Below are 57,671 nucleotides of genomic sequence, written 5' to 3' on the forward strand. Positions count from 1 at the left end.
CTAAAACCGGGCATATCAATAGTTTATCACCATAGCAAAATTCATCCTGACGGAAACTGTTGCTGATATTTTCTTGCTCAAGCATTACTAAAGGCCTTAAAATAGGAAAGCCATAACGATGATGCTCCCAGAAAACCGAATATAGATAAGGCATTAAACGATATCTTAATTCGATAAACTTACGGTTGATATCTTCGAAAAACTCGCCGAAGCTCCAAGGTTCCCGTTCAGCGGTATCGCCGGCAGAGTGTGCACGCATAAAAGGAGAAAATGTACCTAGCTGGATCCAACGGGTAAACAACTCTCCATCTGGCTCACCACTAAATCCGCCGATATCTGTTCCACAGAAAGGCACACCAGAAACCGATAAACGCTGGCACTGTATATTTCCGATCTTTAAATGCTCCCAGGTTGCAATATTATCGCCAGTCCAAACACTTGCATAACGCTGCATGCCCGCATAACCCGCACGTGTAATGGTAAACGGACGTTTATTGCGCATCAGTTTTTTTAAGCCTTCGTAGGTAGAACGCACCATCTGCATGCCATAAACATTGTGTGCCTTACGGTGTGAGCCGCGGTACCCATCATAATTATGGCGGACATCGTTAGGAAAAGTTCCTGAACCGAACACAGCTGGTTCGTTCATATCGTTCCAGAAACCTGCAACGCCCATATCTACCAGCTCTTTATATAAATTACCCCACCAGCTCCGTACCTTTGGATTGGTAAAATCGGGAAACTGACAGCGCCCTGGCCAAACATGCCCTTCCATATAATAATCGTCGCTGCGGCGACAGAAAAATCTTTTCTCTTTACCTTCTTTAAACACCCAGTAATCATCATCTACCTTAATTCCGGGATCGATCATTACAACGGTTTTAAAACCATCATCAGATAGCTCTTTGATCATTCTCCGCGGATCTGGGAAGTATTTTTTATTCCAGGTAAAACAGCGGTAGCCATCCATGTAATCGATATCCAGATAAATGGCATCGCAAGGGATTTTACGTTCCCTGAACTGTTTGGCTATTTCTTTAACTTTTGTTTCAGGGTAATAACTCCAGCGGCACTGCTGATAACCCAAAGTCCATTTTGGTGGCATCGGGTGTGTTCCCGTTAAAGTTGCATAACGTTTAACCACATCCATAATATGCGGGCCATGGATATAATAATATTGCAGTTCTCCGCCATCGGCCCAAAAACTGGTTTTATTTACATCCTCCGACCCGAAATCGAAATACGATTTAAAGGTATTATCGAAAAAGATACCATAGGCAGCCTGGTTGTGCAAACCGATATAAAAAGGTATAGTACGGTAAAGTGGGTCCTGGTTCCAACCGAAGGAGTAAGCATCGGTATTCCAGTTTTCGAAACGGCGCCCCCGCAGGTTAAAATTACCAGATTTATCACCCAAACCAAAGAAATTTTCTTCAGGGTGGCATTTTTTGGTTGCGTAGATATAATAACCACCAAAATCTACATTTTCTTCCCAGTGCATAGAATTGGCTTCATCAACCATTACTACATTGGTAATATTATCAGAAAAAGAAATATGGAAGTTTGCTTTTTCTATTTTACAGGTTACCGCATGGGTAGAGATCGTAAAATGATCGTCGTGTTCCTGCATTTTAAAAACAGACACTTTTTGATCTACTTCGGGTACGGCATAAGAAAAATCGTCTAAGAAAACGCCATGAGGAGCCAGGCGAACGCGGATAATATCGTCGCTTACCACCCGAACTTCTACTCTTGCATCGCCATCAGAAAAATAAAAACGGTTGCCCTCTTTTTTTACTTTTTTAACTGCGCCAAGGTACTGTTTAACAATTGGCTTTACCGATATATCAACTGGATTGTTTAAATGCTGTATTTCTTGCTCCTTTTCGATCAGATCACTTGTCTCGTTAGGTTTGTCGTTTTGCGCTTCCATCCTTATTTATTCAAAATTTTAAATTCATGGTTCTTAAACCGGGATGTGCTTAAGAAAGTACTATAATACAAATATTTTACAAAAGGGGTGTAGCTTTTTTATGAAAAGATTGTTTTAATAGTGTGATTTTTACACTAAGCTATGTTATTTCACAATTTTGCCTGAAGATTTAGTATCATCCTTTATTTAATAAATAAGCTGTACTGTAAATTATCCATAAACATAAAACTATAAACATTTTTGTTTATTTTTGAATATGGAAAAATTGATCGATAAGTTTAAAGGCATCCACCCCGGTCTTATACTGGAACGTGAGCTTAAAAAAAGGAGGCTTAAAAAGGGCCCATTGGCGCTTTCTTTAAACGAATATCCTCAGACCTTAAATGATATCACAAAAGGCAAAAGAGGAGTCACAGCTTCACTTTCCATTAAGCTAGATCAAATTTTAGGTTTAGAAGAAGGCACCATGCTGATACTCCAGGCTTACTATGAGATACAGAAAGAAAAAAATAAACGGAATGCAGCCGATAAACCCAATTTATCAATTCTCAGAAAGATTCTTTTTTGGGATACCGATTTTGATAAAATAAACTGGAAAAGCCAATATAAATCTGTTATTCAAAGGGTATTGGAGCGGGGAAATAGTGATGAAAAAAATGAACTAATTAGATATTACGGGCAAGATTTAGTGAATAAAGTAGCCATTAATAGTATTGACCAAACCGGTCGAGATATCTAAAAATCAAATTATGTATTGGAATACCGTTAACGAACTTTTAAAAAGCTGCTTGCTTGAACTTATGCAAGCAAAGGAGCTATGTGAATTTCGACTGGTTGGTGGAACAGCGCTTAGTCTTTATCTCGGTCACCGTTTATCGATAGACATTGATCTTTTTACAGATGCAAAATATGGATCAATAGACTTTGATCTAATTGAGAAGTTACTCCGGGATAAGTTTGCCTTTGTTCAAGGTGATTTTGGTCAGTTTGCTGGTTTAGGAAAGTCCTATCTTATTGGCACACATAAAGAAAATATTGTTAAACTAGATCTCTTTTACAGCATGGACCCATTTTTTGAAGATTTTACAGATCATGATGGTGTGCGCATGGCAACCATACCTGAAATCATTGCAATGAAGATGGATATTGTACAAAGAGGTGGCAGAAAGAAAGATTTTTGGGACTTACACGAATTGCTAGATAATTATAGTGTAAGTGATATGATTGAACTTCATAAAAAACGTTTCGAATGGACTCATGATGAAGAAATGATCAGAAAAAACTTCACCAACTTTCTTACTGCAGATAATGACTTTGATCCAATATGTTTAAAAGGGAAAATATGGGAGTTCGTTAAAGAAGATTTAACAGAGGCGATTGATAGCAGCAACAAGGATAAACCAGTCACATAGTGGTAAAAAAGCCCTCTATACTTTTAGCATAGAAGGCCCTTAAAACTCAATTAACTGGTTATGGATTAAAACTAATGGCTACGTAATAGATAGCGCCTGCTGATGGATTTCCGTAAGAAGTGAAATAATATTTGTTCAGTACGTTCGAACCACCCAGTTTAACAATTGATTGTACTGAAGGGATTCTTAAACTCACCTGTGCATCCAAAGAGCTGTATGCAGGTACCTGTCCTGAGGCAAAAGAAGAATTCCAGTAGAATTGGTCTTGCCAACGATACGCCAAATTAAAACCAAAGTTTTTAATAATTTCTTTATTACCAAAACCCAGGTTGTAACGGATTTTCGGGGTATTGAAATCGTTAATGTAATTAACTGGCAAATCTCCGATTTCATTATAGGAAACGTTACCGCTGATGGTATATTTACCCACTAAATAATCTAAACCTAAAGCTGCACCATAAGAAGTTACTTTACCTTCTGCATTGACCGGAACACCAAATTTCACAAAACTTCCGTTAACATTCTGATAAACATCTACTGCAGTGATAAAATCTTTATAAATGTTGTAATAACCATAAGCATCAAGCAATAAATTTGGAAGAAGTAAGCCTTTATACCCTAATTCATAAGATTGAACACTCTCTGGACGTACACCTCTTGAATCAAAAGTATATTGTTGCAACAATGCCGGGTTAGGTGTTCCTGTTGCAGCTGCTGATGCTAAAAATGCACGGTAACTTACATCTGTGAACGGCTTATTACTATCAAGATGGTATTTAGAAAACATAATTTCAGGCAAGCCACCAATCAATCTTTGAGAACCTCCACCTACCGAAAGGTCGATGTATTGATTTTGTGTGGTTGGGTTACGGTAACCTGTTTGGTAAGAAACCCTGATGTTATTGTTTTTAGCAACGGTGAACACCCCAGTTACCCTTGGTGTAAACCGGCCTTCAAAATTCTGACTTTTATCATAACGGCCTGCAAAAGTAAATTTAACCTTATCGTTAAAAAGTTTTTTACCGATCTGCGCAAATGCCCCGTATTCTTTAATATCGATAGAATTTGTCAAGTCGTTAAAAATTGTTCCAGCAGAATTTAAATCATATAAACGGTATGATGCACCAACCTGAAACTCGACCACTTTATCGAAAAGATTGGTAAAGTTATACATGCCTTCGTAGTGATATAGATTTGACTTATCATCGAATTTCGCACCGTAAACACTTTTTGAAGGATCGAGCGCGTTAATACTTGTTGCACTGATTGTGGTATTCATCACTTTATCTTTTGCAGCTTCAAACTGCGGGCTGCCCGGCTCAAAACGACCTTGATTGGCAATTCCTCTTGCAAATGCATGTGCCGCAGCATCATTTTGTCCTGCTGCTCTTGCACCAACATAGTTACCTATATACTGTGGAAACCAGCTTGTTGATGGTTTAGATATCTCATTAACATAACTACCCAAAATAGAGGAAATATAAGAGTCACCAGAACGCTCTTGAGTGGTATAGGCTTTCACAAAAAAATCTTCGCCTTTTACCTCTAATTTATATTGGCCAATGTTAAAGTTGCGCAAAGAATAACGGTCAGAACCAGTATAAACTGAAGTTCCGGTACCCCAATTCGCCTGACCAACTACCTGTACCGTACTGCTGATGTTATAATATAATGCTCCTGAAGCTTTTAACGATTTGGTATCATAATCAACTAAATTTTCTTCGTTATAACCCGTTCTTGAAACATTCTGATCAGGGATTAAACCTGCTTTCAAACCCACGTAAAAAGGAAAATAATTTTGTACCGGACCACGCAATGCTGATGGTAATCCTGCCAAAAACCCTGCCTGTTGTGCTGCATTTGGAATGGCGCCACCAAAAGTCCCGTCCATTAATGCTTTAATATTTGGTATTAAACCACCAGAGCCCGTATTAATTCCGGCAATGGTTGCATTTTGTACACTTAAAGCCACATTACGCATATTCTGGCTCACTTCATCACCATAGCTATTTATCCCGTCATAATTCGTATCACTGTTTCTATCACCAGATTTTGCAGTTCTTGCTACCCTATCGAAGTTTGAATAGTTATTTCCAATCCAATCTTTGGCCTGCAAAAATGAAAATGCAGCTTTTACGCCAAACTTATTGTTCCATGATTTTGCCATGCGCACATCCAACTGATTGAAAGGCTGCACACTGCTGTTATCATCGTTAACATGGTTTACCCCTGTTTTATATTGAAAGCTTGCGCCAGGATATTTAAAAGGATCTTTTGAGGTCATCAATAAGGTACCATTAATACCGCCTGCTCCATAAAGGGCAGATGAAGCACCTGGCAGGAGTTCAACATTATCTACATCGAGCTCAGTTATACCCACAATATTACCTACCGAAAAATTTAATCCAGGTGCCTGGTTATCCATTCCATCTATATATTGATTAAAACGGGTATTACCATTTGAATTGAAACCACGTGTATTAATCGACTTGAAAGTTAAACTCTGCATACTGCTTTCTACACCCTTCAAGTTATTCAAAGCATCGTAAAATGATGGTGCGGCAATTTCCCTGATAGAAGCAGCACTCATCCGCTCGATAGAAACCGGTGATTCCAATATGCGTTCGGGAGTACGCGAAGCCGAAACAACCACATCCCCTCCTAAAATCACTGCCGTTTCGAGTTCCAGGTTAATTCCCGTAGCATTTCCAGTAATTTGCTGTTCAACTGTGCCATAGCCTACGTAAGACGCCACCAGCGTAAAGGGAACCTTAGCCGTTGTTGTAAATGTAAAACTACCGTTGCTTGTGGAGGCTGTACCACCAGAATGGCCTTTGATGGTTAAACTCACACCTGCTAGGCCTTCTTTCGATTGCTTATCTTTTACGGTACCGCTCACCGTAATACTTTGTGCCTGTGCCGCGATGTTGCCTGCGTACACAAATAATAACACGTAGAAGATCTGTGTAAAAATTCTGCTCATAAACGATTGTTAATTTGGTTGTTTGTATTATTAGTTATATAAACTTAAACTCTTTTTTTGAATTAAACAAATTATGTTAGCATAATAATTTCAATTCGAATTATAATTTTGATTGATATACAGTTTGTTGTATTTTGCATTAAACATAAACCGTCATTTTGCCCTATCTTAGCGAAAGACTTGTTAGCTAACCATTATGAATAAAATTAAAGCCGTATTCTGCATCATTATTCCGATAGCATTAGCTTTTTTATTTAATACCAAATTAGGCAGTACACCTCCACTGTTAAAGTTCTTAGATCCTTTTATGGGATTCTGGCAAAATGCAGAGAACAATCATTTTATGTTTAACCATAAAGCGAAAATCAAAGGGGCAATAGATAAAATCGAAATCGTTTTTGACGACCGCATGATTCCACATATTTTCGCACAGAATGATCATGATCTGTATCTGGCACAAGGTTATGTAACCGCCATGCACCGCCTTTGGCAAATGGATTTCCAGACCCGTTTTGCTGCGGGGAGAATTAGTGAAGTAGTTGGCGATAAAGCGATAGAGGTAGACCGCTATCAACGCCGGATGGGCATGGTTTACGGTGCAGAAAACTCGTTAAAAGGTATGATGGCCGATCCTAAAGCAAAAGAAATGATCTTAGCTTATACCGAAGGGATCAATGCCTATATCAAAACGCTTTCTAAAGCCAATTATCCCTTAGAATACAAGATACTCGATTTTAAGCCTGAAAACTGGACGCCTGTAAAATGTGCGCTGCTCCTAAAACAGATGTCGGCGGTATTAGCCATGGGTTCTGACGAATTTTACATGACCAACATCTTGAAAAAATTTGGCCCAGAGGTAACCAAAAATCTCTTCCCGGATTACCCGTTCCGCGAAGACCCGATCATCCCTGTTGGCACAAAATGGGATTTCTCTCCCTTGCCAACACCTAAAACACCAGAAAGCTTTACCCAGGCGCAAACCGGAGAGGTAAAAACGACAGAAAAAGTAGAAGGCATTGGCAGTAATAACTGGGCTTTATCTGGCGCTAAAACTGCATCAGGGTACCCGATTTTGGCAAACGATCCACATTTGGATTTAACACTTCCTTCAATCTGGTATCAGATCCAACTACATGCACCTGGCGTAAATACTTATGGCGTTTCATTACCTGGTGCTCCGGGCGTAATTATAGGTTTTAACCAGAAAATAGCCTGGGGTGTGACTAATGTTGCCGCTGATGTACTGGATTTTTATCAGATTAAGTTTAAAGATCCTACCCACAACGAATATTGGTACAACAATAAATGGAAAGCCACAACAAAGAGATTGGAAACGATTAAAATCCGTGGTGGAAAACATGAAATAGATACCGTTTACTATACGCATCACGGGCCGGTGGTATATTTCCAGAAACCAAAATACGGCAGGGCCGATAATGTACCTGTTGGCGATGCTTTGAGATGGATTGCACATGATGAATCGAACGAGCTCATGACTTTTTATTACCTGAACCGCGGAAAAAATTATAACGACTACCGTAAGGCTTTAACTTACTATACTGCACCTGCACAGAACTTTGTTTTCGCCAGTATGGATAACGATATTGCCATCACGCCAAATGGTAAATTTCCTTTGAAATGGAAGGATCAGGGCAAGTTTATTCTCGATGGTACCGACCCGGCCTACGATTGGCATGGCTGGATCCCAAATGCACAGAATCCAACAGTTAAGAATCCGCCGCGTGGTTTTGTAAGCTCGGCCAACCAGTCTTCTACCGATACGACTTATCCATACTATATTAACTGGGAATTTGCACCTTACGAGCGTGGCAAAAGGATCAACGACCGCTTATCGGCCATGAACAAGGCCACACTGGATAGCATCCGTTTGATGCAGACCGATAATTATAGCATTATGGCACAAAACCTGGTTCCTGCTTTATTGCCCTTATTGAATAATGAGCAGTTAAACGCAACACAAAAAGAAGCATTGGCTTACCTGAACAAATGGAACAAACGTTATGATGCCCATGAAATTGCAGCAAGCGTATTTGAGATATGGACCAAACGCTTATCACATAATATCTGGGCGGACGAATTCGAGGTTAAAGGAATCCCGATGCGTTACCCTTCGAGAGACCGCACGGTGGAAATGATCCTGAAAGAACCCAACGCAACCTGGTATGATAATATCAATACCAGCAAAAAAGAAACATTATCTGACCTGGTTAACGAAGCTTTTAAATATAGCTGCGATAGTTTGGAAAGACGCTTTGGGCCGATAAACAAAGATTGGGACTGGGCAAATGTAAAACAGACCAATGTACCACACCTGGCCAAAATACCGGGATTCGGTTCGAAAGTTTTACAGATTGGTGGCGCGAAAACTACAATTAATGCTTTGAGCGAAGCCAACGGACCATCATGGCGGATGGTGATCGAATTGGGTAAAACGCCAAAAGGGCATGGCGTTTATCCAGGCGGCCAATCAGGTAATCCCGGAAGCAAATTTTATGATAACATGACCGATACCTGGGCAAATGGTAAATTATACAATCTGTTTTATATGCAGAGTCCTGATGATAAATCGGGCACGGTTATTTCTCGTTTAAAAATTTCTAAATAGGCTAAAATGGTTTTCATTGTTATATTAATAATCTGTTTCCTTTTACAAATGATTGCCCCCTGGTGGATCATTATTGTAATTTCTTTTGCCACCTGCGGCATTATCGGCAAAACAGGCAAAATAGCCTTTTGGCAATCTTTCCTCGCTATTTTCTTACTTTGGATCGGATATGCTTTATTTAAAAGCTTGCCTAATGACAACGTCCTTGCCGGTCGTGTGGCCGTAATGACGGGCATAAAACTCTGGTGGGCACTGCTATTGGTTACTGGGATTTTAAGTGGAATGGTTGCGGGGATCAGCGGTTACTGTGGTTATCAGTTCCGCATGGCAATGCTGGCGAAAAAAACTGACGAGAAAATAGCATAATGCTTCGTACTTTTGCCCTGTGAATTTAACAGCTAACGATATATTTTCTGTAAAAGGTAGCGATGCGTTTAACGCCCTTGCCTTAAGCATTTTTAAGTTACAGGCTCAAAGCTGCAATGTTTACCGCGAATATATCTTTCACTTAGGTGTTGATGCTGATGAGGTGGGCCAAATTGCACAGATACCTTTTTTACCCATCAGTTTTTTTAAAAGCCATTCCATCCTCAGCAGTACCGATCCTGTCGAAATTACTTTCAGCAGCTCCGGCACTACAGGCATGGTACAGAGCAGCCATCATGTAACCAACGTTAAATTGTATGAGCAGAGCTATCTACAGGCTTTTGCCCAATTTTACGGAGACATTACTGAATATTGCTTTTTGGCCCTGCTCCCATCCTATCAACAGCGAGCTGGTTCATCGCTGATCTACATGGTGAACGATCTGATCGAAAAAAGCAGGCATCCACAAAGTGGTTACTTTTTATACAACCATGATGAATTGCTGAAAACCCTCCTGGATCTTAAATCAAAAAAACAGAAAACCGTTTTAATTGGTGTTACTTATGCATTGCTCGATTTTATAGAACAGTTTGAAATCGATTTCCCCGAGTTGATTGTAATGGAAACAGGAGGAATGAAAGGGAAACGTAAAGAAATGGTACGCGAAGAGCTACATGAACAGTTAACGGAAGGATTTGGCGTAAAAGCTATCCATAGCGAATATGGAATGACCGAGCTACTCTCTCAGGCTTATTCTTTGGGTGAAGGTATCTTTAACTGCCCAAGCTGGATGCAGGTTTTAATCCGTGACACCAACGATCCTTTAAGTTTGATAGCAAATGGCAGGACTGGTGGCATCAATGTAATCGATCTGGCCAATCTCAATTCTTGCTCATTTATTGCTACGCAGGATTTGGGGAGAATAAATCCTGATCAAAGTTTTGAAGTATTGGGCCGGTTTGACAATGCCGATATCAGGGGTTGTAATCTTTTAGTACAGTAAACGCTAATTTACCTTATCCGAACAGCTCGCGCATAAACCGGTAGCAATCAGATTAAGGTGCTCTACTTTAAATCCGGCAGGAACTTTTAATGCCGGAATTTTAACGGTATCCAAACAGTAAATTTTATGGCAGTTATCGCAGTTAAAATGCACATGTTCATCATGGTGCTCGTGTGCGCTGCAGCCATCAGAACAGATGGCATAATTGGCTGTACCCTGTTGATCTAAAACCTTATGTATAATCCCTTTTTCTTCAAAAGCCTGCAAAACACGGTATAAAGTAACACGGTCTGCATCCTTTCCCATCACCTGCTCCAGATAGGGCTGAGATGTTGCAGAATCTCTTCCGCTCAAAATCTCCAGCACCTGTAAACGTGGGGCAGTTCTTTTTAGTCCGTTTTTAACCAAAAGTTTTTCGAAACGCGCTGTTTTGTTTTCCATAGCAATACAAAAATAAGCAATTAATTAATCAGTTTGGCATTTTTGATACTTATTGGTGGTGCATAGCTCGCATCCTTTTGTTCCAATTTTAAAATCCCCCGTACATGGATGGGTTTTTCGCCATAAGGCACCGCACTTTCCATCTCAACCATAATCATTACCGGAATACCATTTTGTCCACAGAAATAACATTGGTTAATGGGCAGGGTAGCCAAAAGAAATTTCTGTTGTTTCTGTCCGCTTTTTATAGGGATCAGGTAACCTGTTAAATCAAACTCCCTATTCTCAAAACGCCTGATCGATTCTGTAAACAGGGGCAAAAGCTCGTTCTTTTCGGTAAGTTCAAATTTCACTGAGCCGATTACATCCCAATTTAAAGACCGCAACTGATCTTTTGGGTTGTGCTTTTGCGTTTGTGCACTAGCTGAACAAACCGAAAACAGAAAGAAAATAAAGTACAAATGTCTCATCGTTTTATAGCATCTAAAAGAAAAAAAGTAGATCGGCTATCACCAGAATCGTTGATTATAAATTTGCCTTTCAGGGTAATGGGCTCTTCGGTCCAGGTAATCGGTTTTAAAGTCTTCACTTCTATCATCGAAGGGATATCGCCCGTGCCACAATACGGGCAGGAGGCAACGGGCACAATAGAAAACATAAACTCGCTGAAGCTATTGCCAACTTTAGTAGGAATAATATACCCAGGGATTTCGATTATCTTATTATCGATTGCCTTTAATGCAGGTGGAAAAACAGCCTGCCAAACCAATGGTTTTACCTGCTTATCGTATTTTAATCCAATCAGGTTCCAGGTGGGGGTGCGCATATCGGTATGTACACTTACCTGCCCAACAGCCGCAAAAGAGGTCAATATCAATAAAACCGTTATACATTTTTTCATCATAACTGTTTTGCATTTAAAAGAAAAAACTCGCTCCTATCATCACCCGAATCGTTAATAATGAATATCCCTTTCAGTTTGATCGGTTTTTCGGTAATGGGAATAGCCGTCATCATTTTCACCTGCACCATTGATGGAATATCTCCAGAGCCACAGTACGGACAGGAGGCAATGGGTACAATAGAGAACATAAACTCGCTAAATTTCGCCCCTACCTTTGTGGGAATGATGTAACCGGGCAGCTCGATAACCTTATTGTGTAATGCCTTTAATGCCGGTGGAAAAACGCTCCCCCATTTCTTTGGAGCAATTTCGGCATCATACCTTAAACCGATCAGGTTCCAGGTAGGCGTGCGCATGTCGGTATGTACCTTAACCTGCGCCGCTACTACGTGGATAACTAAACATGAAACAACCAATAAAACCAACTTCTTCATCGTATCAACCTCAACCGGGTTATCTGTTTTTGGTTAAAGTTTCGGCAATATCAACCTTGTAAATCTGCATAGCAGGGATAAGCGAGGCTAAAGCGCCGATAAACAGTCCGATCCAGATTAAATATATCTCCTGCGGAATTGCAGTAAGCCCGGTTAATTTTGCCTGAGCAGATTCCTGATTGGCCCCAATTACCTCAAGGGCAACATGCCCGATCAACAAACCCAAACAAGAGCCGATAAACGTAACCAAAACCCCTTCGAACATGACCAGGAAAAAGAGTTTTGATTTTGATGCTCCCAGACAGCGCATAATAGCCAGGTCGTATTTCCGCTCTTTCATGGCGTTATAAAGGCTGATAAAAATACTCAGGGCAGCTATGCCCATAATAAATATAGCGAACCATTGTAACGTGTCAATACCAACGCCGATCAGCGAAAACAACCTCGCACTTTCCATCGCCGGAGAGGCCGCCTGCATGTTTGTACTCTGGTTAACCATCCGCGGGAAAAGAATAACCGACATTGGCGATTTATACTGGATCAGCAAGGCTGTAATCTGTTTATCGTTAATCTCTTTGGCTTCTTCTGCAGAAACGTGGCTATGGCCTTCAACATGCTTCTCTTCATGCATTTTATACACACTGCCAATATTAGTGAGGATCAGATTATCGGTTATATTTCCCTGTGGTTTTAAGATCCCTTTTACCTGGTAAGCATGTTGTTTATGAACATCTCCATTCCCGGTTAAACCATGTGCGCCGAAAAATAAATCGCCAATCCTGAGCCCCGATGTTAATGCAACAGTGCTACCAAGGGTTACTTCTAAATCTTGATGCCAAAAACTGCCCTTTTGGATAGATAAACCGTAAAGATTGGAGAAAGTGCTATCGGTGCCAACAATCCGGTAGCCGTTATAATTATCGCCCAATGCCAATGGAACCGCTCTTTTAACCATTGGGTTCTGCATTAATTTATAAGCATCTTTAGCCGGGATATTTCCTGTTGGGTAATCGATATGGTAAACACTGCTTAATATCAACTGTAAGGGACTTCCTTTTGCCCCCACAACCAGATCGATATCCTTAGCATTTTTTTCCAGTTTGCTGCTAATCTGCGTAGAAGCCAAAAAAAGAATAGAGAGGATGCCCACACCAAAGGCAACTAAAATAATATTCAAAATTGTTGTTAGCTTATTCCTGATGAGGTTTTTGCTACTGATTTTAAAGATATTCATTAGAGTAGATAGGTTTTAGTAATGTGGTCACGAACCCTTCGATCATGCGTGGCAATGATCAGTGCAGCTCCATTATCTTTAGCCTGGGTAGTCAGCAGCTGGATTACCTGATTGGCATTTTCATCATCTAAGCTAGATGTAGGCTCATCCGCAATCAGCAGATCGGGTTTGTTTACCAATGCACGCGCCACTGAAACCCTTTGCAACTGCCCCTGACTTAATTGGTCAGGATAATTTTTAGCCAGTTCGGCAATACCCAGATCGTGCAAAAGTGAAAGGTTCCGTTCATGATCTATAGGTAACCCAGCCATTACCGCAGCAAGCGCTAAGTTCTCGAGCACATCAAGTGAACGAATAAGATGCGGCCTTTGAAAAATGATACCGATATGTCTTCCCCTAAACCGATCCCGCCCTCTTGCGGGCAAGGTATACAAATCGGTTCCGTTTATTAAAACTTCACCCTGGCTTGGCTCCAAAAGACCAGAAATAATATTGAGCAGTGTACTCTTTCCACTGCCGGAGGCACCCAGTAAAAGCCATTGCTCCATATCTGCGATTTCCCAACAAGGAAACCTTAAACTTCTCCCCTTCTCATAAACATGTGCCAGTGAACTGATCTTAATCATGATGTAACACCTTTTGCACTTTTTTAATTACCAGATTTTTGATGGCATAACGCCTGTAGAGTTCTATTCCATCATTTGTACCGTGCTTACAGGCAGGGTTTAACATGGTGATGAACAACAATGCCGGGATAAACAGGATTTTATAATTCTTTGACATATTAATTAATAAGGATAAATTTTTAGTGCTGATAATCTATGGGGCAAGATTTAAGCATTCTTAAATTGATGTAGTGAGCAATGGCAATGGTAAATCCACCAAGTGGGATCAAAATCGGCTCCAGCACCTCAATTCCTGAAAAATGCCCGAATGCAATGCAGGCAAAGCCTAAAATAAGTACCAGGATTGGCATAATACGGCGATGTTGTTTCCGGTAGGCAGCACTTAAGCTCCATACCCCGATAATCAATGAAACTGCAATCATCGTAATTTCAACGGCTTCATTGGCCAGGAACCCCATTCCCCACATCGGCAAAACAGTGATCAGGAATGGTAATGCTGCGCAATGTATGGCACAAAGTGTTGAGGCGGTAATGCCGATCCGGTCGAGGTTGATTTTATAGCTCCGTAGTTTCATTAAAATAAATTTAGTCTGCAAATATAAAGGCAATATGGTTGCATTTAAAATAACCAGAAGCATATTTGCAACATAATTGCATTAACATGATAAAGATATTACCAGTAACCGTATTGAGCGGCTTCTTAGGCAGTGGTAAAACGACACTTCTTATGCATTGCTCTGGCGTAGACTATCTGAAAAACAGAACAGAAATTGATGCAGATTGGGATAATAATTTTGGAGACCGTAAAAATAAACTTGTTTTTATTGGACAGGAAATGAAACAACGATGCGCTAAAAAAATCGCTCGAATACTGTCTGTCAACTGATACATAAACAAGAAATTATAAACAAAAAAACTTTAAGAACCCTTTTGAGCATATTTTACCTTAAAATGAAATAATAGTCGATGAAATGAACAAAATGGTAGTTTTTCGATGATATTCTTAGGTTTTATTTTGTGTAAATTTGATTTACCCAACCAAACTTACGCTTATTATGGAACCCACAGAAGAATTAACTTTAGTTAAAACCCGCTTATCTTGCCCGAAGTGTAAAAATTTCGAAACCTATAGGGTACCAAGGGGTTTTCTCTTTAAAACGCTTATACCATGGATTTCAGTTAAGAGGTACAAATGTTATAAGTGCTTTAATAAGTTTTACGTATTTAATTAGCATCTATAAGTTAACATCTCATTTAAGCCACTGAAGTGGCTTTTTTCGTTTCAGGATGAAATGTTTTGCTAAAAGCAGTTCGCATTATTTAAGCGCGGTTAGCTCAAATTTTTAAACACATAATTTTAAAGGAATCAGGAGACTAACCACAGCAACATTGGTTTACCGCTTTAACCGCAAAAAGGATGAAAAGGACAGGTTACCAGATCAGGAGTAGTTACAAAAGAAGTTAAAAGAAAGGCACCTTATGGGGTGTCATGTTGAGCCTGTCGAAACACTATATGGCGTTTTGAGATTCAATTTTAAATCCAAGCCCAATGAATATTCATTGGGCCCGAAAATATTATCCGGCGATTAAAAGAAAGTAGTTTTTCTTTCCTTTTTGTACCACTATAAATTTGTCATTAATCAGATCCGCGGTATTGAAAACCTGCATAGGATCTGCGACTTTTTCTTTATTTACAGAAACACCTCCACCTTGTATCAGTTTTTTGGTTTCACCTTTAGAAGAGAAAACGGTAGCCTTTTCTGCAAGCAAAGTAGCTGCATCAATACCCTCTGTTAGCTCAGATTTCGAAATGTTAAACTGTGGAATACCCTCGAACATTTCTAACACCTGATTTTCAGATAAACTTTTTAAAAATTCCAATGATCCGTTACCAAATAAAAATTCAGATGTTTTAATAGCAGTTTCCAAGGCTTCCTCCGAGTGGGTTTTTATCGTGATATCTTCAGCTAAAGCTTTTTGAAGGATACGCAGATGTGGAGCGGCGTCATGTTCCTTTTCTAAGGCTTCTATTTCTTCTTTATTCTTAAGGGTAAAAATACGGATCCATTTTTTCACATCATCATCTGATGCATTTAACCAAAATTGGTAGAATTTATATGGAGAAGTTTTCTCTGGATCCAGCCAAACTGCACCACTTTCGGTTTTACCGAATTTGGTTCCATCTGCTTTTTTAATCAACTGTGTAGTAATGGCATAAGCTGTACCTGCATCTTTCCTTCTGATCAGCTCCGTACCGGTTACAATATTGCCCCATTGATCAGATCCACCCATTTGTACCAAACAGTTTTCATTTTTCCATAAATGATAAAAATCGTAACCCTGAATCAACTGGTAACAGAACTCGGTAAAAGACAGACCAGAATCGCCTTCCAAACGTCTTTTAACACTATCTTTTGCCATCATGTAATTCACGGTAATGTGTTTACCTACATCCCTGATAAAGGTAAAAAGATTCATATCCTTAAACCAATCGGCATTGTTAACCATTACTGCGCCATTTCCACCTTCTTCAAATTTTAAGAATTTAGCCAATTGCTTTTTCATCCCTTTCAGGTTATGCTCAATCATTTCAGGTGTTTGAAGATTACGTTCATCAGATTTCCCTGAAGGATCGCCTACCATACCCGTAGCACCACCAACCAAGGCAAACGGTTTGTGACCGGCATTTTGGAAATGAATCAGTGTCATGATCTGCGTTAAGTGCCCAACGTGCAACGAATCTGCAGTAGGGTCGAAACCGATATAACCAGAAGTCATACCCTCGTTTAACTTTTCCTCAGTATTCGGCATAATATCATGCAGCATGCCACGCCATCTTAACTCTTCAACAAAATTCGTCATTGTACAAACACTTTAATAATGTGCGTGCAAAGATAAAATTTTAGCTTAGTTTAAAGCAAATTAGTTGGTTTTGTAAACGAGTTATCGAAATTGCGCTTTGCAGCCATGCATCCTTACCAATATTTTACCATTGGCTCTTTACAACCATATCAGAAAACATTACCTTGCAAGATGAACTTTTTATCCCATTATTATTTCGACCGGACAAATAATGATGCCAATGTGGTAATGGGAACGGTGTTGCCAGATCTGATTAAAAATGCGGCAAAAGAGGCAAATTTATATCCACAGAAGAATGAATTCCTGTTTAAAGGAAATCCTGATGAAGAAAACCTGCTTTTTGGCTGGAAAAGACATTTAGCGGTCGACCTGCTTTTTCATTCCTCCAATTTTTTTCTCGAGAAAACCACCGAGCTTAAGCAGCTCATTAAGCCCATTGTAGAAAATACTGCAGTCCGCCCCTCATTTCTTGCTCATATTGGCTTAGAACTTTTATTGGATCATTTATTGGTAGTGCATAACCTGGTTCAGGTAAATTATTTTTATGATAAACTCGAAGTGGTAAAAAAAGAATCATTAAGGGATTTTCTGGAGCACTGTAACCTGAAAGATCCAGAGGTATTTTTCGATTTTCTAGAAAAGTTCATCAGCAGTAAATACCTGTTGAGTTACCAAAAACTCGAAAATATCAGTTATGCCCTTAACAGGATCTGTATGCGTTTGTGGCCAGAAACGTTAAATGAAAAACAGTTGCAGCAGCTGACTCTTGAGCTGGGCCTTTTCAAGGCGGTTTTGGAAAAAGATTACCTGGATATTTTTAAGGAGATTGAAGGGAAGTTAATATAAAACGTTTCTTGGATATTAATCAGTTGAGCATTAACAGAAGTTAGACCAGATATGATGAATACTTAATCTTATCGTTCCCAATATTTTATAGCAGAAAGGCTCTATTTTTATACTTCATAAAATTTAAGTTTAGCTTATATTATAAGTATACCGGACAATAGTTTGATCCCAATGCCAAATATAATTCCACAGACATCATGACAGAATAGTCTTGATTCTTAAAAGGGAATTTCCATAAATCATATCTACATGAAAGATAATTTTCAAATAATAGTCTTTATTAAAAAGATATTTTTAGCATAAATAAATCTCAAATAAAGACGATTTTGTATATTTGAGAGATTTTAATTCAAAACCAAGAAAGAACCCTGTCTAAGAATCTTAGATCTCGTAATACTGGCATATCGTTAGATCTTGAAAAAATACAGGCAATTATCGGCCCGCGGCGTGTAGGCAAAACCTCAGCAATGCAACTGACCATTGAGGAGTTAAAAAAAGTTCGCCATATATCACCTCAACAGATTATCTATTTCAATTTTGAAGATTAACGTATACAATTCGAACCCCATCAGCGCGATTTAATTCTACAAGCATGGCAGGAACTCAATGCAGAAACCAAATTGGAAAATGCGTGGTTCTTTTTTGATGAAGTGCAAGCGGCACCAGGTTGGGAGCGATTCGTAAACCGTATTAACGAAACCTTATCAAAAAAAATCTTTTTTACAGGCAGCAACAGTTCTGTACTTCATACAGAGCTGAAATCTGTATTGCGAGGTCGTAGCATAGCAATCGAGTTACTTCCTCTTTCCTTCAAAGAATACTGCGAATTCAGTAATTTTATACCATCAGAGTATGGATTAGCCAAAAGCAAAACAATAGCGTTATTTCATAAGTACTTAGTTAATGGAGGATATCCAGAAACGATTAATCTCCCTTCGCAACAAATAAGTTTGGCTTATTTACAGGAATATTATAATGCAATGTTACTAAGAGACATTATTGAATATAATCACTTGAGTAATTACGCCTATCTAAGAAGCCTTTATCGCCAGGCTGCATCGACAATAGGCAAAACGATAAGCATTCGCCGGTTATATAACCAGCTTAAATCACAGCAGTACAATGTAGGGGTAAATAGTGTTTATGACGCGATGAATATGGCTGAACAAGCTTATCTGTTTAAAAGAATTAGCAGGTTTGATTATTCAGAGAGTAAGCGAGAGAAATCAGACAAAAAAATTTATTGGCTGGATAACGGTTTGCTAAATGCAAATACAGCACATTATACGGGCAATAATGGTTTATTATTAGAAAACCTAGTATATAAAGAGCTTTATCTTAAATTCGGAAATATATATACTAATAATATCTATTACTATGCAGAGGCATCCGGCGAATGTGATTTCATAATCTATCCAGAAGGCGGAACCGCTTTACCCGTACAGGTAAGTTGGACGCTCACTGATCCTGATACAAGGAACAGGGAAATAAAAGGACTGCTTAAAGCTACCACCTACTGTAAAGTTAGCGAAGCTTTGATTATTACGCTCGATGAAGAAGAAGAGTTGACTATAGATGATGTGCATATTCAAATAATTCCAGCTTGGAAATGGATGTTACGGCCATAAATGAAACTTAACATGCCCCATGACTAAAGGCACAGCAAAAGCGTAAAAAAAATCTTCGGACATAGTCTCGATTGATAAAGATCCTTGGCAATTAACATAACTTCTAATTTGCCGACGATTTTAAGAATGAAAAGTAAATGTATTATATTCTAAATGGGACAAGAAATATCGAAACACAAGACGAAAGAGAATGTGTGATTGCAAATCCTGAATAGTATCCTACTCCAACGGGCTGCCTTCACCCTGTGCCCTTAAAATCTAACAATTCATCTTGTTCGATAAATTAAACATACCATGAGTCAAGCTAATTCTCCCAGATTTATTTCTTATCATCATTAAAACCAATTCCTCCTTTTTCTATATTTGTCTTATGTCGCAAACTGCAATAAAAGAAGAGATGGATGCCCTGGTGGCCGAATTAAACCAGCACAACTATAACTATTATGTGCTGGCTATGCCTACCATTGGCGATTATGAGTTTGATAAAAAATTAAAACACCTCATTGAGCTCGAAAAAGCAAATCCTGATTTCGCCGATCCAAATTCGCCAACGCAGCGTGTTGGTGGCGATATCACCAAAAACTTTGTTACCGTAAGCCACAAATACCCCATGTTATCCTTGGGGAATACCTACAACGAGCAGGATCTCCGCGATTTTGACGAACGCATCCGTAAAGCGATTGGCGATAATTTCCAATACGTTTGCGAGTTAAAATTCGATGGACTATCCATTAGCCTTACTTACGAAAACGGCAAACTTTTACGTGCGGTTACCCGTGGTGATGGCACCAAAGGTGATGATGTAACCAATAATGTAAAAACCATTCATACCATCCCGCACCAGATCAAATCGACTATAGCACCTGAGCATTTCGAAATCCGTGGTGAGATTTTTATGCACAAAGCAGCCTTTTTACGCTTAAATGCTGCCCGTGAAGAACTTGGTGAGATCCCTTACGCAAACCCTAGAAACTTTGCTTCGGGCACTATCAAAATGCAGGACAGCAAAGAAGTCGCCAAACGGCCATTAGATGGTTTTATTTATTTCTTGTACACCGATAAAAATGAATTTAAAACCCATTGGGAAAGTTTAAATGCTGTAAAAGATTGGGGTTTCCATGTTTGCGAGCATAACCGACTGGTTTCTGACATCGATGCAGTGCTGGAATTTATCCGCCATTGGGAAAACGAACGTTTTAAACTAAGTTATGATATTGATGGCATTGTAATCAAGGTAAACAGCTATGCACAACAGCAAGAATTGGGTTTCACCTCCAAATCTCCACGTTGGGCCATTTCATATAAATACAAAGCAGCAGAGGTCGAAACTGTATTAGAAAAAGTAACCTATCAGGTAGGCAGAACAGGTGCGGTTACGCCTGTTGCCAATTTAAAACCTGTTTTATTGGCAGGTACCACGGTAAAACGCGCTACATTGCACAATGCGAACGAAATAGATCGTTTAGATTTACATGAAGGCGATACCGTTTATGTAGAAAAAGGTGGTGAGATTATTCCAAAAATTATCAAGGTAAATTTAGATAAACGATTGCCTGGCGCTACAAAGGTTCAATATTTACACAACTGCCCCGAATGTGGAACAGAATTAATCAGAAGAGAAGGAGAAGCAGTTCATTATTGCCTTAACGATGAAGGTTGCCCACCACAGATTGTTGGAAAAATTCAGCATTTCATTTCACGCAAGGCCATGAACATTGATGGGCTCGGTGATGAAACTATTGAAACCTTTTATAAGCATGGCCTTGTAAGGCACATCAGCGATTTATACACCCTGTACCAAAAATCAGATCAACTGAAAACCTTAGAACGTTTCGGAGAACGATCGATCGAGAATATGCTTGCAGGAATTGAAAAGTCGAAGGAAATGCCTTTTGAGAAAGTACTTTTTGGCTTGGGTATCCGATATGTTGGCGAAACAGTTGCAAAGAAAACTGCCGCTGGCGTAAAGAATATCGACAATCTTTCTAAAGCTACTGTAGAGGAATTAATTGCCATTGATGAGATCGGTCAGCGGATTGCAGAGAGTATTGTTGAGTATTTTGGAAAATCTGAGCATTTACAGCAGGTAGAATTATTAAAATTGGCCGGATTACAGTTTGAAATTGAAGAAAAAGTAATTACGCTTGATAGTGATAGACTTATTGGAAAAACATTCGTAATTTCGGGCGTTTTTGAAAACTTTAGCCGCGATGAGCTAAAAGACATGATTGAAGCAAATGGCGGAAAGATGCTGAGCGGCATTTCGGGCAAATTGAATTACCTGGTAGCAGGTGACAATATGGGCCCATCAAAACTGGAAAAAGCGAATAAACTAAACGTTCCGATCATCAGCGATGCCGAGCTATTGGAAATGATAAAATAAAATGAGAGAGTGATTGAATTAGTGAATGATAGAATGTACAAGGCATTCATTCAATCTCTCATTCAAAATTCAATAATTATAAATTAAAATGAACAAATTTCAGGGTACTGGTGTAGCATTAGTTACACCTTTCAACACAGATGGATCAGTTGATTATAACGGCTTAAAAAACCTGATTAATCATTTGGTAGACGGAGGGATAGATTACCTCGTTTCTTTAGGTACAACCGGCGAAACCGCTACAATGACCAAGGACGAGAAGAAGAAGGTGTGGGCCTATACTGCTGAAATTAATAACAATAGATTACCGCTAGTTGCCGGCATAGGTGGCAATAACACTTTGGCCGTTGCTGAAGATATTAAATCTTTCGATACTAACGGATATAGCGCCATTTTATCGGTTAGTCCGTATTACAATAAACCTACTCAGGAAGGGATTTATCAGCACTATAAATACTTAGCTGAAATTTCTCCCTTGGATTTGATTTTATACAACGTACCTGGCCGTACCGGAAGCAACATGAGTCCAGAAACCACCTGCAGACTGGCGTATGATTTTAAAAACATCATTGCGACCAAAGAAGCCTCAGGAAGTTTTGATCAGTTTAACCAGATTATGAGAGATAAACCTGCAGATTTTCTTTTAATCTCTGGTGATGACCCAGTTACTTTGCCAATGATCGCTTTAGGTGCTTCAGGAATTATTTCAGTAATCGGGAATGCTTTACCTAAGCAATTTTCTGATATGGTGAAACTTTGTTTAGCTGGCGATTATAAAACGGCTTTGCCTGCTCATTTAAGCTTAATAGAATTTACCCGTTTAGCTTTTGCGGAGGGCAATCCGGCAGGAATAAAAGCGGCTTTAAAACATCTGGGTGTTTGTGGCGATACGGTAAGGTTGCCATTGGTTAAAGCTTCTGAATCGCTAGAAAAATCAATTATAGCAGAGATAGAAAAACTAAGCGAAGTGGCTTAAACGTTACCTAATTAATATTTTTTAGAACAGATTGTTTGATTTTGCTACAAAGCAAATGAAGACAATCTGTTTTTTTGTGTGTAAATAAAAAATTACGCAAATAAATTAACTGACAATCAACACCTTAAAACAAAACTCAAAAACTAGAATGCTCCAAAAGTTTTAGGAATATTAAAGGCATCATTATTGAATTGGCTTCGATACACACAAATAAACACACACAATGAAAAAATTAATTTTAATTGGCCTGGCACTGGTTATGCTGAGCTGTAGGGCCTTTGTTGGCTTCGAACCTTCTTTTACGATGGGCATGTCAGAATCTGATTTCAAAAAGAAAAACAAGCCGGAATTGGTCGCTGCGAATGAAGAAGATGGAACCAGAATTTACAGCACATATTACGCCAGCACGAATTACAAATTTTTCTTTTTTCGAAATGAAAAACTTGTGAGGTTTGAGAAAGGAATTTATGCGGATGATTATAAGTCATTCAGATACTAAAAAAGAACAAAGGCCTATGAAATTATTTTCAAAGGCCTTTGTTCTTATGCGATCAATTTATTTCTTCTTTCCATCAGCAGATTATCCTGCCAAACACCTTTTGCCTTTCCTATTTTTTCGCGATAGCCCACTACCCTGAACCCAGCTCTTTCATAGATTTTCAATACGGCCGAATTTTGCAAAAATATCCCGGCCTGAAGCATCCAGATGCCTTTCTTTTCACTTTCTTTAACCAAGGCATCTAACAATAAAGACCCCATTCCCTGGCCTTTAAAACCATGTTTAACATACACTTCTGTCTCGCCTACCCTACCAATATCATAATTCGCCGATACTGGCAAAAGCGCGCTCCAGCCTATAATTTCATTACCTTTGCAGGCCACAAACCTACAAGCCTTAAGGTGTGATGAATCCCAGTTTTCCCAAGAAATATCAGGGGTTCTAAAACTCGCAGTACCAGTATCGATTCCTTCCTGATAAATGGCACTAACCTCCCCCCAGTCTGCTGCACGCATTATTCTGATCATAGTTTAATCAATTTTGGCTAATATCAGCCTATGAAATCCAATAGTTTATGTTTGTTGCACGAAATTAGCCAAACATGCACCTTATAGCACATAATACAGAAGCAACTTTGTCCTGTATTATAAATCAACACAACTATACAATAAAAAGTACCTTAAGAGCACCTTTCTGTAACAGAAACGTTAAGCGAACGTTTTTCTTGATTTAGGGTTTTCGAGTATTCTACAGGACTCATTCCTACCAGTTTTTTAAAAGCGCTATAAAAGGCACTCCGTGATGAAAAACCTGCACTGTAGGCGAGCGCCTCTAGCGTAAAGTTCTGCATGATATCAGGGTTCCGGATGCTTCCTTTAATCCAATTTACACGATATTGATTGATATAGTCAATAAAACTCTTATTGAAATAGCTGTTTAAGACAATAGAAAGTTTGTGACCGCTCAAACCAATCTCTTTAGCAAGAGATTGAAGCCTGACATCCTTATGCCTAAATGATTGATGTTTATTGATATGCGATTCTAATTTTTGCCCCCACTCTTCCAATTCTTTGTTTTTGTCTTTTCCTGAAAAATTTTTCCTGATGGATAAAAGTGTGGATGCCTTAACATTCAACAAAGAAGCTACCAGCGCTAATGGCAAGCGGTCTAAATAGCCTGGATTCGTTTTGGCAAAATACAGATACCTTTCTTTCGCGTTTCCTACCCGTATGATGTGCGCTCTTTGCTGCGCATCTTTATAATATTTTTCTAAAACAACCCTGAAAATATAATTCAGTTCGAAATGATGTGAAAAAAGACGGTTAAGTTCATCATTACGCATGGCCAGCAAATGAGTATCTTCAACAGCCACTACATACTCTTGCGAATAACCCGACCCATGTAGACCAGATATGGAACTGACAAAATCATTTTCAACAGAAATGTAGGTTGTTATTTTTTGTTTATTGTGCGTAGTACAACCCATTAAGGCCCCTTTAACAATGAAATAGATGTATTCGCATACTTCGTTTTCATTGAACAATATCTGATCTTTTTTAATTCTGAGTGTTACAAGATGTTTCTCAAATTCTTCTTTCAATTTAGCATCTACAGCATGTATGCTACTGAGCACATTCAGTACATAACCCACCTCTTCGCTTTCTGCTTTATTGTATTGCAAATGTTTTGGCACCTTATACTGTTAATAATGTTAACACTTCATACCATAATTGGTATGCTCAGGATGCTATTTATTTACCTTAACACCAAACTTCAAATAAATAGTAAAATCGAAGTTTCAGCTTAATGTTTGTAACCCAAATAGACTATCCAGCAAATAAAAAGAAAGCTAACGAAACTTAAGCAACGAAAGATAATTTGTCTTATATATTTTACAGTAGAGGAAAATATTTAATAAAAGATAAAGGCAAAACCTATGCATAAAAAAAGCCTCAGAAGATTCTGAGACTTTTCATTTTAATATTTAGATCGCTTAAGCTTTGTTTTTAGTTTCCTGAACTTCTAAACGGATGGCCTGAGCTAAATTTTTCAAATCCTGCATACCTTTACGTATACGAGTTCCAGCTGCGCTGTTACCTTTGTTATAAAATTTGTCTGCATCAGCTTCTAAAGCCGCCACTAAACTTTTTACTTCTTCGAATTTTTTCATTTTTAATTACTCCTATGGTTCTTTAAGGTTTTAGTTTTTAATTATCTTACTCTAATTTAAAGGGTTTGACGAAATAAAAAAATTTTTAGACCAATAAAAAACGGCCTTCTACGCCGTTTTTTTCCACATTCCGTGCTTTTATAAACATATTTTCTATAAAACAATTATACCAAACAACTGAAATACAGATTTTTACAAAAATAATTTCAACAAAAAAGCCCTTTAAACGTATCTAAAGGGCTTTGTAAAATTTATATAGATCTTAAACGGTAGCGAAAAGATTCTCTTTATAATATCCGTTTTCTAATTTTTCAGCAACTTCGCTAAAAGCATCTAAAGTACGTTGTACATCTTCCAGAGTATGAACAGCTGTAGGAATTAAACGGAGTTCGATCATACCTTTTGGAATTACCGGATAAACAACGATTGAGCAAAAGATGCTATAGTTCTCGCGTAAATCGTAAGTAATTGCAGTGGCATCAGAAAGTTCGCCTTTTAAGAAAACCGGCGTAACTACCGAATCGGTAACACCTAAATCGAATCCACGTTCGCGTAATCCTTTTTGCAGGGTCATTGCAATTTCCCAAAGTTTATCTTTCAGTTCAGGTTTGCTTTTTAGCAATTCTAAGCGTTTTAACAAACCGATTACCATTGGCATTGGCAATGCCTTAGCAAAAGTCTGAGAACGCATGTTATACCTTAAGAAATTGGTAATCTGCTCTGTTGAAGCAACAAAAGCACCAATACCCGCCATAGATTTGGCGAAGGTTCCAAAATAGACATCAATTCCATCAATACAGTCTTGTGCTTCGTGTGTACCTGCGCCGGTTTTACCCATTGTACCAAAACCATGCGCATCATCAACCAGGATACGGAAGTTGAAATCTTTTTTAAGATCAACAATTTCCTTCAATTTACCCTGAGCTCCACTCATTCCAAAAACACCTTCAGTAATTAAAAGAATACCACCACCTGTTTCTTCAACCAATTTGGTAGCACGTTCCAACTGCTTACGGGCACTTTCAATATCATTGTGTTTGTAAACAAATCGTTTACCCATGTGCAAACGTAATCCATCTACAATACAGGCATGCGATTCTGCATCATACACCACAACATCATTCCTGTCAACCAAAGTATCGATAATAGATACCATACCCTGATAACCGTAGTTTAATAAAAATGCATCTGGTTTGCCCACAAATTCTGCAAGTTCTTGCTCCAGTTGTTCATGATAGTTTGAGTTACCACTCATCATACGGGCACCCATAGGGTAAGCCATACCAAATTTTGCAGCAGCTTCTTCATCTGCCTTTCTAACTTCCGGGTGATTGGCTAAGCCTAAGTAGTTGTTTAAACTCCAAACCAAATGCTCTTTTCCACGAAACTGCATGTGAGGTGCAATTTCTCCCTCTAATTTTGGAAATGAGAAATACCCATGAGACCATTTCTGGTGTTGGCCAAGTGGCCCCATGTGCTTTGCTATCTTATCAAATATATCCAATGTATTATGTGTTTTTTATAATAAAATTTTGCGAATTTAAGCTTTATTCGTCTTAAAATCAACCTAATGATCTTTTAGGTGTTAATTAAGATTTTTAACACTCCAATTTTATGCCAAAAAAGCCCCGATTTTACTTCGGGGCTTTAAAATTATATTTGGTTTGTTTTAATCAACGTTGTCGTGCAGGAAAGAATTGTTAGGTCTGATCTCTGTACCACCATCCTGATCGTTGCTTAAAGTAAACCTGCTCACCTGCGATTCAGAAGAATGCTGAACTTGTTGCAACTGCATTTGCTTACGTTTATAAGCAGGTTCGTTTTCCAGCTCCTGTAAACCATTGGTTGTACGCAATTTCATGCTTAAATCTTTTAAACGTAAGATACGTTCTTTAGATTTTTTCAATTGCTCTTCCATCGATTCATCACTTTTGTCATCATCTAAGCCTACAACCGGCATTTCGATTTCTGGTTCAGGCATTGGCGGCATTTGGGCAGCCGGTGTTTCGAACACAAAATTAGTTTCAGCTAATTTTACTTCAAACTCAAAGCCAGTTTCCGGTGCTTCTTCTATCTGAGGTTCTTCCTCCATCAAAGTATGGCGAACCACATTATTTTCTGGCTCCTGAACTTTTTGAGGTTCAGATTTATTGAACATACCACCGAAAAGATCTGCTTGCGAAACTTCTTCCTTCGTTTTTAAAACAGGCTCATAAGATGGCGTCGTTTTAGGCTGAATAAAAGAGTTTACTGGTTCAACGGGACGAACTAGCGGCGCTTCTTCAGGTGTTAAAAGTGATATTTTCTTTTTATTTTTTTCTTCATTTACGCGTTCTTCTGATGTTTGGAAACCTGTAGCAATAATAGTTACTGAAAGTTTATCGCTTAAAGATTCGTCGGTACAGTTACCCCAGATCAAGTCGGCTGATAAACCAGCTTTCTCCTGAATGTAATCGGTAATGATCGATACCTCATCCATGGTTACTTCACGCAGACCAGAACTAATATTCAATAAAATATAACGCGCACCTTCGATTTCATTATCCTTTAACAATGGAGAAGCCAAAGCGCCTTCCACAGCTTGTAACGCACGGTCTTCGCCCTCAGCAGCAAAACTACCCATAATGGCTACGCCACTATCTTTCATTACAGTACGCACATCCTTAAAATCCACGTTGATATAACCTGGCACTGTAATAATCTCTGCGATACCTTTTGCTGCCGTTGTTAAAATATCATCGGCCTGACCAAAAGCAGAGCCTAAGGTTAAGTTCCCGAAGATTTCACGCAGGCGGTCGTTAGAAATTACCAGGTAAGAATCTACATATTTCTTCAACTCTTCCATTCCCTCGTCGGCCTGCAGCCTACGTCTTTTTCCTTCGAAAGAAAATGGTGTAGTAATGATGGCAACAGTTAAAATATCAAGTTCTTTAGCTGCTTTCGCAATGATTGGAGAAGCTCCTGTTCCGGTACCACCACCCATTCCTGCTGTAATAAAAAGCATTTTTGTTGTACTACCTAACATGGCCTTAATATCATCTATATTCTCTATAGCTGAGTTTTTACCAACTTCAGGGATAGAGCCAGCGCCCATTCCTTCGGTTAAGCTAGCACCTAATTGTACCTTGTTAGGTATTGGGCTAGATTCCAAAGCCTGGGCATCTGTATTACAAATAATAAAATCCACACCAGTAATACCAGACAGGTACATATGGTTCACTGCGTTGCCGCCACCGCCTCCAACACCAATTACCTTGATGATTGAAGACTTATCTTTTAACATTTCGAACTGCATATCTTTATGAATCAGTTGTTTAAAAATTTTTAAATTCTGTTCATTACTCAATGTAATATTAACACTTTTTCAACAGACGTTTTCCACAACTGTTGATAATGTGGAAAACTCATCTTTTGTGGAAAAATAATTAACTTTTTAAGTAATCTTCATCGCTTACATTCATGTCATCCTGAATGAAAGTTCTCGTTTTTGCCAGTAATTTATCAAACAAACCTGGTCCGCGTTTCTCTTTTTCTTTGGCTGTTTTTGGTTTTTCTACAAAAACGCCAGGCTGTTTCATTTCTTCAATTAACTCTTCTGCTTTCTGGATTCCTTTGATCAGCAGACCTACACTGGTTGCATACATAGGGCTTTTCAGATCATCATAAATGGTTTTAGGCATATCTTCATATTTAGATAAATGCTCGTTCGGGTAACCAATACGACAATCTAAACCGGTTACATATTCAACTGCCTGAGATAAGTGTTTTAATAAAGCACCACCACCGGTAATTACAATACCACCGATCAGTTTTTTCTCATATCCGGAAGATTTGATCTCGTAATATACGTGCTCAATAATTTCTTCCATGCGTGCCTGAATGACGTAAGCCAGGTTTTTAACTGAAATTTCTTTTGGTTCGCGGCCACGTAAGCCCGGAACACAGATAATTTCGTTTTCTTTATTTTCTTCAGCCAATGCAGAACCAAAACGTGTTTTTAACAACTCGGCCTGGTTACGCATTACAGAGCAGCCCTCTCTGATATCTTCGGTTACACTATTGCCACCAAAAGGGATAACTGCCGTGTGACGGATAATACCTTCGTGGAAAATGGCAATATCTGTGGTACCGCCTCCAATATCAACCAATGCAATACCGGCTTCTTTTTCTTCCTCGCTCAACACCGATTCGGAAGAAGCCAATGGCTCAAGAATTAAATCCTGAGTTTGCAGACCTGCATTGTTTACACATTTGATGATATTTTTTACAGCCGTAACCTGACCAGAAATGATATGGAAGTTAGCTTCAAGGCGAACCCCTGCCATACCGATCGGATCTTTGATTCCCGGCTCGTTATCGATGGTAAATTCCTGTGGCAATACATGGATGATCTCCTCACCCGGCGGCATTACCAGTTTAAACATATCATCAATCAACTTATCGATATCTTTTTTACCGATTTCGTTGTTTAATTCTCTTCTTGTTAAAATTCCTCTGTGCTGTAAGCTCTTGATGTGCTGACCAGCAATACCCACATTTACCACCTGTATCTCTACATTGGATTGTCCGCTTGCTACTTCAACTGCTTGAGCAATACCCTGCACGGTTTTTTGAATGTTAGAAACCACTCCACGTGTCACACCCGCCGATTCTGCCTTGCCTATTCCTAAGATTTCTATCTTACCGTGTTGTGTTCTACGACCAACGATAACACAAATTTTTGTAGTACCGATATCCAATCCTACTACGATGGGCGACTGACTGGTAAATTTTGCCTTGTCCATATTCGTTAATTTTGCTGAGTTTTATACTGTTTTTCCAGGGCCCTGATTTCTTTCTCTCTTGCTTCTTTCTCTTTCTTTAGTTGGGCCTCAGATTTTGCCGGCTTTGGCTGTGTTCTTACCGTTTGCTTCGGTTTTTCTTTTTTATCCGCTGGCTTTGTTTCCTTTGGTTTGGCAGCCTGCACAACCGCTGGCTTTTTCACTTCTGTTTTAACTGGTGCTGTTTTTTTAGGTGCTTCCTTTTTCACTTCCGCTTTTTTAGGCTCGGCCTTTTTGGCTTCAACCTTCGGCACCTCTACCTTTTTAGGCTCAACTTTTTTAGCTTCGGGCTTTTTTGGCGCTTCCTTTTCAGCTGCCTCTGGCCGGTCATCCATTGCCGAAACAATTGAACTGTTGATCAGCAAATCGGTTACGTTTCGTTGTATCCTCAAACTATCTGCCGCAGAAATTGTTTTTGCTTTTTTCCCTAATTCTGTCGAATCTCTTTTTTCGCAAACAATCTGGTTGGTATATTTAATATTGATGGTTTTATAAGTATCCCAACCTACCTGCGGCATTGCTTTTTTATAGAACAGCAACAGATTTTTCATTTTCTTTTCAAGCGAATCGGCATTACCCAAAACAATACGTTGATTACCTACCCTTGGGATCAGTTCGATGTCGTTTTTCTGATCAACCACAATCTGTTCAATCTGAGCATCCCAAAGGGTATCTTTCTTAATATACTGCGCGGTTTTATATAAATCTCTTGCCAATTGCGTGTGCAGGGTATCTACTCTGCTGCCAAAAACCTCTGTAATATGCCCAGTTGCCACAAGCACATTGGCAGTGAAGTTTGAAGAAATAGGCATTTTCAGTCCATCGTTATCAATGTAAAAATCCTGACCGTTTTCGTTCAATATGCGGAGGATAGGCTGGCGTTGTTTTATTTCAATGTGCAGCACACCATCCATATCTATATACACCTTTGCGAAGCCGATGTAAGGGTTAGACTGCAGTTTTTTCTCGATCTTATGAATGTTTATATTCTCGAGGTTACGGCCTAAAAGAACACCTTGATCTTCTTTTAAAATCGCATCAATTTCTTCGCGCTCGATGAAATTATCAGCTCCGGGAATCAGGATCTTAACATCGGTACATTTAACTGTCTGCTTCTTTACATTGATAAAACTCAAAAGCACCACCACCCCGGCCAAGCTGATCAGCCAGGCAAAGCCAGTAAAAATTGCGTTCCAGTTTATCCTTTTAAGCATTGTTTAAAGTATTTTTAAGGGGTTCGATAATCGTGTCGATATCTCCTGCACCTACTGTTAAAATTAATTCAGGTTTTGTGTCTTTAACATGCTGAACCACAAAATCTTTTCCACATATTTTTTTATCTGCTAAAGTGATTTTATCCAGTAAAAACTGTGCATTTATCCCCTTGAGCGGCAATTCTCTTGCCGGATAAATCTCCAGCAGCATCAGTTCATCAGCAGTGCTTAAAACTTTTGCAAATTCATCTGCAAAATCCCTTGTCCGCGTGAAGAGGTGCGGCTGAAAAATCACCGTTAGCTTTTTATCTGGATACAACTGCCTTACGGCATCAAAACAAGCCCTCAGTTCTTCAGGATGATGTGCATAATCATCAATATAAATCTGATTGCCGTTATTCACAATATATTCGAAGCGGCGTTTAACACCCTTAAAATTGGCAACCGCTTGTTTTACCTTTTCTGCATCGATACCCAATTGCAGCGCAATGGCAATGGCAACCGTTGCATTTTCGACATTATGCTTACCGGGAAGCATTAAACTGATATCTTTTATGCTTTGTGTACTATCGGTATAATCGAAAACAAATTTCGGCCCTTCTACCCTTAAATTCTCTGCCTTTGCAGTTGCCGTTGAACTTGCCGCATAACTGACGCTTTTTTCCAGTGGCAATCCTTCGTGCGCATAAAGCACACCTTCAGCTTTAAGTTGACCAGCAAACAAACGGAAAGATTCTTCGAGGTGACTTTTATCCCCATAAATATCCAAATGATCGGCATCCATTGAGGTAACCACAGCCACATCCGGGTGCAAGGTTAGGAAAGAACGGTCATATTCATCGGCCTCTACCACCACTACATTGTTTTTTCCGAAAAGCACATTACTATTATAGTTACTGGTTATCCCACCTAAAAAAGCAGTACAATCGTATCCTGTATCTTTTAAAATATGCGCAACAATAGATGATGTTGTGGTTTTGCCATGTGTACCCGCAACTGCGATACAGAACATCCCTTTACTGATGATCCCTAAAACCTCAGAACGTTTTTTAAGCGCAAAACCCTTATTTATAAAATGGTTTAAAATTTTAGCATCTTTTGGAATCGCTGGTGTATAAACCACAAGGGTATCATCATGATCATCTAAAAATGCACCAGGCAGCGAAGAAGCTTCATCAAGATACGTAATGAGAATACCTTCCTGCTCTAAGGTTTCGGTCAGCTTGGTCCTTGTTTTATCGTAACCACAAACTACTTGTCCGCGTTTAGCAAAATAACGGGCAAGCGCACTCATGCCGATACCACCGATACCTACAAAGAAAACCCTATTTATTTTACTTAGTTCCATTTTTTAAGCTAAAAGTTGAAAGACCAAAGCATAAAGCTTGTCTTTCTATTGTTTTATTTTTTATTTTCTATCGCATTAAGATTGTGCTTCGTACCTCGCAATGACGATCTGTCTTTGTTTTGGTCTTTCTACTTTAGTCTTTCTGCTTTATTAGTTTCAGTACTTCGTTCGCTATAATTTCGTCTGCCGCTGGCAATGCCATTTCGCCTATATTTTCTGAAAGTTTTTCACTCTGTTCTTTATTATTTAATAATGCCAGTGCTTCTTTAACCAAAGTGTCTTCTGCTGAGCGGTCGTTAATTAATATTGCTGCTCCATTTTTAACCAGGGCCATTGCATTTTTAGTTTGATGATCTTCTGCTACATTTGGCGAAGGCACCAATATCACCGGTTTTTTAATCAAACAAAGTTCTGCTATGGTTCCCGCACCTGCTCTACTCACAATTACATCTGCCGCTGCATAAGCGAGGTCCATCTTATTTAAAAACTCAAGGATGCGAACATTGGGATGATATGCTAAACCCAATCTTTCAATAATCCCTTTGTAATAATATTTGCCTGTTTGCCAGATCACCTGCACATCCTGTGCAAGGATATCGGGTAAATGTTTTTCAATCGCTTTATTCAGTGTACCTGCTCCTAAACTTCCACCGGTAACCATAATGGTCTTTTTCAATGGATCCAGCTTTAACAGTTCGGCACCCTGAAAATGTTTTCCTTTAATATCAACCACTTCCTGGCGGACAGGATTTCCTGTTTTTAAAATCCTATCAGCTGGAAAAAACTGATCCATATCATCAAAGGCGACACAAATTTTTGAAGCCTTTTTACCTAACCATTTATTGGTTATTCCGGCATAAGAATTCTGTTCCTGGATGAGGTAAGGAATTCCTTTCAACGAAGCTGCATACAATAGTGGGCCTGAGGCATAACCACCAACACCTACTACGGCATCGGGCTTAAAATCATTGATAATCTGCATGGCTTTGCGCACACTACCGATTACCTTGAACGGGAGCGCAAGATTTTTAATAATCGAGCCCCGTTGCATCCCGCTAATATTTAATCCTATAATTTTATATCCGGCTGCAGGAACTTTTTCCATTTCCATTCGGCCTATTGCACCCACAAACAAAATCTCACAGGTTGGCACCATGCTCTTTAGCGCATTGGCTATGGCCACGGCGGGAAAAATATGCCCGCCGGTGCCACCACCTGATATGATAATTTTTGGGGAATTATTCATTTTAATTATTATTTAACTGCAAAGAGCGCTGAGTTTTTCGCAAAGCACGCTAAACATTTTGTTTTTACCACCGGGTGCACAAAGTTTTCACAGAGGGCACTGAGTTTTATTTTTTGTTTACCACAAAGGCGCTAAGAGCACCAAGGTTTTTCCATCGGATTTCACACTTAAGGCTGAGTAATTTGAGTAAACAGTTTCTTTGTGTATCTCTGTGTGAACCTCTTTGTCCTCTGTGGTTAAATTTTTACCTTATTATCTTTAAATAGATTGCCTAGTCATGCTTCTTCGCAATGACGATTCATCTTAAGCTATTGCCGGTATTTCACCAATTATTATTTTATTTTTTACTTTCTCTTTTTCTTCTTTTGTTAATGCATTTGCATTTTCTTCTACATCACGGCTTACACTGAGTATAATCCCGAAAGCCACACTGGTAAAGATCATTGATGTACCACCCATACTTACTAATGGCAGCGGAACCCCTGTTACCGGGCCTAGTCCTACCGCTACTGCCATGTTTGCAAAGGCCTGTATGGTCAGACTGAAACTCAGTCCAGCCGCGAGCAATGCACCGAAAGCCTTGGGTGCCCGGGTTACGATCTTGATACATCGGTATAAAAGCACCAGGTATAGTATCATGATTACAATTCCTCCCACAGTTCCCCATTCTTCAATAATAATGGCGAAAATAAAATCGGAATACGGATGTGGTAGGAAATTGCGTTGTGTACTATTACCTGGTCCTTTACCAAAAACACCACCAGTAGCTAAGGCAATTTTTGCCTGATCTGCCTGGAAAGTTTTATCTGAATGCTGCATTTCAGGATGTATAAACGTATTAATACGCGACATGTATGTTTTTCTCCTTGGACCCAAAAAGAAAACAAACAATAGCAGTACAAAACCACCTGCACAAACAATCGCGATCTGTTTAATACTGATCCTACCGATAATTAACAGCAAAATACTTACACCAAACAGCATTAATGCTGTAGATAGGTTGGCGAGTGCGATCAAAACAAATACCACACAAACAGAGCCCATAATTGGTATAAATGACTCTTTAACATTTTTAATATTTTCTTGCTTTTTGGTTAGCATCCTGGCCAAAAAGGTAATCAATGCAAGTTTAGCCAAATCGGAAGTTTGAAAGGTTAATCCGATAACCGGTATTTTAACCCATCTTGATGCATCGTTCAAATTCGTTCCGAATATTAGCGTATAAAACAACAAAGGGATGGTTATGATCATCAGCACCTTCGAAATACCCGCATAGTAACGGTAATCAAGCAGGTGGGCAATATAGATCATCCCGATGCCCATCAGCACAAAAATTAAGTGCTTGGTAAGCAAAAGCTTTTCTACAGCTTCTCCTTTTTTATACGCTAAGGTACCTGTTGCACTGTACACCGCCATTACAGATATAAGCGAAAGCAGGATGATGATCAACCAGATCCATCTATCGCCTTTTGTTTTATTAAGTAGTGCTTGGAACATATATTGTACCTCCTATTATAATTCTCTAACTGCCGCCTTAAATTGGTTACCGCGGTCTTCGTAATTTTTGAACAGATCGAAACTTGCACAAGCTGGCGATAACAATACCGCATCACCACGTTTAGCCAAATGGAAAGCAATCTGCGCTGCTTCATCAGCCGAAAAAGTATTTACAATTACTTCTACATCATCCTCGAAAGCATCGTGGATACGTTTGTTGTCCTTACCCAAACAAACGATGGCCTTAACCTTACTTTTAACCAGATCTTTAAGCATGTTATAATCGTTTCCTTTATCAACACCGCCCATAATCAGCACTACATCGCTGGTCATACTCTCTAAAGCATACCAGGTAGAGTTCACATTGGTGGCTTTACTGTCGTTGATAAAATCGATCCCCGAAATTTTGGCCACATGCTCTAACCTGTGTTCAATATTTTTGAAATTGCCCATGCTTTCGCGGATGGTCTCATTTCTTAATTCTAAAACTTTAGACACAATGCCTGAGGCCATAGAATTGTATATGTTGTGCTTGCCCTGTAAGGCTAAATCTGAAATAGACATGGTTAGTTGGTTATTTGGTTCTGTAAGGATATGTATAGTAGTTTCTTCTAAATAAGCACCCGGTTCTATTTTTTTAGTAATTGAAAAGGGAAAGGCTTTCGCCACAGGCTTAATCAGTGAGATGGCTTTTAGGCTCTCTTCGTCATCTGCACAATAAATGAAAACATCTTCTGCTGTCTGGTTTTGAACAATCCGCATTTTAGATGCAGCATAATTTTCCAGTTTATAATCGTAACGGTCTAAATGATCCGGGGTGATGTTGAGCAAAACAGCGATATCCGCTTTAAACGCAAACATATCATCAAGCATGAAGCTCGAGATTTCCAGTACATAATATTCGTAATCTTCTGTAGCCACCTGTGCTGCAAAACTCTGTCCGATATTACCCGCCAGCCCCACGTTTAGCCCGGCATTTTTTAGGATGTGATAGGTTAATAAACTCGTAGTCGACTTACCATTTGAACCCGTAATGCAGATGGTTTTTGCATTGGTATATCTTTTGGCAAATTCAATTTCCGAAACCACTGGGATTCCTTTTGCTACCAATTTTTTAATTATTGGTGCTGTAGGCGGGATACCCGGACTTTTAATTACCTCTGTTGCATTTAAGATCAGTTCTTCGGTATGTTTTTCAGATTCGAACGAAATGGAAAGTTTTTCTAATGTGGCTTTATATTTATCGGTAATTACCCCATAATCGGAAACAAAAACATCAAAACCTTTTGCCTGGGCCAATTTTGCCGCCCCAACTCCACTTTCGCCGGCACCAAGAATAACCACACGGCTCTGCCCGGTCATCGCTGACTTAGTATTGCTTGATGTGATATTATTCGTGCTCATTATTTTATTTCTTTTAGTATCAGGTAATGGGTATCGAGTATCAAGACAGGAATACCATCACATTTTAATTTTTTACCTTATTTTTTATTTACCACTAAGGGTATTTTATTTATCATTCTATCTTTTGCCTTTCAGCTTTAGTCTTTGAGCTTTTTACCTCAGTTTCAATGTTACAATGGTCATAATCGCAAGCATGATTCCGATAATCCAGAAGCGGGTTACAATTTTGGCTTCATGATATCCTTTTTTCTGGTAATGGTGGTGTAAAGGTGACATCAGGAAAATCCTGCGGCCTTCGCCAAATTTCTTCTTGGTATATTTAAAATAAGATACCTGCATAATTACCGACACCAGTTCTACCAGGAATATTCCACATAAAATCGGAATCAACAATTCCTTGCGGATCATGATGGCAAATGAGGCAATTATTCCCCCAATGGCCAAACTTCCGGTATCGCCCATAAAAATCTGCGCCGGGTAAGAGTTGTACCAAAGGAAACCTACGCAGGAACCCACAAATGCACCTGCAAAAATCATCAGCTCTGCTGAGTTTGGGATATACATAATATTGAGGTAATCGGCCATAATGGTATTACCCGATACATAAGCCAAAATACCCAGGGTGATCCCGATTACTGCCGAAGTTCCAGTAGCTAAACCGTCAATCCCATCGGTAATGTTTGCCCCGTTCGACACCGCAGTAATAATAAATACCGTTACGATCAGGAAGATGAAAAATGCATATTTCTGGTAATCGGCACCCAAAAACTTCAATACCTTTGCATAATCGAACTCATTGTTCTTATAAAAAGGTATATTGGTTTTAGTCGATTTTACATCTTGTGTATAATAAAAAGTTTCACCTTTTTGGCGCAATACCATCGGAACCGTAGATGTGCTTTTTACATCATCATGTACAGTTTCCCTTACTACAACATTTGGATGGAAATACATAGTGCAACCTACAATTAAGCCTAAACCAACCTGGCCAACTACTTTAAAACGACCTGCTAAACCTTCTTTATTCTTTTTGAAAACTTTGATATAATCATCTAGAAAACCTACAGCACCCATCCAGATTGTGGTGATTATCATTAAAATAACATAGATATTGGAGATATTGGCAAATAACAAGGTTGGAATAAGAATGCCCAGCAAAATAATGATACCACCCATTGTTGGTGTACCTTGTTTTTGCATCTGTCCTTCTAAACCTAAATTCCTTACTGTCTCTCCAACCTGTTTTTTATGCAGATAATCAATCAACCTACGTCCGTAAACGGTGGTAATTACCAATGATAAAATAATGGAGATAGATGCACGGAAAGTGATGTACTGAAACAACCTTAACCCAGGTATATCATAATGCTTATGCAGGTATTCGAATAATAAATATAACATTAGCTGATTGGTTTTAATTGTTCAAGTAAAATTTCTTTATCATCAAAATGGTTCCTTATGCCATTAATTTCCTGGTATTTCTCATGCCCTTTACCAGCAACAAGAATAATGTCTCCTGGTTGCGCTAAATGGCAGGCTGTTTTTATTGCTTCTTTTCTATCTAAAATGGATAAGGTTTTACGCTTATTGGTCGGTGAAACACCTGCTTCCATTTCGTTGATAATCGTCTGTGGATCTTCCGTTCTGGGATTGTCGGATGTCAGGATTACTTTATCGCTCCAATCGCAGGCTACCTGAGCCATAATAGGGCGTTTGGTTTTATCCCTGTCTCCACCACAACCCAGCACCGTTATAACCTGTTCGGTTCCTTTGCGGATATTGGCGATGGTGCTCAATACATTCTGAACAGCATCTGGCGTATGCGCATAATCTACAATGCCTATAATCTTATCGGCAGAAGTGATGTAATCAAATCTTCCTTCAGCGCCTGATAAACGGCTCAACAAAGTCAGCACCTTTAACTTATCCTGCTCCAACAAAATGGCTGTTCCATACACGGCCAATAAATTATATGCATTGAAAGACCCTACAAGTTTGAAGTAAACATCTTCATTATCAATATCTAAATGCAGCCCACTAAACTGGTTCTCAATAATTTTCGCTTTGAAATCGGCCAATTGTTTAAGCGCATAGGTTTTTTTATGTGCTTTAGTGTTCTGCAGCATCACCGCTCCGTTTTTATCGTCGATGTTTGTCAATGCAAATGCCGATTTAGGCAGTACATCAAAAAATGCTTTTTTTGCTTTCAGGTAAGCATCAAAAGTTTTATGAAAATCTAAATGATCGTGTGTTAAATTTGAAAATACACCACCTGAGAAAGTCAAGCCTTCAATCCGGTGCTGAGAAACCGCATGTGAGCTTACTTCCATAAAACAGTAATCGCAACCTGCATCGACCATTTCTCTTAAGAGCTGATTTAATGCGATCGGATTTGGTGTAGTATGCGTTGCTGCCACTACCGTATCATTGATATAATTCTCTACCGTTGATAAAAGCCCGGTTTTGTAACCTAAATCTTTAAATAATTTAAAAAGAATAGTAGCTATGGTGGTTTTTCCGTTGGTTCCCGTAATACCGATCAGTTTTAAATCTGCTGATGGATTTCCAAAATAATTCCCGGCAATGATACCCAAAGCCACAGCAGTGTTTTCTACTTTGATGTAGGTAACCGTAAAGTCCTGGATTTCTGGCAAATTCTCGCAGATAATTACTCCTGCGCCCTGCTCAATTGTCTGCTCAATAAACCGATGCCCATCTGTTACTGTACCCACTACAGCAAAAAAGATATCATCTTTACTTACTTTACGCGAATCGAAATTCAGCGCATTGATTTCCCTATCGGTTTTACCAACCAATTCTTTAATCGTTACGCCGTAAAGTAAATCCTGTAATTGCATTTTTTTTATTTTTTTAGTATTAAGTAGTGAGTATCGAGTAGCAAGACCTTAAACCCTATACCTTTTACCTTACACCTTAATTCAACTCTATCTGTACACCCAATCCTTTACCCACTTTTGTTCCGGCGATGATGGATTGGCTGACCACTTTTCCAGAACCCGAAACCTTTGTTTTCAAACCCGCATTTCCCAAAAGGTACAATGCATCTTTCAGTCCCATTCCCCTCACATTTGGCATCACACCTTTACGCTCGTTATTTTCCTGAAAAACTGTTCCTGCACTGGTATCTATAATATTGTAATACTCAGATTTTGAAGCAAAAAGCGGTTTAAAACCAAATGCTTTATACACCTTCTGAGTGGCTTTACTTTGCCCCGCTTTTGTAGGCGGATTACCCGTATTACCTACCAAACGGGTCGGCACATCGTTATACATCTGCATATCGCTGGCATAAATACGGTCGGCAATTTCCCTGAACACCGGGCCCGAAACTGTAGCACCATAATAAGCACCTTTGGGATCGTTGATGACCACAATTAAAGAATACTTAGGCTTATCAGCTGGAAAGTACCCTACAAAAGAAGCCTGATACTGCTTATTGGCTTTATATCCTTTATTCGCATCAGCCACTTGAGCGGTACCTGTTTTACCTGCAATCGGATATAACGGGTTATAAACTATCTGCCTTCCACTACCCTCGGTTACTACTCCTTCGAGCATTTTTTTGATTTTACTCAGGGTAACCTCCGAACATATTTTATCATTAATTACTCTTGCTTTAAACTGCTCGATCGGATTACCTAGCCTTCTGATCTCTTTTACAAAAATTGGCGCTACCATTTTGCCGTTGTTAGCCACCGCATTATACATGGTAAGCATTTTTAATGGTGTTAACTGCATTTCATAACCATAGGCCATTTGCGGTAAGGTCATATTTTTGTTCCAGCTTCTGTTTGTCTTAGGATTTTTAACCACAGGCATTGCCTCACCAGGAATCTGTAGCTCCATTTTTTTATTCAGCTGCCAATCATATAAGTGATCGGTAAACCTTATCGGATCGCTGCCATAATGCATGTTGATCAACTTTGCTATTGCAGCATTGGAAGAGGTTTCAAAGGCTTTTTTTGCTGTAACCGTTTCAATTTTTGGATGTGAATCCGTAATCAGTTTGCCTGGTATCTGATAATAACCTGTACCGATCATGGTATTGGTATCAATCAGTTTATCTTCTAAAAGCGCCATATAAGAAGCTAATTTAAAAGTGGATCCCGGATCCTGGTTACCCGCGATGGCATAGTTAAATTTCTCCTTATATACCCCTTCCTCTACCTTAGAGAAATTGGCTACTGCACGGATTTCGCCTGTTGCCACTTCCATCAGGATTACTGTACCATGATCAGCCTGAGATTTGATCAGTTGTTTTTCCAATGCACTCTGCGCCAGATCCTGCATGTTCACATCAATGGTCGAGATAATATCGGCACCATCTTTTGGCGCCACCTCAGCCTCCTCATTTACCGGGATATAAACACCCCCAGCGATACGCTGCATCAATCTTTTTCCGGTTTCGCCGTTGATATACTCTTTATACGCCCCCTCTAAACCTACACCATTAGCAACATTTTCGTTTTTATAACCGATTGTACGGGCAGCTAAAGCCTGAAAAGGAAGAATCCGTTTATTTTGTTGTACAGCAATTAAACCGCCACTGAACTTACCAATATTATAAAGAGGGAAAGTTCTGATTGTTTTAAGATCGGCATAACCCACTTTACGGTGGATCAACAAATAACGTGCACTATCCTGACGTCCTTTACGCAGATAACGCGCATATTCTTTAGCCGTTTTATCCTGAAAGAGCTGAGCTAATTTATAACCGAGTGAATCTACTTTCTCGTTAAATACCTTATCATCAACAATACCGCCAGCAAACATATCCATGCGCAGTTCGTATTCCGGTATCGAAGTAGCCAGCAAACTACCATCGTTAGAATAAATATTCCCACGGGTAGCCTCCACATTTACATATCGTGTAGAAAGGCTATCTGCCATAGCTTTCCATTTTTTTCCTTGCACATACTGTACCTGACCGAGGCGCAAAAACACCGCGAAAGCAAAAAGCACAATTAAGCCAAATGCCAGATATACACGAAGCAAGATGTTTGCTCTAATATTCATCGCTTTTAACAATTATTTTTTTTGGTGGTTCAATCAGTTCTTTTATCCCAAGGGTATCTACCTTTTTGGCAACCTCTGTCAGTTTACTCTTGAACATCAGGTCGGCCTTAAGGGATTTATACTCCCATCTTAATTCTTTTACTTCTTTATTTAATTTATCAATGCGGCGAACATTTTTTACCGCAAAGTGGCTATTGGCAATATAAATCATCCCTAAAAGGGCCAGAAAACACAAATAAGGCAAAGCGTCAGTAGCCGCCTCTTTACTTACCAATCCGTCATTAAAAAGCTTACTGATAAATGAATTGCTATCCATTTTCTCTTCAGCAGTTTTTGGCCTTTTGGGCGAAGCTTTTAGCTCTGGTTCGGGCCCAATCTCTTCCTCTTCTATCTCTTCCCTAAACCTGTTCATATCTTTTCTGCAATTCTTAGTTTCGCACTGCGGGCCCTATTGTTTTGAGCAATCTCCTCATCAGTGGCAATTATCGCTTTCCGTGTAATTACATTAAATGGTTTTTGCTGGTTTCCGAAGAAATCCTTTTCTACTTCACCCTGAAATTTGCCTTTTGACATAAAGTTTTTAACCGGCCTATCCTCTAAAGAATGATAAGACATGACCACTAAATGACCGCCAGGCTTCAATACATCAGCAGCCTGCAACAGAAAATCTTCAAGCACCTGAATTTCGGCATTCACCTCTATGCGCAACGCCTGAAACACCTGCGCCAGATATTTATTCTCTTTTCCTTTCGGGATATAACCAGCAATTGCCGACTTCAAACTGTCGATATCTGTAAAAGGCTGCTCTAAACGCGAGGTCACAATAGCGCGAGCCAACGATTTAGCATTTTTTACCTCTCCATAAATCCCAAAGATTTTGTGCAGCTTATCCTCCGTATAGGTATTCAATATTTCGGCAGCCGTTAAATTACGGTGCTGATCCATACGCATATCCAGATCGGCATTATGACGGATAGAGAAACCACGTTGTGGCACATCGAACTGATGCGAGGAAACCCCAAGATCAGCCAGAATGCCATCAACCTGCTTAAAACCTTTTAAGCGGAGATTATTTTTCAAAAAACCAAAGTTCTGGTCGATAAAAATAAAACGATCGTCAGCAGGAACATTCATCTGGGCATCAGGGTCCTGATCAAAAGCAATCAATCTCCCTTTCGGTCCGAGATGTTTCAAAATCTCTCTCGAATGGCCACCACCGCCAAAAGTAACGTCTACATACACGCCATCAGGTTTGATATTCAAACCATCAATGCAAGGCTGCAACATTACAGGAACATGGTAATTATTCACCATCTGCCCCTCCTTTCTTATCACCCATTACTTTTTGGGCAAGGCTTGCAAAATTAGCCGGAACATCATCAAAAATATCTTCGTATGCTTTTTTATCCCACACCTCGATACGATCTAACTGACAAGCCAGAACAAGATCACTACCGATACCCGCATATTCCACCAAAGATTTCGGTAAAAGCACACGACCGGCAGCATCAAGCGAAAGCTCGGTTGCCCCACGCGTAAAAGCCCGCACAAAGGCCCTATTTTCCTGATCGTAAATATTAAGTTTGGCAAGATCGGCCACAACGGCATCCCATACATTTTTAGGATAGATCACCAGGTTTTTCTCAAAACCACGGTTAATTATGAGCCCATCATTCTCGGCATTAGGCAATTGTTTCTTAAGCGCAGCAGGTACCATAAGGCGGCCCTTTGCGTCAAGTTTACAATCGAATTCTCCTAAAAGTTGGGTCATAGTGGTATCTACACTTTATATCTAGTGTAAAAGTAAAGAGTTCTACCACTTTTTACCACTTTTTACCACAAAAAAGTTTTCCACATCTTTTTTGTTACAATATTGGTCTCACAATATAATTAGAATAAGGCTATCAGCACAAAACAAAAAGCCTTAATAACTGATAACAAGCAGGTTAAAATATTTCATCTAAAAGTGTCACGTTGGCCCAATTTTTTACCTAAAATTTAAATAACGCTAAAAATGAGGGCCTTAATAACCAATATGAAGTCCTAAACACCTACATATTGTTCTTGTTTTACAACCTGAGATTAAGAGCCTGTTTAATTTTATTATAAATTATTATTATGTCAGTCTGAGCGGAGTCGAAGACCCGTTTTAGATATATTAAAGCACTTCGACTCCGCTACCATTGATGTTATTTTGTGATTATTCAAATATGAGTGGTTTATGCAGACTGCGTATTTCCGCCCAGCTAGGCCATAGCACGGTATCCCCGTTCTACTTAAATCGGCCTTACAAATTTTTGGGAATCCCCAGGCCAAGCCTATACTGAAACTTCAATACAAAAATTTTGAGCCGACACTTCTGTTTTTTTCATAGGTCTTTATGCTTTCAACTGCATTCAAGCTAGCTCTGCTGGTCTTTTCGGTGCCAAAAGAAAAAGGCCTGTCCGGCCAGGACAAATAGAACACCCCGTCCTGCGGACACCACCCTAAAAGAGGGAATCATATACCAACTGATATTTTAACGTCATTTATATTGATCTTTATGAAATAAATTACTCCTCAGTGTGGCAACACTATTAGATAAGTAAAATAATTCATCAAATTTAAACAGGCTCTAAAAGCTAACAAAAGAAGCCACTACTTAAAATGCCCTGCAAGGAGAACAGAATAATGCTTGATTATCATTTGGGTATCTATTTCCAGTGATTTATTTAGACTTATTAAAAATAATTTGGAAGCAAGCATTTAAAACGATTTCTTTGTAGGTATACAACCAACGAATACTGAACAAGAGGAATGTTACGCTCAAAAATAAAATCAGAAAATACCTCCAAAAAATTAAACTGGGCAAAACATCAAAAAAGATGGTTTGGTAAATGGCATCTTTATCTTGGTATTATTGCCGGAGCAATTGTTGCTTTTGTGGGGGTTACAGGTAGTATTTTGGTTTTTCAGGATGAGATAGACCGCGCGCTTAACCCCAAACCGTTCGAAGTAATTGCGCAGAAACAAAAAATGCCAATCGAGGATATTGTGCCTCTGATCAAGAAAAACTATCCCAGCTTAAAAATCGATTACCTGATGCTTAACAACTTCAAAAATCCCAATGAAGCATATAGCGTTCTGGATTTAAAAAGTGGCGGAGAGACCTTTATTAATCCATATACTGGAAAAACAACTGGTAAAAGAATACACACCAGTTCTTTTATCCATGTGGTTACCGAACTGCACCGAACATTGCTTATTCCTGTAGCCGGGCGTTATATCTGTGGTTTAGCTTCACTCTGTCTTTTAATTTTAACCATTTCCGGTTTACGTTTATGGATCCCAAAAAAATGGAAACAGCTAAAATCGGCTCTCACAGTAAGGTTTAGCGGCTCATTTAAGCGGCAAAATTACGATTGGCACAATTCGCTCGGGTTTTACTCCTCTCCCATTGTAGCAATACTGAGTCTTACCGGTTTTTCGATTACTTTTTCTACGCTTGTTATTCCACTGTTATTTGTGCTTAGCGGGAAATCTCCCCAGGGCGTAGCCACGTTATTGGGTGCAAAATCTGCATGGCATGCACAGGCAGCACCACTTCCACTTAAAGAGATTGTTGCCGCAGCGAAAGAAAAAATGCCCAACGGTTACATTGGTGGGATTGCTTTTCCGGCCGACAAAACAGGCACCTACCGCTTAGATGTAGTGAGTGGGAATCTACCTAAAGTTGGAAAAAGAGAAATGCTTATTGTTGATCAATATACAGGAAAAGTGTTATTGAACAGCCGGAAGGATTTCCCCAATGTTGGCAATGCTTATCTTAGCTGGTTAACACCAATCCACTATGGAAGCTTTGGTGGTAGGCCCACCCAGGTAATCGCGATCATTGCCGGCTTAATGCCACTTGCCCTATTTATTACAGGTTTTATTATCTGGTGGCCACGTTATAAGAAACAAAAGAAAGGCAAAAAACGAAAAACGAATGAAGCAGCATTGGATGAGATATTGGAAACTCAGATAGTTGAAAAAGAATTAAAACCAGCAAAAACAAAAACACCACTTCCGAAACTAGGCAGATATTTCCTTTTACAGTTTAAATCGGGATTAAAATATGCGGCGATTATTCTGTTAATCAGTTTTATTATGGGTGCACTCTATGGCCTTCCTTCAGGAATAATTATCCAGCCAGCCATTTTTGTTGTGGCGTTTAGCTGCGTGATGGTCTGTTTAAATTTTATATGTGCACTGTTATCAGAGCTGTTCAATATCTTATTTCTCCTTCCCTTTAAAAAAGGCAGTTATAAGGTAACCCGTTACTTTGCGTTGTCAACTGCATTTTTGGTGTGTTATCTGGCTGTTTATATGGTATTGCTAAATACGGGTTTAGAGGTGTTCTAGCTTAAATGCTGATCCCCCTCCTATAATTTAAGGTTAGCATCTGATGATAGATAACAAAGCAAGTGTATTCAAGTCATTTAGTAATCACCCAACACCCTAAAATATAATTCACGTTGTGAAATTATGAACAAGGATATAAACGTAAACAGAAAATTATCGAAGTTTTTGTCGTCTTTAGCCAAAACACTTTCAAGCTCCCAACCACTAAAAAAGGTGTGTTTTATCTTGAACAATCTCGTGTCATTATAGAACAAATTGATTGATGGTTGTTTGGTCCAAAAACTAATATGTGCAGAAATATTTAATTCTACGCTGATCTTGTTGTTATTCTCATCGAATATTATGCTATTTATGGCTAACATTGGGATGCCACTGCCTAAAATATCACAAAACACAAAATCATCTTTTTTTAGTTGGAAGCTAGTTTTTTCGCTTTGGAGATTTTTCACCAGGCTATATTCACTTCCAGCTATATCGGATACAAGTATTTTTTCCTCCTCTCCTGTAAAGATAAAAGAAAATAATTCCTGCCCTTCAGTATTGGTAATAACCAACTTACGATCGGGTTTGCGAATTTGCCGTAAATTATAATAATTCATGGTAAGATGTTAATTTGTAATTACAGAGGCCTGGGGGGTTCCACGCCTCTATATAAAAACAATTATTTTGCAGGTGTAATCACGATTTTTCTGAATTCAATTGGAGCGTGGTCTCCCTGAAGGTAAATAGGTCCTGGTTCGCCCTCATTACTATCCAATGCGCCTCCGGTAATGCCCGGAATTTCCTGGTTACTGATGATGGTTTTGCCATTGGCTACCACTGTTACCAAACGGCCAACAAGGGTAATATCGTAGCTCTGCCATTCATCGGGGCCGAGCGTAACCATTTCGTTGGCTGTTAAAAATCCATAGACACCACCGAACAGTACATTATTGGGATGCGCATCTTTTTTGCTATCTTCAATCTGCACCTCGTAACGGCCTCTTAAGTATACGCCACTGTTTCCTCCTTTGGCATATTTGAATTCTACGTGTAGCTTAAAATCATTATATTTCTGTTCGGTAATGAGATTTGAACCTGCTTTCGGACTGGTTAAAATACCGTTTTTCACGATCCATTGGTTTTGTCCACTGGCTTTCCAGCCAGACAGATCTTTGCCATTAAACAAATTAACAGGTTTACCCCATGCCGGTGCAACGGTTCTTTTCAGATAAGGTGCCTTAACACCTTTCCAGCTATATTGTTTACCATTACAATCTGTCATTGTTCCTTGAATTCCGGCATCGGCTACAGTACCATCAATAATCAGATTCGAGGTACCACTTTCCCATTGTGGCGGAATTTCGAACCTAAACTTCCCATGATCAAACTTTACTTCCGATACCGGGCGGGCACTACCAGCAGTAGATACAAAGTACCCCACTAATGTTTTTACGCCTGACAGTTTAACTTCCAGCCAGGCTGGTGCTGATTTTCCGTTCACATCAACGGTAATGTCCCAACGGCCGATCAGCGCTGCAGGCTCAACAGCCAATTTAACGTTATCTGGCATAGTTACTGTTGCAGCCAATGTTTTTTGAGACAGGCCTGCGAGGAGCAAACAGCTTATACTAAACAAAAAGATTTTTTTTCTCATAAATGTAATTTGATTTATTATGTACCCGATGTTTTATAACCCAGAACCACGACTAAGTTACAGGCCAAGGTAAATTGCCAGTAAGGTATGATTTATTTGTTTTAAGCACAAGTAGCAATTGCCTCCTGCACAGTATCGTTACAAGATATAGCTGTACCGTTATAACGATAAGTCTTAAAAATGTGGGCTAAGCCAATTGCAAAACTGTGTGGGTGGAAATCATCTAAAAACAAAGGCCCCTGCAAATTGATGATCTGCAGGGGCCTCGTTTATGTTCAGATTTATATTTTATCCATTAATGGCTTTAACGCCTGGTAATTCTTTACCTTCCATATATTCGAGTAAAGCACCACCACCGGTAGAAACATAACTTACTTCATCTTCCATACCGAATTTTGCAATCGCTGCAGCAGAATCGCCACCACCGATTAATGAGAATGCGCCGTTATCTTTAGTAGCCGCCACAACTGCTTCTGCAACAGCTTTAGTACCCACCTGGAAACTTTCCATTTCGAAAACGCCCATAGGTCCGTTCCACAATAAGGTTTTAGAATTTTTAATCACATCCTGGAACAAGGCAACCGATTTTGGACCGATATCCAGTCCCATCCAATCTGCCGGAATCTGACCAGAGTCTACATCTTTTTTATCGGCATCATTTGCAAATTTATCAGCAATTACCGTATCTACAGGTAAAATCAGGTTTACACCTTTTGCTTTTGCTTTCTCGATCAGTTCTAAAGAAAGTGCTTGTTTATCGGCTTCTAATAATGAAGTACCAATTTCTCCACCTTGTGCTTTAGCGAAGGTATAAGCCATACCGCCACCAATAATCAGGTTATCTACTTTATCCAGCAATTTCTCGATCAAAAGAATTTTATCAGATACTTTAGCACCACCCATAATGGCAGTAAAAGGTCTTTCAGCATGGTTCAATATCTTCTCTGCATTTTCTACTTCTGAGGCCATTAAATAACCAAAGTATTTTGCATCTGGGAAAAACTGGGCAATAATTGAAGTTGAGGCATGTGCACGGTGAGCAGTACCAAAGGCATCGTTTACATAAACATCGCCTAATTTTGATAATTTCTCTGCAAAGGCAACATCACCTTTTTCTTCCTCTTTGTAAAAACGAAGATTTTCTAACAATAAAACTTCACCTGATTTTAAATCAGCTGCCTGTTTTACTGCGCTTTCGCCGATACAATCATCAGCAAACTTAACGTCAACACCAACAAGAGCAGATAGATCAGATAAAATGTGTTTTAAAGAATATTTATCGGTAGGGCCATCTTTCGGGCGGCCTAAGTGCGACATTAAAATAACCGCACCACCATCTTTTAAGATTTTAGAAATGGTTGGCAAAGCCGCCTTGATTCTTTTATCGTCTGTAATTTTAAACTCGTCATCTAAAGGCACATTAAAATCTACCCTGATTAATGCTTTTTTATCTTTAAAGTCAAACTGGTCAATTGTATTCATGTTTAATTATTTTTGATTTAAGTTTAATTTCATTTCGTAATGGAAACCGATGCCAGGGATATCGAACTCTGGCGATTCGGTAGTGAAGCCTATTTTTTTGTAAAAAGCTGCCGCCGTTGAACGGGCATTACACCATAAATAATCGGTTTTATATTCTTTTAGGTACTCAATAGCAAAAGTAACCAGTGCAGCACCATAACCATTTCCAACTGCATCGGGATGGGTGGCCATGCCCCTAAGCTGATAGCCCTCTCCTTCTTCCGGAAAAAAATCATTCCGCATAAAGGTCGCAATTGATTTTATTTCTCCATCTTTTAAAAAACCAAGATGAAAGGTATCGTAGGCAAGATCGCCTTCAAAAACGCATGCTTCGAATGGTTTGCCATTGCGCAAAACCAGGCTTCTTAAAGGCAGTACTTCTTCTGGAAGAATAAATTTGACCATATTTTTAGTATCAGCTAGCTTACATCTAATGTGAAGACATTGCTATTGGATGCTCTGCAAACGTTTGCAAAGTTAATAAAGCAATTGAAACCCGATAATAATATCGGCCAGAATTTTTAATAATTTAAAACGGATGTTGAGGATAGGTGGCCAGCCCTTAGTTTTGTGGAAAAATTCAATTTCAGCATACACCTTTATCTCTATCAAATTTTATGAGCCATAAGAATTCTAACAAAAGACTCAGCTGTTATAATGCTCACTTTAGGAAAGTCGGTTATTTAGCAGTATCAAAATGACGATCGTTGGTCACCAAATAATCCACCTCAGCAGCAACTGCTATGTCAAAAATTTATTATCATCTTCATCAACTGATATTACATTCCAATTGTAGTAGACCTTTTGCGTTAATCACATCCGGAGATTCAATAAAAATCTCCATCACAATCTCTGCTGCACCAGGAGCTGAATGTTCGTGCATTATTTCTTCATATTCTTTAAGAATGTCTTCGGAAACTACAATTTGAAAATGCCCATCTATGAATGAATCCCAAATTGGCCTTAGAATACTACTTTTCCTAATGAAGAGATAAGAACATTGGAATCCAGAACAATCTTCATGCAAACACTATCGTTTCGAACGGAAATGCCCTTTACTTAACTTTTCGTAATCGACAGATTCATCTGCCTTTTTTTCCCAAGCTTCAACTACCTCATCGAGTTTTTTTGATAAAAGTTTTACTGCAAGTTTACGCATTTGTAAAAAATCCTTCTCAGGAAGAGGGGTTTTAAACAATCGTAGCATCAAAACTTGTTGTTCGTTTAAATGAGTACCAATATCTAAATTCACGGACATGTTCAAATATACCATTTTTCTGTACTTCATCAAAAGCACTAAAGAATCGTCATGGTGAACTTTTAGAATTTAGATTTAGCCTATCCTATGAAACAAGTTTTGGACGCGATATCCACGACTTTAGTGCATAAGCTCCCGCCTCCTTATTAAGAGTATCTAATTTGAAAAGAAAGGAGTTAAGCCCTGGAGAGCTTATCAATTTTTTTCACCACATCGATCAAACGGCTGCTGTAACCAAATTCGTTGTCGTACCAGCCCACCACTTTAACCAGATCGCCAACAATAGAAGTTAAAAGCGAATCGAAAATACAGGAATGTGGGTTGTCGATAATATCAACCGACACAATCGGATCTTCAGTATACTCAATGAGCCCTTTCAGTTCATTTTCTGCAGCGTGTTTAAAAGCTGCATTAATTTCTTCGATGGTTGTCTTTTTCTTTAACAGACAGGTAAAATCGGTTAAGGATCCGTTTAAAACCGGAACCCTGATTCCTGCCCCACCTAAACGGCCATCCAGTTCAGGAAAAATATGGGTAATGGCTTTTGCTGCCCCTGTAGTAGTTGGAATAATGGAAGATGAGGCTGCCCTCGCCCTGCGCAGATCTTTGTGGTTTGCATCATGCAGATTCTGATCGCCTGTCATCGAATGAATGGTGGTGATATAACCTTCTTCAACACCCCAGTTATCGTTCAAAATCTTAATCATCGGAGCTATATTATTCGTTGTACAACTCGCATTTGATAGTACAGGGCTAATTAAATCGATCTGATGGTCGTTTACACCTAATACGACCATCGGAATATCATCAGCTGCCGGGGCTGAAATGAGCACCTGTTTTGCGCCTGATGTAATGTGTTTTTCTGCCAATGATTTGGTTAGATTTTTACCCGTACAATCGATAACCAGATCCACTCTAAGTGCCGACCAAGGCAATTCATCGGCATCCTTGATAGCGAAAACCGGAATAGAAAGCTGATTAATTACCAGTGCATCAGGTTTTGCAGAAACACTCCCTGCAAAAACACCATGAACAGTATCGTATTTAAATAAATGAGCCATCGTTTTGGCATCTGCCAGGTCGTTAATGGCCACCACTTCAAATCCCTCAGCCAATGCTAAGCGTAAAAATGTTCTTCCTATTCTACCAAAACCATTTATTGCCAGCCTCATTATTATAAAAATTAGAGCGCAAAATTAGTATTTATTTATCAAAGCAAAGACCTGATTATATAAGATGGAAAAGGGATGATGAAACCTTATTTCAGCAGCTATCTTTTTCGTGCTAAGGTCAAAAATATACTACTTAGCATCACAAAAAGATAGAACGGACTAATTTTCTGGAGCTCAAAGTCATCTGCCTTTAAATAATAAAGTTCTTTTTTAGAGCGCAAAGCCTGTAAAACTACGGATGTTTATTACCTTCTTTTCTTTTTAAGCAGGCTTAAGGTAAGCAAGCAATTAAATGCGATGCAGAGAGCAACAATGAGCAAAATCAATACAAAATTTCCAAGATGCTGAAGGAAAATGGTAGCAGCTATTGTAGCCAGATTAAACCCCGCAGTAGAAATTACGATCCAGCTGGCCTTAAACCCTAACTGCTCTAAGCGGTGGTGAATGTGGTTACGGTCTCCCTTAAACGGAGAACCTCCCTTTAAAATACGGATGATAAAAACCCTTAATGAATCGAAAATGGGTACGATCAGTATTGCTACCGCTATTGCTGGCGCAGAATAAAAAGCAGGTTTATTTTCACCTGTAAACTTATTGAGCTCTATAAACTTAATGGCCAGGGCAGCAGAAATAAGCCCGATGATCAGTGCGCCTGTATCGCCCATAAATATTTTAGCAGGAAACCAATTGTATTTTAAAAAGCCTGCGATAGCACCCGCAAGAGCAAAGGCTATAAATGCATAGGGCACTTGTCCCATCAGGGAAAACAAAATACCGAAAGCCAGGCTCGTTAAAATGCCGATTCCACCTGCCAATCCGTCAATGCCATCTATTAAATTGAATGCATTATTCAGGAAAATAATTAATGTAATCGAAAAAAGGCTTCCCCATAAGGGTGGCATATCTGCTATACCCAATACACCATACAAACTTGTTAAACGAAAAGCACCGAAAAAAACCAGGATAAAGGCTACTACGATCTGCAAAATAAATTTTGTACTGGTATTGGTGCCATAAACATCGTCTTTTAGGCCAAGTGCCGCAAGAATGATGCACGATGCAATTAAGAAATTAGCTTCTTTAAAATTAATAATGGCCGAAAAAAGCAAGATACATACGGTAAAACTACCTACAATGGCCAAGCCACCTAAACGTGAAATATTGCGTTTATGATTTTTACGGTACAGGTCGTTCTTATCAAAAAGGCCATATTTTAACGAAGTATAGATTATACTTGGAATGCTGATAATTACGATTGAAAAAGCCAAAATAAATATGGCTATACAGAAATAGTCAGGGCTGGTATTCAGAATATCTTTTAGCAAAACTTATAGGGACTTACAAGCAAATATAACTATACTAAGGTAAACAAAATTGTGATGTAAAATGTTTGACATGACATATATCAAATAATTAATTTACGTCATACTAAACAGACAACAAAAAGCTCCGAACCTTAAACCGCCAAGTAACAAATAGCGCTAAAGTGCTGTTTATTAACACTAAAACTGACTGAGTTTGCTTATCTTTTTCTGTAGCAATATCCAAAAAGGCAAGGGCATCCTGTTCCTTTTTAAGGCTTTATAATCATTAACAAAAGCAGAGACCCTACTCATCACGGATTGATTACTTACCCCTCCCATACGCATATTCACCATTAAGATAGGCAGGTAAACCGCTTCTATTTTATGGGTATAAAAGTAACGTAGTATTAATTCGTAATCGGCAGCGGTACCCAGATCTAAGGCATAATCGCCGTTTTTCTCAAACAAAGATCTTTTCAAATACAGTGTTGGGTGAGCTGGCATCCAGCCTTTTTTAAGATCTGCGTATGTGTTCTGCTGTGATTTCCACGTCCTGATAATTTTATGTGTTGTAGGATGGATGTAATTGAGGTCGCCGTAAAGCCCATCTATTTTAGGCTGATCGATAAAGGTTTTGGCTACTGATGCCAATACATCAGGGTGTGCAAATAAATCATCGGCATTTAAGATTCCGATCACCTCTCCTGTTGCCCTCTGGATCCCTTTATTAATGGCATCGTATAAACCTTTATCTTTTTCTGAAACAAAATAATCGATTTTAGTTCTGTATTTGTTTATAATTGAGCAGGTATTATCAGTTGATCCTCCATCTATTACAATGTATTCAATAGCAGCATAATCCTGCTCCAGAACAGACTGAATACAATCTTCTAAATAAGCTTCGGCATTATAAACTACAGTGATAACAGATATTTTCATTCGTTTTAAAAAGTAGAGTTGTTCTTTTCCGTCTAAAAAGACAATACCAATGGCAAAGATAAGTAACGCAGGAACATAATTATCAATCGGGCAATCATAAATATGCTTGTAAAAACCTGACATATAAGTTGTTACTACATCTTCTTCATACACACTACACGATGAGCCAACATTATCGACACATCTATCAAGTGATGAAGAACTTACATAATAATTACACGTAGGAGATGGTTTTGTTATAGTTTTTGTCTTCTCTTAATGAGTACAAAGCCAAATACACCGGCACCTAATCCTAATGCCCATGAATAATCGTCGAGATTGCAATTGGTAATCGTGTATCCTCTCATAACTCCACTGTTTAATATTGTAAGATTTGTTAAACTTACTACTATTGAACATGCGGCTGAACCTGTAGGAGATGGTATATAAACTTGAGTTGCAGATGTCGATCCAGCAGGGCAAGTTGTTGAATGAGAATTTGAAAGTAGTGCAACATTTAAAGTTAATATTGACACTACAGGAAAATAAATCTTATTCTCTGATGCAACATAGCATCCTGTTTGTGATTTCCCTGCGAAAGGAATAGCAAGTAAGCTAAGTATAATGAACAGGTGCTTTAACTTTTTCATAAACCAAGGAGTTGATTTATACGAATTTACCCTTGAAAGCCCTTAAAATTCCCGTTCCTTTTGTTCAGTATTATAGCAACACTATAGCCCTTTGTAATACAAACTTACTATTACAAGAAATAACAGAGTAATTGCTTATAGACTATATACGAATTGAGCTTTTTTTTTTCGGATTATGACAAAACCAAAAATACCTATTGGGAATATTAAAACGGGATTATAATCATCTAACGGCAATTCACATGTATTTGGGCTGATGCGCCGAGCCATCCCACCGTAACCCACTCCAGCAACCTTGCACCCACCCTCAAAGGGATATGTATAATCTACCAAAACCCCGCAATTAGGATCCCCAGGACCATACCGCACATAGTAGGTTTGTGAGGGCGTATTTCGATAATGCCTCGTGAAATTACCATCCGTGTTGTTATAATCTGTAAATAATCGATTTGCACCGTTGGAGTAAACCATACAGCCGTATGGATCTTGAGCAGATGCTGGATAATGAATAATTACTATTGATAATAGCAAAAAAAACTTATAGAAATTCATAAAAATATTAAACAAATTCAATTCTTATATGTATAATATATAATACATTTTATACAAATATTGAGTTTTTAATACAATCATTTATGACTTCTAAAATATTCTGTTTTTTCTATGACGATGATTTTATAGGCCCTAGAGAATGCGCCAGAGCCTTTTTTGTTGACAAAAATCAACATCTAAAAAATAAAACGGCCTTAAAATGACTTAGAGGGAGAAGGGGTAAAATTGCATTAATATTTATAGACGATTTTTTTATAAAAACAGCGCATATAAATATTGACAAATATCATGAACAAACTGAACAGTTTTAGACTGCGGCTTTTGAATTGAAGGGCGATTTTGTTTTCAAAACAAAATATCCAAGGCAACCCGAAATAAAAATCAGCAACCAAACTTCAGTATCTAAAGGGCAAAGATAGGTGGCAGGGTATGAGACTTTTCGCCCTAGGGTAAAGTTAGCGGTACAAGAACCCAGGAAACCATTATAAGTAATCTCAGACCTTCTTACATATGTAGAGGTACGATATGCACTTAAAGCACAATCGGATGGATTTAAAACGATAAAATTTGAGAATCCCGGAACAGGAACATCTGGAAAAATGCGATATACAATGCCATCAGACACATAACATCCTGTGAAGGCTTTAGACGAAAAGGACGAGAGGGCGATAATTATCAATAAGGTAAATACTTTATTCATAATAATGGTGGCGGGACAACTTCCGCAAAGCAAAACTACAAAATCACGACTTTAATCTACTTAACAAGCTACATAATCATACAGAAAAAGAGCTTTATCTACTTAATTATGAGTACATACATATAGTCACACACATCAATAATTAGAAAGTATCAAGTATACCGATTGGCTATTTTTTAAGGTAATAAACCCTAAACTGGCCAGTAGTAACATCAAAAATGAAACAAAATCATCAATAGGGCAATTTGCCATATCATAGTAGACTAATATTCCGTTCTCTCCTCCTTGCCGTCTACATGTTCCTCCAGAGGTTACTGGAGTTGTTGAAATATTTGCATATGAAGCTGTGCCAGCGGAGCAGGCTAATGTTTAAATCAAATTTCCAATTCTGCCCTCCCCCTATCTGATCTCTCAAGATTGCGCCCGGGACGCTACAACCTACAACGGAACAAAAGCCACTAAAGCTTAAGAAAAAGGCAATGATACTCAATAGTATACTCTTCATTTGTTTTCAAGAACAATTTTTCAACTATAATGTGAAAAAATAATCTAATAAATATTACAAAAACTAATATAATTAATAATTATCAACATCTATATTTTAAAGACTTAAGCATCACAAAAATATGATTATCAACAAGTTACAAGCAACAATACTTAATCTTTCTCTATTATAGACCCAGGATATCTGCATTTTGACTGTCAGACACAGAAACTAAATGGAAGTGGAGTGGAGGATACATTTCTATATGATGCTAGGGTGCCATAAGGGAAAATGATGGTACAACCAGAAGGGTTAGTACTTTGTACAACATAATACGCGCTGCTAGAAATAATGAAAATGTTTAATGGTGAGTTGTCTATATAAATGTTTAACTATGAAAATCGATTTCATATTAAACCAATTTTGAAAACAAGTTGTTTGGTATGCCATTAAGCACTATGATTGCAACTACAAAGCCAAACTAAGTTGCTCTCTACGTAGAAAAAATGTACCTAAAAGGCCAAGTGGAAAAATAAGAAGTAAAATATAATTGTCTAAGGGGCATTCAGTTCTATATTGAGTTTCTGTATAGGTCTCATTATGTCCATATATGCATGCACCGCCAAGCCACCACGGCCAGTAGGCATCACATACAAAAAATGTTCCTGTTCTGGTTATTCCAGTGGAAACAAACTTGCACTGTGATGTCGATTGACAACTGATTACGTTACCGTTTCGATTATAAATACAATCACCGGTTGAAGATACGCTAGAAGCCCACTGCTGAGCTTTAGATACAATGACAGAAACCATCAGAAACACGGAAACTGCAAGAATTTTTTTAAACATAAATGCGAATGATAGACTTCTATTTTTTTTTACAAAACTACCCTAATTATTGTAGATTTAATATTACATTTTACTTTATAATTGACATTTATCATAAACAAAATAGCTCATTCAATGATAGTTATCTAAAGTTTTGAGAGATGATTGAATGCTGCCCCAGGTAATAAGACTGCAGCCGGCTAATGAAAACGCATTTTTATACTAATTATAAAACACTTTACAACCGCATATTAAAAACTTTCTTTAATTATGATAAAATCAAGCAAAACCTTTGCTTGAGTGATTTTTCTTCTTTTAATGATTTTAAAAGTATTTTTGTTATTGAAAATTATTCTAAGTATGTCCCCTATGC

51 protein-coding genes and 1 pseudogene (2 of these 52 cut by a window edge) are annotated in these 57,671 nt (G+C 38.8%); 14 read left to right on the forward strand and 38 right to left on the reverse strand.

The genetic code is table 11. The annotated features are described in order from the left end of the window. On the reverse strand, window positions 1-1,933 hold the 5' portion of the coding sequence (locus EYS08_RS11405) for a glycoside hydrolase family 31 protein (protein WP_131030151.1). It extends 530 nt beyond the left edge of the window; the window shows 1,933 of its 2,463 coding nt (coding positions 1-1,933); it begins with the start codon at window positions 1,931-1,933; its stop codon lies off the left edge, out of view. Between the two features lie 256 nt (window positions 1,934-2,189). Between EYS08_RS11405 and EYS08_RS11410 the strand changes: the two genes are divergently transcribed. Further along, window positions 2,190-2,672, forward strand: coding sequence for a helix-turn-helix transcriptional regulator (locus tag EYS08_RS11410; RefSeq protein ID WP_131030152.1), 483 nt, complete (start codon window positions 2,190-2,192; stop codon window positions 2,670-2,672). Between the two features lie 10 nt (window positions 2,673-2,682). Then, window positions 2,683-3,345 carry a nucleotidyl transferase AbiEii/AbiGii toxin family protein gene (locus tag EYS08_RS11415; protein WP_131030153.1) on the forward strand — a complete coding sequence of 221 codons (663 nt, stop codon included), beginning with the start codon at window positions 2,683-2,685 and terminating at the stop codon, window positions 3,343-3,345. A 58-nt stretch (window positions 3,346-3,403) separates the two neighbouring features. On the opposite strand, the gene EYS08_RS11420 is transcribed toward EYS08_RS11415, so the two are convergent. Next, complete coding sequence (locus EYS08_RS11420; RefSeq protein ID WP_131030154.1) at window positions 3,404-6,328, reverse strand: TonB-dependent receptor; 2,925 nt, start codon at window positions 6,326-6,328, stop codon at window positions 3,404-3,406. A 196-nt stretch (window positions 6,329-6,524) separates the two neighbouring features. On the opposite strand from EYS08_RS11420, the gene EYS08_RS11425 reads away from it, so the two are divergent. The 3 genes from EYS08_RS11425 to EYS08_RS11435 are packed head-to-tail and all read left to right on the forward strand — an operon-like array spanning window position 6,525 to window position 10,323. Beyond that, window positions 6,525-8,954 carry a penicillin acylase family protein gene (locus EYS08_RS11425; RefSeq protein WP_131030155.1) on the forward strand — a complete coding sequence of 810 codons (2,430 nt, stop codon included), beginning with the start codon at window positions 6,525-6,527 and terminating at the stop codon, window positions 8,952-8,954. Window positions 8,955-8,960: 6 nt separating this feature from the next. Beyond that, window positions 8,961-9,320 (forward strand): hypothetical protein, encoded by a 360-nt coding sequence (locus tag EYS08_RS11430; RefSeq protein ID WP_131030156.1) that lies wholly within the window; start codon window positions 8,961-8,963, stop codon window positions 9,318-9,320. Window positions 9,321-9,339: 19 nt separating this feature from the next. Then, window positions 9,340-10,323: a LuxE/PaaK family acyltransferase gene (locus tag EYS08_RS11435; protein ID WP_131030157.1), complete on the forward strand. Its 984-nt coding sequence runs from the start codon at window positions 9,340-9,342 to the stop codon at window positions 10,321-10,323. A 3-nt stretch (window positions 10,324-10,326) separates the two neighbouring features. Here EYS08_RS11435 and EYS08_RS11440 read toward each other — a convergent pair whose 3' ends face one another. From EYS08_RS11440 to EYS08_RS11470, 8 genes are read right to left on the reverse strand one after another with little or no spacing between them, the layout of a single operon-like run. Further along, window positions 10,327-10,764 (reverse strand): Fur family transcriptional regulator, encoded by a 438-nt coding sequence (locus EYS08_RS11440; protein WP_131030158.1) that lies wholly within the window; start codon window positions 10,762-10,764, stop codon window positions 10,327-10,329. 20 nt (window positions 10,765-10,784) lie between these two features. Next, window positions 10,785-11,234 (reverse strand): hypothetical protein, encoded by a 450-nt coding sequence (locus tag EYS08_RS11445; protein ID WP_131030159.1) that lies wholly within the window; start codon window positions 11,232-11,234, stop codon window positions 10,785-10,787. After that, the gene (locus tag EYS08_RS11450; protein ID WP_131030160.1) at window positions 11,231-11,668 is read right to left on the reverse strand and encodes a hypothetical protein; all 438 of its coding nucleotides are present in this window, start codon (window positions 11,666-11,668) and stop codon (window positions 11,231-11,233) included. Before EYS08_RS11450 ends, EYS08_RS11445 begins: the two co-directional genes overlap by 4 nt. After that, entirely contained in the window at window positions 11,665-12,102 is a 438-nt protein-coding gene (locus EYS08_RS11455) for a hypothetical protein (protein ID WP_131030161.1), read from the reverse strand. The genes EYS08_RS11450 and EYS08_RS11455 overlap by 4 nt, the downstream gene beginning before the upstream one ends. A 19-nt stretch (window positions 12,103-12,121) precedes the next feature. Further along, window positions 12,122-13,336 carry an ABC transporter permease gene (locus EYS08_RS11460; RefSeq protein WP_131030162.1) on the reverse strand — a complete coding sequence of 405 codons (1,215 nt, stop codon included), beginning with the start codon at window positions 13,334-13,336 and terminating at the stop codon, window positions 12,122-12,124. Beyond that, on the reverse strand, window positions 13,336-13,962 hold the full coding sequence (locus EYS08_RS11465) for an ABC transporter ATP-binding protein (RefSeq protein ID WP_131030163.1): 627 nt from the start codon (window positions 13,960-13,962) through the stop codon (window positions 13,336-13,338). The genes EYS08_RS11460 and EYS08_RS11465 overlap by 1 nt, the downstream gene beginning before the upstream one ends. Beyond that, window positions 13,955-14,119: a hypothetical protein gene (locus tag EYS08_RS25705; RefSeq protein ID WP_165456428.1), complete on the reverse strand. Its 165-nt coding sequence runs from the start codon at window positions 14,117-14,119 to the stop codon at window positions 13,955-13,957. The genes EYS08_RS11465 and EYS08_RS25705 overlap by 8 nt, the downstream gene beginning before the upstream one ends. A gap of 22 nt (window positions 14,120-14,141) precedes the next feature. Beyond that, the gene (locus EYS08_RS11470; protein WP_131030164.1) at window positions 14,142-14,537 is read right to left on the reverse strand and encodes a MerC domain-containing protein; all 396 of its coding nucleotides are present in this window, start codon (window positions 14,535-14,537) and stop codon (window positions 14,142-14,144) included. A gap of 86 nt (window positions 14,538-14,623) precedes the next feature. On the opposite strand from EYS08_RS11470, the gene EYS08_RS26330 reads away from it, so the two are divergent. Then, complete coding sequence (locus EYS08_RS26330) at window positions 14,624-14,848, forward strand: GTP-binding protein (RefSeq protein WP_244215933.1); 225 nt, start codon at window positions 14,624-14,626, stop codon at window positions 14,846-14,848. A gap of 689 nt (window positions 14,849-15,537) precedes the next feature. Here the strand turns inward: EYS08_RS26330 and tyrS are convergent. Continuing rightward, window positions 15,538-16,824 (reverse strand): tyrosine--tRNA ligase, encoded by a 1,287-nt coding sequence (gene tyrS, locus EYS08_RS11480; RefSeq protein ID WP_131030165.1) that lies wholly within the window; start codon window positions 16,822-16,824, stop codon window positions 15,538-15,540. A 171-nt stretch (window positions 16,825-16,995) separates the two neighbouring features. Here tyrS and EYS08_RS11485 point away from each other — a divergent pair, with 171 nt between their 5' ends. The 6 genes and pseudogenes from EYS08_RS11485 to EYS08_RS11510 all read left to right on the forward strand — a co-directional run bounded on the left by EYS08_RS11485 (window position 16,996) and on the right by EYS08_RS11510 (window position 23,156). Further along, the gene (locus EYS08_RS11485; RefSeq protein WP_131030166.1) at window positions 16,996-17,670 is read left to right on the forward strand and encodes an ACP phosphodiesterase; all 675 of its coding nucleotides are present in this window, start codon (window positions 16,996-16,998) and stop codon (window positions 17,668-17,670) included. Window positions 17,671-18,101: 431 nt separating this feature from the next. Further along, window positions 18,102-18,482: pseudogene (locus tag EYS08_RS26335) on the forward strand (ATP-binding protein); the annotation flags it as partial. A 168-nt stretch (window positions 18,483-18,650) separates the two neighbouring features. Further along, the gene (locus EYS08_RS26340) at window positions 18,651-19,298 is read left to right on the forward strand and encodes an ATP-binding protein (protein WP_244215938.1); all 648 of its coding nucleotides are present in this window, start codon (window positions 18,651-18,653) and stop codon (window positions 19,296-19,298) included. Window positions 19,299-19,668: 370 nt separating this feature from the next. Next, window positions 19,669-21,681: an NAD-dependent DNA ligase LigA gene (gene ligA, locus EYS08_RS11500; protein ID WP_131030168.1), complete on the forward strand. Its 2,013-nt coding sequence runs from the start codon at window positions 19,669-19,671 to the stop codon at window positions 21,679-21,681. An 88-nt stretch (window positions 21,682-21,769) separates the two neighbouring features. Then, window positions 21,770-22,657, forward strand: a complete 888-nt coding sequence (gene dapA, locus EYS08_RS11505; protein ID WP_131030169.1) for a 4-hydroxy-tetrahydrodipicolinate synthase — start codon at window positions 21,770-21,772, stop codon at window positions 22,655-22,657. Window positions 22,658-22,880: 223 nt separating this feature from the next. Further along, window positions 22,881-23,156 (forward strand): hypothetical protein, encoded by a 276-nt coding sequence (locus tag EYS08_RS11510; RefSeq protein WP_131030170.1) that lies wholly within the window; start codon window positions 22,881-22,883, stop codon window positions 23,154-23,156. A gap of 44 nt (window positions 23,157-23,200) precedes the next feature. Here the strand turns inward: EYS08_RS11510 and EYS08_RS11515 are convergent, their stop codons facing one another. The 17 genes from EYS08_RS11515 to mraZ form a co-directional block, all read right to left on the reverse strand. Continuing rightward, a complete protein-coding gene (locus EYS08_RS11515) occupies window positions 23,201-23,683 on the reverse strand; it encodes a GNAT family N-acetyltransferase (protein ID WP_131030171.1) in 483 nt (160 codons plus the stop codon). Window positions 23,684-23,835: 152 nt separating this feature from the next. Next, the gene (locus tag EYS08_RS11520) at window positions 23,836-24,849 is read right to left on the reverse strand and encodes a helix-turn-helix domain-containing protein (protein ID WP_131030172.1); all 1,014 of its coding nucleotides are present in this window, start codon (window positions 24,847-24,849) and stop codon (window positions 23,836-23,838) included. 300 nt (window positions 24,850-25,149) lie between these two features. After that, window positions 25,150-25,326 carry a hypothetical protein gene (locus tag EYS08_RS11525; protein WP_029278061.1) on the reverse strand — a complete coding sequence of 59 codons (177 nt, stop codon included), beginning with the start codon at window positions 25,324-25,326 and terminating at the stop codon, window positions 25,150-25,152. A 262-nt stretch (window positions 25,327-25,588) separates the two neighbouring features. Beyond that, window positions 25,589-26,830, reverse strand: coding sequence for an aminotransferase class I/II-fold pyridoxal phosphate-dependent enzyme (locus EYS08_RS11530; protein ID WP_057932618.1), 1,242 nt, complete (start codon window positions 26,828-26,830; stop codon window positions 25,589-25,591). 165 nt (window positions 26,831-26,995) lie between these two features. After that, the gene (gene ftsZ / locus EYS08_RS11535; RefSeq protein WP_131030173.1) at window positions 26,996-28,621 is read right to left on the reverse strand and encodes a cell division protein FtsZ; all 1,626 of its coding nucleotides are present in this window, start codon (window positions 28,619-28,621) and stop codon (window positions 26,996-26,998) included. Window positions 28,622-28,751: 130 nt separating this feature from the next. Beyond that, window positions 28,752-30,110, reverse strand: a complete 1,359-nt coding sequence (ftsA, locus tag EYS08_RS11540) for a cell division protein FtsA (protein WP_055915204.1) — start codon at window positions 30,108-30,110, stop codon at window positions 28,752-28,754. A 5-nt stretch (window positions 30,111-30,115) separates the two neighbouring features. Then, window positions 30,116-31,360, reverse strand: coding sequence for a cell division protein FtsQ (locus EYS08_RS11545; RefSeq protein ID WP_131030174.1), 1,245 nt, complete (start codon window positions 31,358-31,360; stop codon window positions 30,116-30,118). Next, window positions 31,353-32,708 (reverse strand): UDP-N-acetylmuramate--L-alanine ligase, encoded by a 1,356-nt coding sequence (gene murC, locus EYS08_RS11550; RefSeq protein ID WP_131030175.1) that lies wholly within the window; start codon window positions 32,706-32,708, stop codon window positions 31,353-31,355. The genes EYS08_RS11545 and murC overlap by 8 nt, the downstream gene beginning before the upstream one ends. 133 nt (window positions 32,709-32,841) lie before the next feature. Next, window positions 32,842-33,954 carry an undecaprenyldiphospho-muramoylpentapeptide beta-N-acetylglucosaminyltransferase gene (gene murG, locus EYS08_RS11555; protein ID WP_131030176.1) on the reverse strand — a complete coding sequence of 371 codons (1,113 nt, stop codon included), beginning with the start codon at window positions 33,952-33,954 and terminating at the stop codon, window positions 32,842-32,844. Between the two features lie 303 nt (window positions 33,955-34,257). Further along, window positions 34,258-35,451 carry an FtsW/RodA/SpoVE family cell cycle protein gene (locus EYS08_RS11560; RefSeq protein WP_131030177.1) on the reverse strand — a complete coding sequence of 398 codons (1,194 nt, stop codon included), beginning with the start codon at window positions 35,449-35,451 and terminating at the stop codon, window positions 34,258-34,260. A 15-nt stretch (window positions 35,452-35,466) separates the two neighbouring features. Further along, window positions 35,467-36,855, reverse strand: a complete 1,389-nt coding sequence (gene murD / locus EYS08_RS11565) for a UDP-N-acetylmuramoyl-L-alanine--D-glutamate ligase (RefSeq protein ID WP_131030178.1) — start codon at window positions 36,853-36,855, stop codon at window positions 35,467-35,469. A gap of 153 nt (window positions 36,856-37,008) precedes the next feature. Next, a complete protein-coding gene (gene mraY, locus EYS08_RS11570) occupies window positions 37,009-38,256 on the reverse strand; it encodes a phospho-N-acetylmuramoyl-pentapeptide-transferase (protein WP_131030179.1) in 1,248 nt (415 codons plus the stop codon). After that, a complete protein-coding gene (locus EYS08_RS11575; RefSeq protein ID WP_131030180.1) occupies window positions 38,256-39,713 on the reverse strand; it encodes a UDP-N-acetylmuramoyl-L-alanyl-D-glutamate--2,6-diaminopimelate ligase in 1,458 nt (485 codons plus the stop codon). The genes mraY and EYS08_RS11575 overlap by 1 nt, the downstream gene beginning before the upstream one ends. 76 nt (window positions 39,714-39,789) lie before the next feature. Continuing rightward, a complete protein-coding gene (locus tag EYS08_RS11580; protein ID WP_131030181.1) occupies window positions 39,790-41,892 on the reverse strand; it encodes a penicillin-binding protein in 2,103 nt (700 codons plus the stop codon). Then, the gene (locus tag EYS08_RS11585) at window positions 41,882-42,304 is read right to left on the reverse strand and encodes an FtsL-like putative cell division protein (RefSeq protein WP_131030182.1); all 423 of its coding nucleotides are present in this window, start codon (window positions 42,302-42,304) and stop codon (window positions 41,882-41,884) included. Before EYS08_RS11585 ends, EYS08_RS11580 begins: the two co-directional genes overlap by 11 nt. Continuing rightward, a complete protein-coding gene (gene rsmH, locus EYS08_RS11590) occupies window positions 42,301-43,206 on the reverse strand; it encodes a 16S rRNA (cytosine(1402)-N(4))-methyltransferase RsmH (protein WP_131030278.1) in 906 nt (301 codons plus the stop codon). The genes EYS08_RS11585 and rsmH overlap by 4 nt, the downstream gene beginning before the upstream one ends. Further along, window positions 43,196-43,663 (reverse strand): division/cell wall cluster transcriptional repressor MraZ, encoded by a 468-nt coding sequence (gene mraZ, locus EYS08_RS11595; protein WP_131030183.1) that lies wholly within the window; start codon window positions 43,661-43,663, stop codon window positions 43,196-43,198. Before mraZ ends, rsmH begins: the two co-directional genes overlap by 11 nt. Window positions 43,664-44,688: 1,025 nt before the next feature. On the opposite strand from mraZ, the gene EYS08_RS11600 reads away from it, so the two are divergent. Continuing rightward, the gene (locus EYS08_RS11600) at window positions 44,689-46,275 is read left to right on the forward strand and encodes a PepSY-associated TM helix domain-containing protein (protein ID WP_131030184.1); all 1,587 of its coding nucleotides are present in this window, start codon (window positions 44,689-44,691) and stop codon (window positions 46,273-46,275) included. Between the two features lie 77 nt (window positions 46,276-46,352). On the opposite strand, the gene EYS08_RS11605 is transcribed toward EYS08_RS11600, so the two are convergent. From EYS08_RS11605 to EYS08_RS11650, 10 genes are all read right to left on the reverse strand, one after another. Next, window positions 46,353-46,874, reverse strand: coding sequence for a hypothetical protein (locus EYS08_RS11605; protein WP_131030185.1), 522 nt, complete (start codon window positions 46,872-46,874; stop codon window positions 46,353-46,355). Between the two features lie 62 nt (window positions 46,875-46,936). Continuing rightward, a complete protein-coding gene (locus tag EYS08_RS11610; RefSeq protein WP_131030186.1) occupies window positions 46,937-47,911 on the reverse strand; it encodes a 3-keto-disaccharide hydrolase in 975 nt (324 codons plus the stop codon). 288 nt (window positions 47,912-48,199) lie between these two features. Then, window positions 48,200-49,393 carry a phosphoglycerate kinase gene (locus EYS08_RS11615; protein WP_131030187.1) on the reverse strand — a complete coding sequence of 398 codons (1,194 nt, stop codon included), beginning with the start codon at window positions 49,391-49,393 and terminating at the stop codon, window positions 48,200-48,202. Window positions 49,394-49,399: 6 nt separating this feature from the next. Then, a complete protein-coding gene (locus EYS08_RS11620; RefSeq protein ID WP_086544984.1) occupies window positions 49,400-49,837 on the reverse strand; it encodes a GNAT family N-acetyltransferase in 438 nt (145 codons plus the stop codon). Window positions 49,838-50,462: 625 nt separating this feature from the next. Beyond that, window positions 50,463-50,720 carry a hypothetical protein gene (locus EYS08_RS11625; protein ID WP_131030188.1) on the reverse strand — a complete coding sequence of 86 codons (258 nt, stop codon included), beginning with the start codon at window positions 50,718-50,720 and terminating at the stop codon, window positions 50,463-50,465. Between the two features lie 146 nt (window positions 50,721-50,866). Continuing rightward, complete coding sequence (gap, locus tag EYS08_RS11630) at window positions 50,867-51,862, reverse strand: type I glyceraldehyde-3-phosphate dehydrogenase (protein WP_208745844.1); 996 nt, start codon at window positions 51,860-51,862, stop codon at window positions 50,867-50,869. Window positions 51,863-52,107: 245 nt separating this feature from the next. Further along, window positions 52,108-53,187, reverse strand: coding sequence for an MraY family glycosyltransferase (locus EYS08_RS11635; RefSeq protein ID WP_131030190.1), 1,080 nt, complete (start codon window positions 53,185-53,187; stop codon window positions 52,108-52,110). Between the two features lie 177 nt (window positions 53,188-53,364). Continuing rightward, window positions 53,365-54,105, reverse strand: a complete 741-nt coding sequence (locus EYS08_RS11640; protein ID WP_165456429.1) for a glycosyltransferase family 2 protein — start codon at window positions 54,103-54,105, stop codon at window positions 53,365-53,367. Between the two features lie 236 nt (window positions 54,106-54,341). Further along, window positions 54,342-54,734 carry a hypothetical protein gene (locus EYS08_RS11645; protein ID WP_131030192.1) on the reverse strand — a complete coding sequence of 131 codons (393 nt, stop codon included), beginning with the start codon at window positions 54,732-54,734 and terminating at the stop codon, window positions 54,342-54,344. An 859-nt stretch (window positions 54,735-55,593) separates the two neighbouring features. After that, window positions 55,594-55,986, reverse strand: a complete 393-nt coding sequence (locus EYS08_RS11650; RefSeq protein WP_131030193.1) for a hypothetical protein — start codon at window positions 55,984-55,986, stop codon at window positions 55,594-55,596. 1,681 nt (window positions 55,987-57,667) lie between these two features. On the opposite strand from EYS08_RS11650, the gene EYS08_RS11655 reads away from it, so the two are divergent. After that, a protein-coding gene (locus EYS08_RS11655; RefSeq protein WP_165456430.1) for a polysaccharide biosynthesis/export family protein crosses the window boundary here: on the forward strand, window positions 57,668-57,671 show its 5' portion. 824 nt of this gene lie beyond the right edge of the window; only the first 4 of its 828 coding nucleotides appear in the window; the start codon lies at window positions 57,668-57,670; its stop codon lies off the right edge, out of view.

Source organism: Pedobacter kyonggii, from assembly GCF_004310665.1.
GTDB classification, from domain to species: domain Bacteria; phylum Bacteroidota; class Bacteroidia; order Sphingobacteriales; family Sphingobacteriaceae; genus Pedobacter; species Pedobacter kyonggii.

Coding starts and splice junctions, on each gene's coding strand:
- EYS08_RS11440 (WP_131030158.1), bottom strand. CDS start 10,764: ATGGAAAACAAAACAGCGCGTTTCGAAAAACTTTTGGTTAAAAACGGA.
- EYS08_RS11510 (WP_131030170.1), top strand. CDS start 22,881: ATGAAAAAATTAATTTTAATTGGCCTGGCACTGGTTATGCTGAGCTGT.
- ftsA (WP_055915204.1), bottom strand. CDS start 30,110: ATGGACAAGGCAAAATTTACCAGTCAGTCGCCCATCGTAGTAGGATTG.
- mraY (WP_131030179.1), bottom strand. CDS start 38,256: ATGTTATATTTATTATTCGAATACCTGCATAAGCATTATGATATACCT.
- EYS08_RS11485 (WP_131030166.1), top strand. CDS start 16,996: ATGAACTTTTTATCCCATTATTATTTCGACCGGACAAATAATGATGCC.
- EYS08_RS25705 (WP_165456428.1), bottom strand. CDS start 14,119: ATGTCAAAGAATTATAAAATCCTGTTTATCCCGGCATTGTTGTTCATC.
- EYS08_RS11425 (WP_131030155.1), top strand. CDS start 6,525: ATGAATAAAATTAAAGCCGTATTCTGCATCATTATTCCGATAGCATTA.
- EYS08_RS11610 (WP_131030186.1), bottom strand. CDS start 47,911: ATGAGAAAAAAAATCTTTTTGTTTAGTATAAGCTGTTTGCTCCTCGCA.
- EYS08_RS26330 (WP_244215933.1), top strand. CDS start 14,624: ATGATAAAGATATTACCAGTAACCGTATTGAGCGGCTTCTTAGGCAGT.
- EYS08_RS11615 (WP_131030187.1), bottom strand. CDS start 49,393: ATGAATACAATTGACCAGTTTGACTTTAAAGATAAAAAAGCATTAATC.
- EYS08_RS11450 (WP_131030160.1), bottom strand. CDS start 11,668: ATGATGAAAAAATGTATAACGGTTTTATTGATATTGACCTCTTTTGCG.
- EYS08_RS11585 (WP_131030182.1), bottom strand. CDS start 42,304: ATGAACAGGTTTAGGGAAGAGATAGAAGAGGAAGAGATTGGGCCCGAA.
- murC (WP_131030175.1), bottom strand. CDS start 32,708: ATGGAACTAAGTAAAATAAATAGGGTTTTCTTTGTAGGTATCGGTGGT.
- EYS08_RS11560 (WP_131030177.1), bottom strand. CDS start 35,451: ATGTTCCAAGCACTACTTAATAAAACAAAAGGCGATAGATGGATCTGG.
- gap (WP_208745844.1), bottom strand. CDS start 51,862: ATGAGGCTGGCAATAAATGGTTTTGGTAGAATAGGAAGAACATTTTTA.
- ligA (WP_131030168.1), top strand. CDS start 19,669: ATGTCGCAAACTGCAATAAAAGAAGAGATGGATGCCCTGGTGGCCGAA.
- EYS08_RS11445 (WP_131030159.1), bottom strand. CDS start 11,234: ATGAGACATTTGTACTTTATTTTCTTTCTGTTTTCGGTTTGTTCAGCT.
- EYS08_RS11605 (WP_131030185.1), bottom strand. CDS start 46,874: ATGAATTATTATAATTTACGGCAAATTCGCAAACCCGATCGTAAGTTG.
- EYS08_RS11410 (WP_131030152.1), top strand. CDS start 2,190: ATGGAAAAATTGATCGATAAGTTTAAAGGCATCCACCCCGGTCTTATA.
- ftsZ (WP_131030173.1), bottom strand. CDS start 28,621: ATGCAGTTCGAAATGTTAAAAGATAAGTCTTCAATCATCAAGGTAATT.
- EYS08_RS11420 (WP_131030154.1), bottom strand. CDS start 6,328: ATGAGCAGAATTTTTACACAGATCTTCTACGTGTTATTATTTGTGTAC.
- EYS08_RS11545 (WP_131030174.1), bottom strand. CDS start 31,360: ATGCTTAAAAGGATAAACTGGAACGCAATTTTTACTGGCTTTGCCTGG.
- EYS08_RS11650 (WP_131030193.1), bottom strand. CDS start 55,986: ATGAATAAAGTATTTACCTTATTGATAATTATCGCCCTCTCGTCCTTT.
- EYS08_RS11460 (WP_131030162.1), bottom strand. CDS start 13,336: ATGAATATCTTTAAAATCAGTAGCAAAAACCTCATCAGGAATAAGCTA.
- mraZ (WP_131030183.1), bottom strand. CDS start 43,663: ATGACCCAACTTTTAGGAGAATTCGATTGTAAACTTGACGCAAAGGGC.
- EYS08_RS11620 (WP_086544984.1), bottom strand. CDS start 49,837: ATGGTCAAATTTATTCTTCCAGAAGAAGTACTGCCTTTAAGAAGCCTG.
- EYS08_RS11415 (WP_131030153.1), top strand. CDS start 2,683: ATGTATTGGAATACCGTTAACGAACTTTTAAAAAGCTGCTTGCTTGAA.
- EYS08_RS11470 (WP_131030164.1), bottom strand. CDS start 14,537: ATGAAACTACGGAGCTATAAAATCAACCTCGACCGGATCGGCATTACC.
- EYS08_RS11645 (WP_131030192.1), bottom strand. CDS start 54,734: ATGAAAAAGTTAAAGCACCTGTTCATTATACTTAGCTTACTTGCTATT.
- dapA (WP_131030169.1), top strand. CDS start 21,770: ATGAACAAATTTCAGGGTACTGGTGTAGCATTAGTTACACCTTTCAAC.
- EYS08_RS11465 (WP_131030163.1), bottom strand. CDS start 13,962: ATGATTAAGATCAGTTCACTGGCACATGTTTATGAGAAGGGGAGAAGT.
- murG (WP_131030176.1), bottom strand. CDS start 33,954: ATGAATAATTCCCCAAAAATTATCATATCAGGTGGTGGCACCGGCGGG.
- EYS08_RS11455 (WP_131030161.1), bottom strand. CDS start 12,102: ATGAAGAAGTTGGTTTTATTGGTTGTTTCATGTTTAGTTATCCACGTA.
- EYS08_RS26340 (WP_244215938.1), top strand. CDS start 18,651: ATGTTACTAAGAGACATTATTGAATATAATCACTTGAGTAATTACGCC.
- EYS08_RS11575 (WP_131030180.1), bottom strand. CDS start 39,713: ATGCAATTACAGGATTTACTTTACGGCGTAACGATTAAAGAATTGGTT.
- murD (WP_131030178.1), bottom strand. CDS start 36,855: ATGAGCACGAATAATATCACATCAAGCAATACTAAGTCAGCGATGACC.
- EYS08_RS11515 (WP_131030171.1), bottom strand. CDS start 23,683: ATGATCAGAATAATGCGTGCAGCAGACTGGGGGGAGGTTAGTGCCATT.
- rsmH (WP_131030278.1), bottom strand. CDS start 43,206: ATGGTGAATAATTACCATGTTCCTGTAATGTTGCAGCCTTGCATTGAT.
- EYS08_RS11580 (WP_131030181.1), bottom strand. CDS start 41,892: ATGAATATTAGAGCAAACATCTTGCTTCGTGTATATCTGGCATTTGGC.
- EYS08_RS11430 (WP_131030156.1), top strand. CDS start 8,961: ATGGTTTTCATTGTTATATTAATAATCTGTTTCCTTTTACAAATGATT.
- EYS08_RS11525 (WP_029278061.1), bottom strand. CDS start 25,326: ATGAAAAAATTCGAAGAAGTAAAAAGTTTAGTGGCGGCTTTAGAAGCT.
- tyrS (WP_131030165.1), bottom strand. CDS start 16,824: ATGACGAATTTTGTTGAAGAGTTAAGATGGCGTGGCATGCTGCATGAT.
- EYS08_RS11625 (WP_131030188.1), bottom strand. CDS start 50,720: ATGAAGTACAGAAAAATGGTATATTTGAACATGTCCGTGAATTTAGAT.
- EYS08_RS11640 (WP_165456429.1), bottom strand. CDS start 54,105: ATGAAAATATCTGTTATCACTGTAGTTTATAATGCCGAAGCTTATTTA.
- EYS08_RS11600 (WP_131030184.1), top strand. CDS start 44,689: ATGTTACGCTCAAAAATAAAATCAGAAAATACCTCCAAAAAATTAAAC.